Origin of the sequence: Paenibacillus turicensis, from assembly GCF_017873435.1 — a bacterium.
Lineage (GTDB): Bacteria > Bacillota > Bacilli > Paenibacillales > Paenibacillaceae > Fontibacillus > Fontibacillus turicensis.
Genome location: NZ_JAGGKG010000016.1, coordinates 1 through 57,671, shown reverse-complemented (window position 1 = coordinate 57,671; position 57,671 = coordinate 1). Strand labels below are relative to the sequence as shown.

Sequence of the window (57,671 nt, the reverse complement as noted above, 5' to 3'; positions counted from 1 at the left end):
AGAGATTTAGCACTCAAAATAAGTAATGATCAAGAATTAATTATGGGCTTATGCTTACATTTAAAACCGGCCTTGAATCGGGTGAAATATGGAATGAGCATTCGTAATCCGATGCTGGAGCATGTGAAAAGTAACTATCCTTTCGCATTTCAAGCAGGTGTGATTATGGCTAAATTGATTGAAAGTAAGCTTGGCGTGGTTTTACCTGAGGCAGAGATGGGTTATTTGGCGATTCATATTGGTGCCGCGATAGAAAGACAAAGGATGAATAGTACACCAAAACGTTGTTTAGTTGTATGCACCTCAGGAATGGGGAGCGCACGTCTACTTTACTATAAGCTGAGGAGTAAATTTGGAGAAAGGTTAGAAGTCGTAGGCACAACAGAGCTGTACAAGCTGAATACCTTCTCTTTAACTAATATTGATTTTGTTGTGAGTACAGTTCCTATTGTGCAGCCCTTGGCTGTGCCTATCATTGTAGTCGAGAAGCTTCTTGGCGGCGAAGATATGGATAAAATTAACACATTACTAAACGATGGCGAATCCTATCAATTTGATTATATTATCGAAAAGCTGGTGTTTCTTAAACAAAACTTCACTACGAAGGAGCAAGTTATCACGTTTCTTGGCAACAAAATGCAGGAATATGGATTGATTCGTTCTTCTGAAGGGTTTATCGGACTCGTGTTGGAAAGGGAAAATGCGGCGCCAACATCCTACGGCAATTTGGTAGCGATTCCACATCCGATCATTCCTCAAAGCAATTGTACAGTTTGGGTCATTTGTACACTGAGTAAGCCAATCGATTGGTCGGGACGACCGGTTCAATTTGTTTGTCTGCTCAGTATTGATAAGAGTGGGGAAGAACCAAATTCCAACATGTATCAGCATCTTATGGGACTTGTTGATGATACAGAGGTTGTGCAAAATATTTTGAGATGCAATACGTATCATGAATTTGCGCAAATGATTGTAAAACATAAGCTTTACTAGAATAAAACTAAACTTAGCTATACTTTAGTATTTATGTTTTCCACTCGTAGCGGAAAAGGATTGTGTGTAGATATCAATTTGTATCAGATACAATGAGCGTAAGACATAAGGAAACAACATGATTGAGGTGAAGGCTTTGAATGAATATCAGGAAATCATTATGAAAATTATAACAAATGCAGGTTTCGCTAAAAGTAAAGCTTTGCAAGCGATTGCCCTAGCCCAAAAAGGAAAAATGGATGAGGCACAAGAGGCCTTAGAGGAATGCAGCCAGGAGCTAGTGCAGGCACATAAATCTCAGACCAAACTTATTCAACAAGAAGCAGCTGGAACGACCTATGAAATTACGTTGCTGATGGTACATGCACAAGATCATTTAATGAATGCAATTACAACCAAGGATTTAGCAGGGCACATTATGGATCTATACGAGCGAATGAATAATTATGAAGCAGCTCTGAATCGTTAATAAAGCTAAATATAACAACAATTAAAATAAATACTTTGGGGGGATTTAAAATGAAACAAATTACTTTAGTGTGTGCGGCGGGAATGTCTACGAGTATGCTAGTTCAAAAAATGCAAAAGTCTGCTGAAGCTCAGAAGATTGAAGTTGAGATTAGAGCAGTGCCTGAAAGCTCCTTTAAGCAATATGTAGAAAAGACAGATGTGTTGTTGCTTGGGCCGCAAGTAGGTTATTTAGAAGATAGTTTTAAAAGTCAATATGAACCTAAGGGCATTAAGGTTAGCGTAATTGACCGTATTGATTATGGGATGATGAACGGGGAGAAGGTACTCTCAGACGCACTAAAGCTATAAACAACTAACTATTCAATTCTCTAATTTTACTGAGTTTAATATCAGTTATATTACTCAAAATGAAAGCGCTAACTTAAATCTAAAGCAGGAGATGAAAACAATGGAAAACAAAAAGAATTTATCCCACACGCTGCAAAGATATGCGGGCAAAATTCAGCAAAACCGTTATATGAGTGCGATCTCCAACGGACTTATGTCAACGCTTCCTTTTCTAATCATTGGAGCCTTTTCAACCCTTTTTTCCGCGATCGCTTGGGAGCCCTATCAGAACTTTATTGCACCGGTAAAAGGAATTATTGGACTAGCATCCACGATGACGACAGGAATTATTGCTTTATATGCTGTATTTTTTATCGCATACCGTCTTGCACAAGCCTTTGATAAGGATCCATTGGTGCCTGCGGCAACTGCCTTGCTCTCATTTTTAATTCTTACACCAGTACAGTCGTTTGATACTGTTCGAGCAATTCCACTTCAATGGCTTGGTGCGCAAGGTTTATTTGTAGCCATGATCGTTGGTTTGTTGGCATCGAGATTATATATATGGATTGTGGATCGCAATTGGACGATTAAAATGCCAGAAGGGGTTCCGCCAACCGTTGTTAAAACGTTTTCGGGCTTAATTCCAGCCATACTTGTCGCTGTTATTTTTGTAGTCACTGCGGGTATTTTTATGCAGACCTCTTTTGTGACGGTGCACCAATTTATTTATACGTATCTACAGGTTCCATTAGAAGGCTTAGGTGGATCGTTAGGAGCGCTAATCATTGCGTTAATCATTATGCAAGGACTTTGGTTGTTTGGGATTCATGGTGCAATCGTCACCTTGGCCATTGTTAAGCCGATTTGGATGAGCTTAGACCTTGCTAACCTTGAAGCATTTCAGGCTGGTGCGGAATTACCTAACATCATTGGCTTGGCATTCTGGTATATTTATGCGAACTATGCACCAATGTTAGGTTTTGCACTCCTACTTGTCTTTTTAGCTAAGAGCAAACAGTTGAAAACAATCGGTAAGCTTGGCTTACCAGGCTCGTTCTTTTCTATCCATGAACCACTTATTTTTGGGATTCCGGTCGTTTTAAATCCGCTATTAGTGATTCCATTTATCGCAGCACCTATTGTGTGTTGTGTCCTGGGGTACTTTGCAACAACGATTGGCATCTTACCTGCACCAATTGGTATTTATCCGGCATTTGGTACACCGATATTTGCACTAGGCTTTATTGAAGGAAGTTGGAGGCTTGCTGCTGCGCAGCTTGTATTGATACCAATCTGTATGTTGATTTACTATCCATTCTTTAAGATGATAGACAAGCAAGCATTGTCTAAAGAAAAAGAAGCACAAGAAAGCTTAGAGAATGAAAACATTGAGGGATTAAATGGCGCTCCCGTTACTTCATAAGAGTGACGTATAGATTTATAAAAGTATAGGTGAACTAACGGCGTGTTTCACGCCGTTTTTTTATCATAAAGGAAGGATGAGCATGATGATTAAACTGAGTATTTCAGACAATAAAAAGTATTTTGTTAATGAAGGAAAACCGTTTTTCTACTTGGCGGATACGATATGGAGTGCGTTTACGAATATTACGTTAGAGGAATGGAGCTATTATTTGGATTATCGCAAAAGCCAAGGCTTTAATGTGCTGCAAATGAACCTGCTTCGGCAATGGGATGCTAGTGGTTGTACGTTAAATTATGAGCCTTTTCAGCTATGTGAGGATGGGACGTATGATTTTTACTCCTTAAATGAGGACTATTTCTCAAGGGCCGAGCAAATGGTCCAAATGGCAGTCGATAAAGGTTTCGTGCCTGCACTTGTATTGCTATGGTGTAATTACATTCCTGATACTTGGGCATCTAAAATCCGTGATGACAAAAAGATGCCACTAGATGCGGTTGAGCCTTATGTTAATGTCGTTGCTGATCGATTTTCTAAATTTTATCCAATTTATATCGTCAGTGGTGATACAGATTTCCCTTCGCAAAGGGCAACTGAATATTGTGAAACGGCGCTTCATGTTATAAAGGAGCGTAGCCCAGAATGCTTAACAACCTTGCATATTCAAGGCCGGCTTGCTGAACTACCAGAGTCGTTTATTCATGATTCTAATTTAGACTTCTATATGTATCAATCTGGGCATAACATACAGTTCCAATCCACGGCGTATACGTTAGCGAAGCATTTTAGCAATCAGCCTGTTACTCGGCCTGTCCTGAACTCCGAGCCTTGCTATGAAATGATGGGATATAGTCGCCAGCTGTATGGTCGTTTTAGTCGTTCTGATGTGCGAAAGGTAGCATGGCAAAGTGTGTTGTCAGGGGCAGCTGCTGGGATCACTTATGGGGCACATGGAATATGGAGCTGGCACAAGAAGGGCGAGCGGTTTGGCGTTACTGGCGAAGGTTTTGATAGTCCTTATGATTGGCAAACTGCACTTAAATTTGAGGGCGCATGGGATTATGGATTTATGAAGTGGATATTCCAGATGTACCAACTAGCAGGTTTAAAGCCATGGGATATTGTACTTAAAAATACAGAGGAAATTGCTGTAGCGACGACAGATGATTTATCTAAGGTTGTGGTCTATGTGCCTGTGAATACGGTACTAAAGCTAGACGCTGATCTCAGCCACTACCGATTTACTCTGATTGAGCTTGAGCAACGAAAAATTGCAGAGGTAACAGCTACAGTAAAGGATAATATCACAATAATCGGAATGCATGATTTTACTTGTGATGTATTACTAATTGGTCAGAAAATAGATGAGGTGATATAAATGGGGCTAAATCCTAATTTCTTGTGGGGTGGAGCAACGGCGGCAAACCAAAGTGAAGGGGGTTATAACTTAGGTAACAGAGGTTTGTCTAATGTTGATTTATTGCCAATGGGTAAAATTCGCGAAGAGGTGATGGCTGGCAAAGTGAAAATGCTCGATTTTGATCCCAATTATTATTATCCTGCTAAGCAAGCAATTGATATGTATCAACATTATTTAGATGATATTAAGTTATTTGCTGAAATGGGCTTTAAAACTTACCGCATGTCGATTTCTTGGACAAGAATTTTCCCTAATGGCGATGAAGAAACACCCAATGAGGAAGGGCTTAAGTTTTATGAAAATATATTTTTACAGCTACGGAAATACAATATTGAGCCACTAGTCACGTTGGCGCATTTTGATGTGCCTGTGGAGCTGATTAAAAAATACGGGTCATGGCGGAATCGTAAAATGGTGGCTTTGTTTGAGAACTATTGTCAGACTGTATTTACTCGTTACAAAGGATTGGTCAAATATTGGTTAACCTTTAATGAGATAAATATGATTTTACATGCACCATTTTTGGGGGCGGGTTTGGTTTTTGAAGATGAGGATCATGAACAGCAAGTGAAATATCAAGCGGTGCACCATCAGTTAATTGCTAGTGCGCTCGCAACTAAAATTGCCCATGAAGTTGATCCTGAAAATAAGGTCGGCTGTATGCTGGCAGGTGGAAACTATTATCCGTATTCCTGTCGACCTGAGGACTACGCCAAAGCCATCGAAAAGGATCGGGAAAGCTTCCTGTTTATTGATGTTCAAGCTAGGGGGGCCTATCCCAACTACGCATTGAAAAAATTTCAGCGAGAAAATATTCATATCATTATGGAGCGAGGAGATCTTGAACTTCTAAAAAGCCATACCGTTGATTTTATTTCATTTTCTTATTATTCCTCAAGAGTGGTCACCACGGATGATTCTGTTACTCATGAAACGGCAGGGAACATTTTTAAATCGGTTAAAAATCCTTATTTGAAATCGTCAGAGTGGGGATGGCAAATCGATCCTTTAGGATTAAGGTCAGCATTAAATGTAATGTATGATCGTTATCAGAAACCACTATTTATTGTGGAAAATGGACTAGGTGCGATCGATCGACCTGATGAAAATGGCAACATAGAGGATGATTATCGTATTGACTATTTACGACAGCACATTAAGGCGTTTAAGGCTGCTGTGGAAGAAGACGGTGTAGAGCTAATGGGATATACAACATGGGGTTGTATTGATTTAGTGAGTGCGACTAAAGGTGAAATGAGTAAGCGATATGGCTTTATTTATGTAGATTGTGATAATGAAGGAAAAGGAACCAGGAAGCGTAGCAAGAAAAAATCATTTTATTGGTATCAAAAGGTGATTCAAAGTAACGGGGAGGATTTGGACTAGAATATTAAAGTGCGGTCGCTTCAATATATTGCAACTGGGGCGATCGCATTATTTTTATGCTTTTACATAGGTTCATTTTAGCTTAGTTTACTTAATTTCATATAAACTTTTAAATAATTAATGTTATAATTCAGTAGTGAGCATTTTGGATAAACATTCATGATCATATTATACACGATCATATTATGCAAAATGCTGAGTACTTTGAATCAGGAGTGGTATTTGTGAAAATAGATGATATAGCCAGACTTGCCGGAGTGTCTAAATCGGCGGTTTCCTTGGCTTTAAATAATAAAGCTGGTGTAAGCGAAGCGACCAGACAACATATTTTAGAAATATCACGACAAAATGGATATATTCCACGTACATTTAAAAGTAACAAGGTAGCACCTAAGAACAATACTTTAATTCGATTTATCGCCTGTAAAAATGTAGATATCGTTACTGAGCATTATGAATCGCAGCCCTTTTTTAATGAATTAATACATCATTTAATGTCCTATGCAGGTGAACAAGGGCATACACTTGTCATTTCATCGGTATCGGTTCAAAACCTGAATAAAGAAATTGAAACGCTAGAAAGTGAGCAGTCTTCTGCGGGAATTTTGCTGTTAGGAACAAACTTAACTGCAGATATGATTGAGTCTGTCTTATCTGTCCATAAAAATGTCGTCGTAATGGATACTTGCTTAGAACAGGTGGATGCCAGTATTGTGGGAATCAATAATTATTTAGGTGGGTATCAAGCAGGGAGGTTCCTCTTGGGCCAAGGCTATAAATCCATTGGTTACGTTCAGTCCGATGTGCGAATTGTAAACTTTATTAAACGGAAGCAAGGCTTTGAAGCAGCTCTTAAGGAAGGAGGGCTACAATTAGAGGATAAGCTCACTTATTATATGAATCCGATGTCTGTCGTCTCGCAGCCTTCTTTTAAAGCGGAAATTGAGCAGATTAAGGCTAATAGTAAGGCTGAGCAATTACCTGAGGCTATTTTTTGTGAAAATGATTATATGGCGATTAGTGCAATCAAAACATTTCAAGAGCTAGGCATCAAGGTACCTGAAGAGGTTGCAGTGATGGGCTTTGACAATATTTTTGAAGCGGAAATTATTAGCCCTGAACTAACGACGATTCAAGTGAAAAAAGACGTGATGGCTAAAACCGCGATGGATGTCCTACTCCAAAAAGTGAATCATGCTGACGCTAGCCATCGTAGTAATCAAGCTGAGCCTAGCCATGTGATTAACGATGGTATTAATGTGCAGGTATATGTAAATACGGAGGTTATTGTACGCAAATCTACTTCGCTAAAGGAGGTCTAAGCTCCATGAAGCATATATTTAAACTAGATGCCACTTGGGAGGGTGGGAGAAATAGTAAAGGAATTATAGAGGCAGGCAATTTAAAATCAACAGTTTCAATACCAGTTCCAATGGGTGGGCCTGGGGTGGGGACAAACCCTGATGAGATGCTGTTAGGTGCGGCTTCGACATGTTACTTAATTACGCTAGCGGCGATGTTAGAGCGTGCAGGTATTGTACCTGCTTCACATACCCTTCATTCCGAAGCGACCGTAGATGTAACCAATAATATTTTTACTTTTGAGTCCATTGTACATCGTCCAACTATTGAGTTAAAGGAAGGTTCAGATACGGCGATAGTAGAGCATGTGCGTCGTCTAGCCATGCAGGCGGAAGGAGCATGTATGATTTCCAGAGCTGTTGCAGGGAATGTGCAGGTTACTGCTGAACCCGTGATTAATATAGTCTGTAATTAATATAGTCTGTGATTTTTATTTTGCGTGTTTAGCCTCCTTTGGAGAGCTGCCCATAACTAATCATTGTGTTCTTATACAGGCTATGTTAAAATATAAATGCTGTTTATACCAGTCTTTAGGAGGTGGGTTGAATGGAAATCCTATTAAAAATATTGCTTGTGATTTTCTCGATCGGTCTAGTTGCTGCGGTCTTACTACAAGAGGGGAAAAGCGCAGGTCTGTCCGGTGCCATCTCCGGAGGTGCGGAACATCTTTTTGGTAAATCAAAGGCACGTGGTATGGAATTAGTACTACAACGTGTAACGGTAGGACTTGGAGCCGGATTTTTTATCTTATCAATCGTAGTTGCGATTGTAGTTAAATAATGAACGGATTGAACGAAATCAATAAGTAATTATTCAAAGGCGTATACAATTTTGTATGCGTCTTTTTATGTTTTATTTTATTTACCCCTATTTAACCCTCCCCTTTAATTAAGCCACTCATACATAAATTGTACTAGTCACACAGTCCTATATAAATGAAAGTTTTATTAGTTTTTTATCAAGGTAAAAAGAACCAATTTATCGAAATATGGTAACTTTTAATCACATTATTGGACTATATGTTAAATATTGTATTGCCCTCAAAATAGGAATCATATTACTATTTTAGTATACAAAGCCCATATGCTAGGAAATTAGGGTGTTTAGTTGGTGCTTTTGGACCTTCTGAAAGAATGGGGGAAAATGATGTTTAAAATAGTAGAAAACGAAGAAGAACGATTGATTTTTAATCAGATTTGGACACAAGCTTGGGTTGAAAAGGGATTTGAGCTTGAGTATTTTGATGAAGTGTTAGATCAATGTCTTATTTTTGATGAGCATCGCAATCCTGTAGCCACAGTTGAAATAAAGCCCTATCATCCAAAACATCAAGGAGATTTGGACGAGATAGCTCCATTCCATAAGCAAGCGTCGATTCAATCAGATCCCAATCATATTGCTGAGGTTGATAAGGTTGCCATTTTACAAGAGAATCGTCGAGGGAAAAATTTAGATCGTTTATTAGCAGCAATTGTGTTATATGCAGAGCAAAATAATATTCATCATTATGTGACATTGCTGGAACCCATTTTATTCCGTGCTTTAAAGGTTTCTTATCATGTACCGATGTCACGCGTAGGAGAGAAAATTTTTTATAAAGGGGATTACGTTATTCCTGCAATCATTCATGCAGAGCAATTTTATCAAGCTAAGGAAACGTACCCGTGGTTTATGAATGTATGTCATAGTGTTTCAGAGCCCATTACATAATTTGATTACAATAGATGTGCCCATCATAGTAGCAATGCACAATACATAAAATAGTTTTGCATTGCCAACTATGATGGGCGCATAATGTTTTTTTAAGCTATTCTTTCGAAAGGGTAGAAATCAGCTCGTCCAGATCTTGATATAACTTCACAATTTCCGCGATTTTTCCGTCCTGCGCTTCAATACTTGCCAATATTTCTTCGGTAGTACTCATATTATTTTCAGTACCCTCTGCAATAGATTGAATATGCTCTACGATATTATTGTATTTTTGTTTAATTTGTGTCATTTGGGCATCTGCTTGATCGGAGTGTTCACTAATATTTTCTGATTCGGCCGCTACAGTATTTACAAATTGAGTGATTTCCCCAAATTTACTTTCACTTGCGATAATGGCCTCATGTCCTACCGCAACCTCTTCGCTAACATTTACAATACGTCCCATTACATCCTCTAAAATCGAGTTAATCTCTTCCGTTGATGCACGAGAATGCTCGGCAAGCTTTCGTATTTCATCGGCGACCACTGTAAAGCCTTTGCCATGCTCACCCGCATGTGCGGCTTCAATCGCTGCATTCATAGCCAAAAGATTAGTTTGCATGGAAATCGTGTAAATAGTTTGTACAATGGTGCTAATTTGTTGGCTTTGCTCATTTAATTGGTCCATTTGATGAACCATAGATGTGATCGTTTGCTTTAAACCTTGTATTTGCTGAGCAAAAGTTTTGATTTCCCCTTTTACATTATGGGTATTGCCTAGCATCGTATCTGATAACTCATGTAGTTGGACAGAGCTGTCTACAGATTGTTGGATTACATCGTTAACGGTATGTACAGAGGCATTGATGTCTTGTAAATTATGAGTTTGTTTCTCCATACTTGATGACACTTCACTAAAAGCAAGTGTTATTTCCTTGGAAATGGTTCCAGTAACCGTTACATTATCTCTCAAACCAGCACTTAAATTGGTTAGAACATCAATGGATGATTGGAGCTTTGTTAATACAGCATCACTTTCCGCTTTTGCTTGCTCAGTATCGCGTTGCTTTTCCAAGACTGCCTTTTGTAGCTTCTCACTAAATCTAGCGGCAAAAGCAAGGGCTACTGTCGTAAAACACAAAAATAAAAGCAAGTAGCTTAGTGGTTCGCGCGTAAACATTTTATCATGGTAAAAAGGAGTGAAATAAAAATAAAGGGTTGTGGCTATTCCCAAAATTCCTGCAAACACAATAGGCTTATAATTCGAATATAACGTCATTAACCCAAGATTTAAATAAACGAGCAGATACGTTCCGATAATTGGTTCTGGATCTTGGAAGATTAAAAGAAATGTTAATGCGGCAACGATAAGTGGAATGACAAACATGACGTATTTTGTGCCTCGGTTAGCATAGGTCATATAAGTAGCGATAGAACAGCAGATGACAGACACGATGGAAAGAGTCATGAGCATGGAGCTGTCAACACCAACCATAATATCCGTAACAACACCTAAAATTGCCATGATCCAAATTATTTTGACAAATAGTTTATTTCGGGTTTGCAGTATTTTCATATTATCCATTACGTTAATTTCTCCTTCTATAACATGAATTTTTAAAACAACTAAATAGAAAGCACCACTATAAAATGCACAATATTCTTTATTTCGGCAAATGCTGGTAGGAAATTTAGTAAAATATAATCATTTTTTTAATAAAATATTTATAATATCATTTGTATTTTTTTCACTATTTTATGGAATTCAATGTATTGAGGGAAATAAATACATTTAATGAATGGTTTCCATACAAATGACTAAGAAAATCAAAGATAAATGTAAAATGTGTCTCTTTACAAAGTAAGGATGTAATGATCAATAATCGTGTATACTAGGATTAACCAAATGAAAATAGGAAAAATTTAGAGCGTACATTTGAGGTGACATAATGATAAATGAAGTTGGGTTGCTTTCTTTTATGAAGGAAACTGCCTATAAGCCAATGACGATTCAAGAGCTGAAGGAGCATTTTGAGTATGTAAGTAAAGAGGAAATCAGTGACTTTAAGGCATTATTAGATAAGTTAGAGCAAGAGGGACAGATCATTTTAACGAGAAATGGTAGGTATGGAGTCCCTGATCGGATGGGATTAGTAAAAGGACGGCTACAGGTGCACGCTAAGGGATTCGCTTTTCTTATTTCTGAAGAGCCTGATCATCCTGATGTCTATGTACATGCCAATGATCTAAAAAGTGCAATGAATGGAGATATTGTGCTTGTTCGGGTGAATGCGCGAGGGTCTAGTGGTGGAAAGCTTGAGGGTGAGGTTGTCCGCATTGTTAGCAGATCCATCACTCAAATTGTTGGGGTATTCCAGCATAATAACTCATACGGATTTGTTATTCCAGATGATAAACGTGTGCATCGTGATATTTTTGTACCTATGGAAAGTTTTTTGGGTGCTGTAGATGGGGACAAGGTTGTCGCAAAAATTGTGAGTTATCCTGAAGGTCGTACCGCTGCGGTAGGTGAAATCATTGAGATTTTAGGGCATAAAGATGATCCTGGTGTCGATATTTTATCTATTATTCGTAAGCATCAGCTTCCTGAGGCTTTTCCAGTTGATGTTATGGCTGAAGCTGCGGCTGCACCAGATGTCATTGCGGAAGAGGAGATTGTTAAGCAAGGGCGACGTGATCTAAGAAATAAGGTTATTGTTACGATTGATGGCGAGGATGCAAAAGACTTAGATGATGCTGTACATGTCGAGCGTTTGGAAAATGGAAACTTGAGATTAGGTGTGCATATTGCAGATGTTGGTTATTATGTACGTGAAAACTCACAACTAGATCAAGAGGCGTACAATCGTGGCTGTAGTGTGTATCTAGTGGATCGTGTCATTCCGATGCTGCCGCATCGATTATCCAATGGAATATGTTCATTAAATCCTAAGGTAGATCGGTTTACCTTGTCATGTGAAATGGAATTTGACGAGCATATGAAGGTTGTTAATCATGATGTGTTCACGAGTGTTATTCGTACGACGGAAAGAATGACTTATACCAATGTACGCAAAATTTTAAAAAATGAAGATGCTGAAGTCACTGAAAGATATGCAGATTTAGTGGATACATTCAAAACGATGGAGGATCTAGCACTTAGACTGCGTAAACGCCGGATGGGGCGGGGAGCGGTTGATTTTGACTTTGCCGAGGCCAAAGTGCTCGTGGATGAAAACGGGAAACCAGTTGATATAGTGAAACGTGACCGCTCCATTGCGGAGCAGATTATTGAAGAGTTTATGCTTGCAGCCAATGAAACGGTAGCAGAGCATTTCCACTGGCTTAAGGTTCCGTTTATTTATCGGATTCATGAGGACCCAGATCAAGAGAAGCTGATGAACTTTATGGCGTTTGCGGCTAACTTTGGTTATGCGGTGAAGGGGGGAAAAGGAAATAAGGTGCATCCTCGTGCCTTACAGTCCTTGTTAGAGGAGATTTCTGGAACAAAGGAACAAACAGTCATTAGTACCATGATGTTACGTTCCATGAAACAGGCGAAATATGACGCAGAAAGCACAGGTCACTTTGGCTTAGCTGCTGACTTTTATACTCATTTTACTTCACCAATTCGTCGTTATCCTGACCTTTGTATTCACCGTATTATTCGTGAGGTTATTGAAAACAAAGGCGTATTGCCTGAAGCAAGACAGGAGTATTTGGCGAGTCGTGTCGGGGAGATTGCCCAACAGTCTTCAGAGCGTGAGCGGCTTGCGGTAGAGGCTGAACGGGATACAGAGCAACTGAAGAAGGCAGAATTTATGCTGGATAAGGTTGGAGAAGAATTTGTTGGCATTATTAGTAGTGTGACAAGCTTTGGGATGTTTATTGAATTAGATAACACCGTAGAGGGCTTAATCCGCCTAAGTGCGATGTATGATGACTACTACAATTTCCATGAGCAACACATGGCGTTAATTGGGGAACGTACTTCTAAAATTTATCGCATTGGTGATGAAGTGAAAATTCGGGTAGCCCGCGTCAATATGGACGATCATACAATCGACTTTGAACTTGTGGATAGTAAAGGAAGACGCAGAGAACGTGGCTTGCCAGATAGCTATAGAGGTAACGCAGGAAGCGCTGGTACAGGTTCTAGATCAGGTACTAAGTCAGGCTCTAGTCCAGATAGAGGTTTCCGCTCAGATAAAAAAGGGAAGAAAACTCGTGCGGGTCAAGGTGGAGGTTACGGCGCTAATAATGGCTCTGGGGCTGTCTCTGGATCAGAACGTGGTAAACGCAAGGGCAAGGCAGAAAGTAACTTTGTTGGTTCTGGTGGCTATGGCGGTCGTAAATCTAAAAGTAAAAAAGGTGGACGTTCAGGAGAGCCGTTAATTTTCGGTAGAGACAGCAGGGATAACAGAGATAGTTCAAAAGTAGGTCATGTTGAAGCAGGTCGAGGAACACATAGCCACGGACAAGGTCAGGGACAAGGAGAATCACAAGGACAAGGGCAAGGAGAATTAAAAGGTCAAGGTTCAGAGCGTAGTGGAATTCGCTTTGAATTTGGCTCTGGTAAAGGTGGTTATTCCCAGGGAGTCAATCCTAACTATAATGATCGTGGTGAACGTAGAGGCAAAAGTAACCCAAAAGGCGGCGGTAATGGCCAAGGCAGACGGAAAAAAACGTCTAAAAGTGGCATTTTTGTAGGCGAGTCCTTTTCGGCTGGAAATGGAAGTAATGGTGAAGGAAACCAAGGGGAGTCTGGCCCACCAAGAGAAGGGAAAAAGCGCAAAAAGAACAAAGGGAAGTCAAACCAAGCTACCGCCGCATTTGTTAGGAAGAAAAGGAAGTAGGAAAGTAATTAAAGTTAAATTTTTATCGCTCATGTTCAGGTTTCAACTTGAATTAATAATAATTAGGCTGGAATCTGAGCATGAAATAAAAATTATTCAGGTGATCTGTTAAGTTTGTTTGATTTTACTACCTATTATTGCTACAATTATAGTCTAGCTTTGTGAATGAATTTCGTTAATGTTTCGTTCTATAACGCAGGTATGTAAGCATTTGACAGGTAAAAATGTTCAATTGTAAAGTCGATGAAGGAGTGAAGGTAGCATGGGGAAAAAAAATGATGGTAAAGTGCTAGCGCAAAATAAAAAGGCCTCCCATGATTATTTCATCGAGGATACGTTTGAAGCAGGCATGGTGTTGACTGGAACTGAAATAAAGTCTGTTCGTAATGCTCGGGCCAATATTGGGGATGCTTTTGCTACGATCCGTAATGGAGAGATTTTCATTCATAATATGCACATTAGTCCATTTGAACAAGGGAATCGGAATAATCCATCTGATCCAACACGGACACGCAAGCTGTTGATGCACAAAGCTCAAATCTCTAAGTTGCTTGGTTTAGCTAAGCAAGAGGGATACACGATTGTGCCACTAAAGGTATATGTGCGTAATGGCTACGCTAAATTGTTGCTTGGCTTAGGTCGAGGTAAAAAGCAATATGACAAGCGCGAAGCGGCGGCAAAACGCGATGCACAACGCGATATCCAGCGTGTACTTCGTGAAAAGCAAAAGATCGCTAGATAATTTTTTGTTTTTACGAATTGTGGTTAATTTGTAAGTAATCTTTACTACTGACGTGATGATTGCTGTGCTATACTAGGGATGTAACAAATTAGATGTACTCTTATATTGCACCTAGCTTGATGCTAACCGTACGATTAAACGTACACCTTTTATTACGGGGGCGTTTTTTGGATTCGACGGGGGTAGATCGAGCGTGGGTAGCGGGTAGTGGGGACGCGGCCACTTCATCAACGCTAAAGCCTATTAAATGGCAAAACACAAAACAACTACGCTTTAGCAGCTTAATAACCTGTTAGCGTGCTCCTCTCCTGCATCGCCCATGTGCCGGATGTAGGGGCTCAACTTTAGTGGGATACGCTGTTACATCTCCGCCTGGGGTGTGCAGAAGAAGACAATCAGGCTGGGTTTAGTGAAAGCCAGTTGCAGGGCGTTTGCTAGACCGACATTAAAACTGTGACTACACCCGTAGACACCTATGTGGCGTTGCCTTCGGACAGGGGTTCGACTCCCCTCGCCTCCATATGTAGTATGAGAAACGGACACCAGTTGGTGTCCGTTTTTGTATATCAGTATATTTTAGGTAATACTAATTACTATATTAATAGATTTTGAGTGAGAACATTGATCTTAATGACTAGTGAGAACATTGATCTTAATGACTATTGAAAAGGAAAGGTTTTCAGATTATAAGAAATTAGTTAGAGATATAATCAGGGAGGAACGTTGCTTTCTTTATTCAACCGTACCTATATCTTCTTTTCATATAAATAAAATAGTCCCTTTCTCCAATTTGCTTCTCCTACTCTTACATAACCTATCTTCTCATATAATCGTAAAGCAGATGGATTTAATGAAAAAGCATCTAATCTAATAGATTTAATCCCATTTTTTCTTAACATTTTTTCAATTAGTACCATACTACGAGTACCAATACCTTGATTTTGGAAATCAGGATTAACACATAATCTATGAACTATGCTAAAAGATTCATTTCCATATTTCCAATCGCCATTAATGTATTCTTCATCATAATTACTATTTAGTACAAAAGCACAAGCTATTTTATTAGCCACTACTCCAATGAACATTTCACCTTTTAATATGTCTTCTTTTAAAATTTCCTTGTTTGGATAAATGTTATCCCATTGATTAATTCCGTTGCTCGCCATCACTTCAATCGCATTTTTAAACATTTTTTCTACATAAACTAAATCTTCTATCGTCGCTATTCTTAATATTAGTTCTGTACTCACTGTAATTTCTCCAATTCATTTTATTGATTACAAGTTACTGCGTGGTGCAAGGGATAAAGAGGTATATATATATCAGATGATGTGGCATTTAAACTTGAATATTAACGATTCCAAAAATTATACAAAAGAAGCATTGTAACTAAGAATCTAGTTAAATCTGACTTAAAGCCTATCTACAGATCTAAGTGAGACAAACTCATTGCCAAGCATTTGAAAAAGAGACTGATCTAGAAGATAGATCAGTCATTTCGAAGTGTAACCTACGTTGCTTCTCTACAAGTGCAGCCTTAATCAAGGCATTAATTCTGGAATTATAGAGCAAGCCGATATGAGATACTAGATTAACGGAGATATTGTCCGCCCCGTCCAGTCTGAACAAAATAGGCGAAACGATGGTATCGCTGGTTGAATAAATTGAAGTTACTATCACGCCTCTTGGTGCGCTACTTGTTGTTAAGCGATTCGCTCCACCTAGCGTAATCAATTTATCTACTTTATCAATGCCTCCTCGGTTCAGAATATAATATAAGCTGTTGGCTCCTCCCATACTATGAGCAACAATATGAACCTTTGAATGTCCTGTTTGACGAAGCACATCATCTACGAATCGGCTAATTGCCGCTGAGTTCAAAAGTTGGTTTCCTGCCTCGCTTGGTAGATCAATTGCAAATAACTCATTAGTTGCCCATCCCTCTCTACGCAGATACCTTTCAATTAACGTAAAGTTACTGTCTGACCCAGTTAATCCATGAACAAATACGAATGGAGTACGTGCAGTTGCGGCGGATGCCTCCATACTTAGTCCAAACCAGTTAAAGTAAAAGCAAAAATCATACTCATCAAAATAATAAACAGAGACCTTAATTTTTTCAACTCTAATCATCCTCCTATGATATGAGATATATTAATTTAAAATACTTTAATTGAAATAATATGGAGTATTAGCCTGATTTTCATAGAAAGAATCTCATTTTTAATTTATTATTTTGAAAAATATAGGCTCTACAAAAAAACCAAACTATTCACAGAAATTCAATCAGAATTTACTGTACTAGTTTGGGTTAATTAGTTCTTACTGCATGCAACACTTTTTTATTAATGCTGATTATTAAACACAGGTTCTGTTCTTAGAAAATAGTTATTCCTTACTTCTGCAGTCCAATTGGCAAAAACCTCTCTCCATTGAATACTGTTAAAAAATTGTTCTACGGATTGGTTTTCTGAATCCCAATCAACAAAAATGTTGAGTGGTGTAATTCCCCCAGTCCATATTCCATTGCTCACGTCCGTTCCTGCTTCTCTAACTAATAATATCGGAATTCCGAATTGAAAAGCCATCGCAGGCTCAATTTGAGAAAAGGTAGATCCTTCCCAGAATGGGGTGGTTGTTGGTGGCGCCCCTACGTTTGATTCCAAAATCTCAACAAAAAATCTCCGAAAATTAATAGCTAGTAATCCGTAACTAGAAAATACTAGGCGTCGTATATTCGTCAAAATATTTTCTGGATACTGTTCGCTAACAGGTAGAGTACGTGGGAAGAGTAATGCATCTTCAATTTCCAAAACAAGACGATTTAAAAATTGTGCTTGAATATCGTTTACAGTATTTGTTGTACTTAAAAATATAGGAATTCGAAAAGCGCGATTTGCACATGTATCAATAGCCATAGAAATAGAACTTATAGACGAATCAGAGTTTGTTGAGCTAGTCTTTACATTCCCACGTACAGTTGGGAGTTTTCTGACCATGCTGACGGGAGAAGTCTGCCCCTTTTGCTGAATTTTATCTTTATTCTTTAAATTACTCAATACACACATCTCCAATGCAAAATAAACTAGTTTTAGTACACCAGTTTATGTGCATTAGCCCAATTGTGTTACTAAAGAGTTCTACCTATGCCACCAGTAAGATAATTCGTGTAAATATCGAGATTTCTTTAAATGCTCCAATGTCGTGTATAACGTTTGCTGTAAACCATTATAATGGTGCTCTGACAACTCAATTGGATGCTCTAATGGGATAGGTTGCCCTAATTTGAATTTGTATTTTTTATTATGCAAAACTTGGTTATCTTAATTCTATCTTAATTTCCATCCTTACGCACCTATACTCGCTATTTATATGGTAATATTTTATTGCAATGGGAAAGAACTGTATTATTTTAGTTAAGCGATTAAGCATAAACAAGCAAATAATTATAAAGGAGAATGGATATGTTTAAAAAGAGATTAGTAGTGTCGTTGCTTGCACTGGCAATGGTATTTAGTGTTTTTGGGGCTACTGCTTTTGCTGAGAAAGTGGAGGTTTCAGTACAAGTAGATGGAAAAACAATTGAGTTCCCTGATGAGAAGCCTTATTTTGATCAGGATAGTGTAATGATTCCTGTTCGTTTTGTAAGTGAAGCTTTAGGAGCTGAGGTAGAGTTTGAGAAGTATTTAATTGATGAGCAGTATTATTTTGGAGTTAGGCTTGAATTAAATGGGACAAAAATTAATATGCCTGTAAACAGCAAGATCGTAGAGGTTGGAGATCGTAAAGTGCAGCTTAAGATTCCATCACGTTTTCATGGGTACAGAGTTTATGTGCCAATTCGCTTTGTTTCTGAGGCGTTAGGTGCAGAAGTGAAGTGGGATGCTGCCAAGAAGATGGTAATTGTAACTACAGGGGCAGAGTCCAAAAACGAAGAGTAGATATATTCTATAGGTCAAGCTGCTGCAATTGAGGTTGTTTGTATTTCTAAAAATAAACATATTTATGTAAAACCCCGACAGCAAGAGATCGGGGTTTTTGATATTTTGTGCGGATGCGGGGGGATTTTAAATCAACACATCAATCTCATAATCGCCGATTCAATTCTTCTTCGGTAAGGACAACCGTCCATGCAAATCCATAACCGCACTAGGTTGTGGTTTTTTTCTATATTTAGGGTATTACTGTAACGAGACGTGATGTCAGGAGTATTCTATCGGTTATGCTATAATTATACATAGTGTAGTTTCATTCAGAAAAATCACATTTCCTATATATAAATTATTGGACAAGGGGTGCATTGAACAACCATGCTCGATTATCAGACTTCCCTACACCACAAGTTGATTATTATCGGTGCAGGCGCATCAGGACTCATGGCCGCCGTTACAGCGCGGGATTTGGGTATCGATACCGCCATTCTAGAGGGGAATGACCGTATTGGGAAAAAAATTGCAATGACAGGCGACGGTCGTTGCAATATTACGAACGATTCCACTATGACGGATACCGACGACGAAGTAGTGGCATTATCGGGAAAGTATCACAGCAGTCAGGATGAATTTCCGTTGCCTGTGTTGCAGCAATTTGGCATCCGTCAAACCATTGACTTTTTCAATATGCTTGGATTGCCACTCACAAAATTGAAAGAAGGCTTAATGTATCCGATGTCGCTGCAGGCTGCATCTGTGTTGGATATTTTCGAGCTTGCTCTGGAGGAACGGAATGTTCCGGTATACCTTAACAACAAAGTGCTAGATGTTACCGTATCGACGGATCATCCGCGATTCAAGATTACATGCCAAAATGAGACAGACGAGCAGGTTGTCTATACCAGCGAATACCTGTTTATATGTACGGGCGGCCTCACTGGCCAGAATGCGGGGACGGATGGTTCTGGGTATGTACTTGCTCAAAGCATGGGGCACGCCATGGTCGAGCCTGTTCCGGCAATTGTGCAATTAAAGGTGCAATACCCATACATGAAGGCTCTATCGGGCATTAAACTTCAGGGACGAGCACACATTCTCGTGAATGGCAAGGTCGTTCGCAGTGAAACCGGTGAAATTCATTTCGCCGATTACGGCTTTTCTGGACCACCGATTCTTCAACTCAGCCGGATCGCCGCCGTTCATCTTTCGAGAGGGGATTCCGTGACTTTATCCATCGATTTGATGCCGAACCGCACGAAGGAGGAGGTTATCGAATTCTTGGAGATGAACTGGGGGACATTCACACACCGGCCAGTTGCGGAGTCCTTCATCGGGTTTTTACACAAGAAGCTGATCCCTGTCTTGCTGAAGGAGGCAAAAATCGATCAAGAGCCAAACCTCCTTTGCCAGGATCTCTCATGGAAAACAAAAGGAATCTTCTATAAAATACTGAAGCGTTGGGAATTCAAAGTAACAGATACCCATAGCTTCGAGAAGGCACAAGCGACAGCCGGAGGTATCGTTACAAAAGATCTCTTCGCCGACACGTTGGAATCTAAGCTCGTGCCGGGGCTCTATTTCGCTGGCGAGGTGATGGATGTCGACGGCGAGTTCGGCGGATACAACCTGCAATGGGCCTGGAGTTCCGGATATACGGCCGCAATGGCGTTGGGGAGACATATTTTCAAATGAAGACATTAGAAAAAGGAATGAATTCAACACATATGTATAAGTCGAAATCTACAATGCACCACGAGCTGTTTATTATCGGTGCAGGCGCTTCAGGTCTTATGGCCGCGGTTACTGCACGAGATCGAGGGATCGATGTCGCAATCATTGAAGGCAATGACCGGGTAGGAAAGAAGGTGCTCACAACTGGCAATGGGCGTTGTAACATTACGAACCAATCCACGGCAAAGGGTACGGACGAGGCGGTTGCACTATCGCATAAATATCACAGTAACCAAAAGGAATTCCCACTGCCTGTGCTTCAGCAATTTGGCGTTCGACAAACTGTCGATTTTTTCAACACACTCGGCCTTCCGTTGCTCGCCATTGAGAATGGCCGGATGTATCCGATGTCACTACAGGCTGCATCTGTATTAGAAGTTTTTCGAATCGCGCTAGAAGATCGGTATGTTCCGATACACTTCAAAACCAGGGTGATGGATATTACCGTATCGCAGGGGCATCCGCGATTTACGATTTCGTGCCAAACGGAGGCAGAGGGCGATGTCGTGTATACTAGCGATTATCTCTTTATATGTACAGGCGGCCTTACCGCACCAAAGACAGGAACAGATGGATCTGGTTATATGCTTGCCCAGCGACTGGGACACACAATGATCGATCCTGTACCAGGGATCGTACAGTTGAAGCTGCAATATCCGGATCTAAAGGAGTTGTCTGGCGTCAAATTCGAGGGGTTAGGTCATATCATCGTCAACGGCGAGGTTATTCGCAGTGAATATGGGGAAATCCTCTTTACAAACTACGGCGTTTCCGGCCCACCGATTCTCCAGCTAAGCCGGAAGGCTGCGTATCAACTCAAAATGGGAGAAACAGTAACCTTATCACTTGATTTGATGCCAGACCGCACTGAGGAGGAAGTCGTCGATTTTATGACTACGCATTGGGGGACATTCGGCTACCGAACTGTTGCAGCTTCCTTGATTGGAATTTTTAACAAGAAGCTGATCCCTATTCTGTTGAAAGAAGCGGGGATCGATCATCAGCCGAACCTCCTATGTCAGGATTTATCGTGGAAAGTTAAGAAAACCTTATGCCAACTCATAAAGCGTTGGGAATTTATTGTAACAGATACCAATGGTTTCACGAATGCACAAACGACTGCCGGTGGCATTGATACAACAGAGTTAAGAGAAGGAACACTAGAATCGAAGCTAGTACCTGGGCTCTATTTTGCCGGAGAAGTGATGGATGTTGATGGAGATTGCGGTGGCTATAATTTGCAATGGGCCTGGAGTTCAGGCTATTCCGCTGCAATGGCACTTGCTGATCAAATTACAGGTATCATGAAACAAGATTGATATTTGTTTGCTCCTTGCACGCAGGGAACACGTCGGCGAATTGTGGATTTGTACATCCACGGTTCGTCTTCACCAACATGTAACCCCCCGACCTCTTACGGTCGGGGGGGAGCTAGTACGCCCAGCATGGACGTCATCTCTAGGCTGAAAGGTCTGAGCGGGGGCTTTCCGCCCTTTCCAAATCGATTTTTAGAGAGAAGAATCAGTGTTTCTGGATTTAGTAGATTCATGCAACACTATTTCTACCAGAAGTCCTACTTCAAACCTTCAAAACCTGACGAATCCAGTGGGCCGTTTGTTCGGGACGTTCAATAGGAAATTGATGGCCATATGGAATATGAGCAATATCAAGGTGTTCGTATGACTTTGGAATATGATATTCTTTGTCCATGTCTCCCCATAATATGTTGACCTTGGTCTCATCCCACTTCTTAGGATCCAGTTGAATAGACTTCGATTCTGTTAACGATGACATGACCGTGGCGTTAGTTGTGCGGATGCGGGGTGATTTTAAATCACGAACCACATCATGTACATAATCCTCTAAATATTTGCTGGGTGCTACGAAATTTTTGTTTTTAAGCAGCTCTCTTTTCAGCTTGGCAGGCTTCATATATTTTAAAATTAGTTTTGTGACACCTTGAATTTTGTATTTAGGTTTTATAGGATGCAAGACAGGCTGCAGCATAATAAGCTGATGGATCAGTGAAGGCTGGCGTTGCATGACTCGGGCGGCAATCAAACCGCCAAATGAATGGCCAACCAATATAACGGGTTTATTTAACTCGATAATCATGGCTGCTACACTATCTACATAGCCTTCTATAACAGAAGGTTCATGGTGGTATGGAGTGCGTCCAAATCCGGGTAAATCAATGAACCATGTATTAATATCACTTAAGGATTCTGCGATAGGCAATAGGGCATCCGCACCGCTAAACGTCCCATGAAGAAAAATAACAGGGATGCCATGCGTATCTTTTTCCAATGAGATTAAATTCGTTCTTCTTTGTTGAGAAAAGCTCTCCTGCCGCTTCACTCCTAAATGATTTAACCGATAATCCAGATCGCTTACTATAAACGGCAGTGTAGATGGCACGATGGAAAATTTTATCTTACTTAGTTGTTCGATTTCTAATTTAGTATCGATGGGGAATTCTGATTTGACAAGAAAGTTCATGGACTCCTTTGGAATGCCAAGAAGCTTTCCAAAACCCATTCCAAGAATGGTTTTTAATAACGGAAACGATACTGTCCCAAAGGGCTTGGCTGTTCGCAGTTCTTTTGCAATAAGTTGAATCAAGGCTCGAATGGATGGACTCGCTTGTTTACTATCTAATAAATAGTAGGTATTACTTGATAATCCTTCTGTATCAGCAAGCTTTGCAATAAATGAGGCAACATGATCAACGTGTACCATGGGCAACCAGTAGTCATCGCCACCTGGAACGAGTGGCATAAGGTTTCGTCTCACTGCATCGATTAAGATACTAAGACCCCCGAGCTGCTCCGTCTCCCCTGAGAAGGAATTCCCAACGACAACACTAGGATTAACTGTAGATAATGGGATGTTCATAGCATGAAGAGATTTACGTATATAGGAGTCTGCTAGAAACTTCATTTTTTCATAGGGCGGCTCTTTATCTAGCACGTGATCCATATCCGACAGTGCATTTTGTTCATGATAAGGACTCATGAAACCTGAGAGATGGATGAAATGCTTTAAACCTTTTGCGTTATCAATATCTTTGGCCAGTTGAACAAGGGATCTGGCTGGATAGAGAAAAGATTGCTCTGCTTCACTGAGGCTTAACCCGATATCCATGGGGCCGCCTGCATGGATGATCAGATCCGTGGTAAGCATTTGCTTATAGCTAGTATCATCTAAACCTAATCTGGGTTTAGTTAGATCGCCAATGACTGGCAGGATGTTAGGCTGTTGATTGGTCGGTAATTGGTTTACGATTGCATCCAAACGGCTTTTTTGACGTACGAGTACATAAACTTGGTGCTCAGAAGCCAATTCAGGGAGCAGATGTCTTCCGATAAAACCTGTTCCGCCAGTTAAAAAGATATTCATAGTAGAAATTCTCCTTTATTATTTTCTTTTTTAGTACTAATCAGTACTAATATGACTAAAAAAATTACTTTAGCAATAAAGCTAAAGCAGGATAAACGGCTTTGACGATATCTGTATTATTAGAAGCTTGAGCTAAGAAAAGAGCACCCTCGATAGAGGAGACGATGAGTGTAGCTGTTTGCTTGACGGGAAGTTCACTCTTTAATTCTTTCTTCGCAATCCCTTCGGCTAAAATTAATTCAACGGCCTGGAACTGTTGTTCAAAAAAGCTTTTGATTCGATCTCTGACCTCGATAGCTTCAAGGGGCGTTTGCGTGTAAAGGGTTAGGAACGGACAGCCACCAAGAAAATTATTTTTTTCCGTATTATCGGTTAGGATGATGAGTAACGCTTCTAATTTTTCTAGCACAGTGCTATCACTGTGAGACAGGACTTGATCAATACGTTGTTCATAATGTGAAATCAACTGATCAACGGTCGTGAGAAGTAGCTCCTCCTTACTCTTAAAATAGTAATAAATGTTGGTTTTTGAGACTTTGCTATGTGCGACGATGTCGTCCATGCTTGTCGCTTGAAAACCCTTGGTAAGAAACAATGTGAAAGCTGATTGCAGTGCAATGTCTTTATTGCTGAGTATATTTTTTTTCATATTAGTACTATATAGTACTAATGGTCAACAGTCAAGCAGTGCTGAGACAGTTAGGTGTTTTACTGGAGAACCCATCGCTGAACGTTCAAAAAACGACTGACTAATTTTGGCCAGTCGTTTCATAAAGCATCACATAAACAGCTACTCTATAAGTGCAGCCTTAATCAAGGCATTAACTCTGGAATTATAGAGCAAGCCGATATGAGATACTAGATTAACGGAAATATTGTTCGCCCCGTCCAGTCTGGACAAAAGAGGTGAAACGATGGTATCGCTGGTTGAATAGATGGAAGTAACCTTAACACCGCTTGGGGCGCTGCTTGTTGTCAACCGATTTGCTCCGCCTAGCGTAATCAGTTTATCAACTTTATCAATGCCTCCTCGGTTCAAAATATAATATAAGCTATTGGCTCCTCCCATACTATGAGCAACAATATGAACCTTTGTATGCCCTGTTTGACGAAGCACATCATCTACGAATCGGCTGATTGCCGCTGAGTTTAACAGTTGATTTCCTGCCTTGCTTGGTAGATCAATCGCAAATAACTCATCACTTGCCCATCCCTCACTGCGTAGATACCTTTCAATTAACGCAAAGTTAGTGTCCGAGCCAGTTAATCCATGAACAAATACGATTGGCGTTCGTGCAGTTGCAGCAGATGCCTTCATGCTCTGTCCAATACCTGTTAAAGTAAAAACAAAAATCATACTCATAAAAACAATTAGTAGTGGCCTTAATTTTCTCATCTCTGATCATCCTCCTGTTATATGAGATACATTCATATTTTACAATCTCTTAATTGGAAATAATAGGGTGGTTTAGACTTATTTTGATATAAAACTACTCATTTTCTGTTTTGTCATGAGCAGGTTAAAATCCAAGAATATCGGATCGAGTTGTATGAGATAGAGAACGATTTAAGAGATCAGGCGGAGATAATTGTATCGTAGCGATTGAACTAGAGTTAAAGTAATTCCTATAGATTTTATGAATAAATATAGCTTTTCTAATAAATATGATTTTTACGAGGAAAAGTTGATCGAAATATAGAACTGATATGTAAGAACTGATATGTAAGAACTGATATGTAAGAAATGATATGTAAGAAGAAATTACCTTATGTAACATTGCGTATCCTATATTGATTTGATAGGAGGTTTACATCATAAAAAAGCTTTTACTTCAGAGATTGCCATTGATCACACTTGGAGTTGTGGCTTATATACTAACAAAATACGCACAAAACCATCAGGATTGGGCAGAAAAATATAGTAAATCTGTATATTCTGTATTGTCAAAAATAGTAGGAGTTGTACCTTCTTGGGTCAAGTTTGCTGTTAGTGAATGGCTCGTGGTGTTGGTTGTGTTACTTTTGCTCTTTTATATCGGTTATTATGTGCGCAAAGTTTTCATAAGCAAGGGTACGCGTAGGATGGTATTTTATTGCGGTACGTTAGGAATTATAGCAACCTGTAGTGTGATCTATTTTTGTTATACTATTTTGGGTGGAATAAACTATCATAGGTATTCTTTTTTGTCCTACACCGAATATAAAGAGGGAAGTTATAGCGAGACCGAATTAGTGAAATTGTGTAAGTCACTTGCTGCTGAAATGGAATTGGCGAGGGAAAAGTTAGAGGATACTGATCTTGTGGCTCAAGTACCAGATCATTTTGACTATTATGCACAAAACGCGGTGTTGTCGATGCAAATGTTATCGAAGAAATATCCAGTTTTGCAGCATTCTTTATATTCAACACCTAAACCAGTAGTGATGTCGAAACTAATGTCATATGCAGGGATACATGGTATTTTTGTCCCTTTTACTTTTGAATCTATTATTAATGTTAATGTACCCATTTTTTTGGTGCCTGCTACGATGGCACATGAATTGGCACATCAGAGTGGCTTTATGCATGAGGATGAGGCAAACTTTATAGCTTATCTAGCATGTAAGCAGCAAGAAAACCCAATGATACGTTACAGTGGCTTTTTCCTAGCTTTTGATTATTCTATATCTGCACTAAAGAAAGTTAATTCAGACAAGGCTTCAGATATAATTTCTAGTTTGTCCAAGGCGGTACAGCAGGACATCATACAAAATGAGCAGTATCGGGATAAGTACGAGGGGGCCATTTCAAGTATTTCAAGAGTTGTAAATGACTTTTATTTGAAGGCCAATAATCAGACAGATGGTTTAAATAGCTATAGTGGGATGGTAAATTTATTGCTAGCAGAGCAGCAAGAAATAGAGGGATCGATAATACCCAATCCTTAAGAGTATGGGGTTTAGTTTATGCTGTGATCTTATACTTATACAAGATGGGGGAATTAACTTATCATGGATTATTTCTCAAGTATTCAAAAATGTGTTGACTATGTAGATAAGCATCTTGATCAAGAGGTGGATATTGATAAGGTTATAAGTCAAGCCCACATGTCTAAATTTCATTTTCATCGATTATTTAAAGCGATTGTCGGGATTACTATTCATGATTACATAAAACGAAGAAAACTCAGTGAGGCGGCTGAGCATTTATACCATTCGAATGATAATGTACTTATGACTGCGGTTTTGTATGGGTTTCATTCGCAGGAGGTTTTTACACGTAATTTTAAAAAGCTATTTGGTTATCCGCCTGCACAATTTAAAAAGTTAAATCCTTCTAACTGGCGAGTAAATAAAACGAATAAAATAAATATTGATGCCTTGCGAATGGATATTAAGGCGTTTAACGGAAAAGTAGTTCCTCAGGAGAAGGTCGAATATATTAGGAATTTAACGTTAGTAGGAATAGAGCGAATAACAACAAATGATGAGGGATTAACCGTAATTGGAGCAATGCAAAATTTTATGTGCGTGGCTAAGAGAGTACCTCATAAGGTGAATGATACGATATATCGTCTGTGCTATGAACTTGACCCATTACAAGACAATCAAGAGAAACCTCTATACAGAGAGCTAATAGCTGTAGCGGTGACAGAGGTTACGCAGGTTCCAGATGGAATGACGATAAAATGTATCGAAGCAGCTAAAGTTATTACCTATTCGCACAAAGGAAAGTTGTTTACCAAGGAACAAAACAAAATAATTGATACGTATCAGTTTTTGTATCGTTATCGTATCCCTTATGCGGAATATGAGCTTACTAGTGAGTTGTTACTAGAAAGGTATGGTTCGGATTTTAAAGGTCTTGATCATGAAGATTCAGTTCTAAAAATTTCTTTTTCAATAAAGTGAGAGGTAGCAAAGGATATAACTAAAACATAGCAAAAAACATCAAATTAGAACAAGTGATTTCCAATAAGCTGATGAATGAGTTGAATTGAAAGCCGAAGGGCTATAGGTGCTAACAGGTACTTAGTGAGGATACTCTGAAATCATTTCTTATTGGGGGAGATTGCAATGTGTACGACATTTATTTTGCAAAATGATCATTCCATGTTACTTGGACAGAACTACGATTTTTATTATGGACATGGGTTAATGGTCGTTGGCAAACGAGGTGTTCAGAAGGAAGCATTTAAATCATTTAAAACATCAGATGAAGACGGAGAAAGTATATATTGGATAGCGAACTATGGAAGTGTGACCTTCACTCAGTTTGGCCGTGAGTTACCTATGAGCGGAATGAACGAGAAGGGATTAGTTGTTGCCATGATGTATCATGACGAAGGTGAATTTCCGCGGGAAGATGATAGAAATTCGTTAAATGAGCTGCAATGGATACAATATCAGCTAGACCAGTATGCAACGGTGGAAGAGGTTATTTATCATCTTGATGATTTAAGATTAGAAAAAGTGATGTATGTGCTACATTATACTGTTGCTGATGCACAAGGGAATGCTGTGCTCATTGAGTTTATAGATGGCGTAGCGCAAATTATTTGTGATGAGAAGCATCTTGCACTATCTAATTCTAGCTTTAAATCATCTAAGCGATATGCCGAACAATTCATGGAAACACCTATACCTGAGCTATCTAGACGAGTGACTTCTCATGATCGATTCACACTTGCTTATCGCCACGTTGAACGTATCAATTCAATGTTGACGGAAGTCCCCATTTCAATGGATGAAGCTTTTTTTGTATTAAAAGAGTTGTCAGTGAGCCCATCATCCGATAGCGTGTGGGATTGGATTGGTGAAAAGACACCGCCAACAATAACTTATTGGAGTATTGTATTTGATTTGAAAAAAATGAGTATTCACTATAAGGACTATCATAACAACAAAATTCGTACGATCAATTTGAACTCCCTTAACTTTGCAAAAACGGAGCCAACCTTATGCTTGCGAATAGATAATCAGTTAGAAGCCTTAATCAATTCAGCTTTTTTTCCTTATACGACTAGCGAAAATAAGAGAATTATTGATTTAAGCTATAAGCCAATTAGTGATGTTTTTCCTATAGAGGAACAACTTAAGCTAGCTAAGCACCCAGATAAATTTCAGTAGTAATGTTTTAGCCCTAGACCATGTGAGGTTAGGGCTTTTTGTTATGGTAAGTGCTATGTCCATTTTGTTGATCGAGTCATTACCTATTTTCTATGCCTTTTTTAGTTTCTCTACCGCCCTGAGGAAACGTTCTTCATTTTGAAGTAAAGCATAACTTGGATCCTTTTCAAGCATTTCTATTAATAAAGGCTTAATTTTCTCATGATGCTGTTTTTCAGTACTTACTTTAATGTTAGAAAATAGTGGATGATTGGAATAATCAAAGCTTAATGAAACGATTTTATCTATATAGATTTCAAAGTAGTCTAAAGCTTCCTTAATTTCTCCTTGTTTTAAAAGTAACAACGTTTTTTTATCAAGCCCTATTGTACTTTGTAAATCAAAAAGTTGAATGATCTGGTCCATCAGGTCTGTTGTATACATGGCGTGAGTCGTATTATTTTTACCCTCTGAAATGGAACCCAGTAAGCCTAGCATAGCTAATGCTGTATGAATAGAGCGAAACAGTTCATTTTTCAGAAGTTTTTCTGCCTCATCTGTTCTCCCTTGAATCATATAAAGCATGGGATAAAGTTCATTTGCATCCATATTTGTTTTTGGAAGGCGATCTAGAAGTTGTTCTGCTCTGTCACAACGGCCTGTCGTCATATACAGACTGGCAAGGTTAAATGTGGCGGCAGAGGTCAGTTTAGGATCTTTGCTAGCTAAAACCTGTTCGAAGATTTCAATAGCTCGGTTGGTTGCGATTGTTTTTTGCTCTTCATGAAGAAATCTAGATAAAGCTAACTCGCGCTGATAAAGTAGTGCAAAATTGTATTTTAAGTCATTGCTATTTGGATATTCATAAATTAGTTTTTCACATTGATTATAACCGGCTTCAAACCCCTTTGTATCAAATAAATCCTCCATTTGTTTTCCATACTGTACAATTTCCGCATCACTCAAATCCTCTTGATAAGCAAGCAGCTCATCAGTAGTGATGCCAAGCATTCTGGAAATGGGTGCCAAAAGCATAATGTCTGGATAAGTGTTACCACTTTCCCATTTGCTTACTGCAGGTGTCGATACGCCTACTGCTTTAGCGAGTTGTTCTTGTGTCAGTCCTTTTTCTTTCCGATATTTTATAATTACTTCTCCTAATTTTGAATTCATCATTCACCTCAGAATTGAATTACAAAAGGCCTTTTGTTTAACTTAATCATACCATCTCACCTCGTGTTCACAATGGAGACATAATTAACTTTTGAACATAAAAATTTAACCTGTAGGAAAGTTTGCCCCCTAACGCAAGCTTTCAATAATAATTAATGTTAAATTGATCTATCCTTTTTATAAAAAAGAATGCTATCATATTCTAACTAGTTTATATTTTTCTTATTTTGCATTTTTTTAACTAGTTTATTTCCATGCCTTACGACAGGAAGGACTACATACTTTATGAAAAGGCAATTGTCAGTTTTGATTGGAATGTTGCTAGTTTTTACGGTGGCTAGCTCTGTATTTATATATGAGTGGTTAAATTCTACTGGGAATTACCCTGAGGCTAGAGAAGGTGTACTAGATGCAAGGAGCTGGCGTTTCTCCGACAATGGGATTATTCCGCTTCGGGGTGAATGGGAGTTTTATAAAGGGAAATTATTAACCCCTAAAGACTTTGCTGATCATGCAGAGAAGCTGCAAGCGGAGCGTCTTTTGCTTCAGGTTCCAGAAAAATGGGATAATCGTGTTTCCGTTGATGGGCATGGTGCGGGGACGTACCGTTTGCGTCTGCTCGTGAGCGACCTAGGTGATTATAGTCTCAGAATAAAAAAAATCAGATTGTCGAGTCGAATCTTTATGGAGGGGGAGGAGATTGGCGGTAACGGAAAACCTGCCTTATCTGCTCAAGATTTTATCCCTAACAATGTTCCTTTTTTAGGAAGGATTGATGTAGAGGATAAAACAGTGGAAATTATCGTTCAAGTTGCAAGCTTTCGTTATGTGGAAGGTGGGATTGTGCAGGCACCTGAGTTTGGGCTGACAGAGGATGTAATGAATCGCCGAGATAATGCGCGTATGGCCGATATGATCGTCATTACAACCTTGCTTACATTTGGTATATTTTTTGCGGGCATGTTCCGACAATGGCGGCGTGAGCCTTATCTCATTTACTTTAGTTTATTTTGTTGCTCGTTAGGCCTTTTTTTTAGTATTGATAATGAGATCATTGCAGCAAATTTGTTTCCTTCGATGTCCTTTCTTTTGCTACAGAAGCTATTGTTTATTTTGCCCTACTTTACGATGTTTTTCTTTATTCATTACGTACGGCTTAGTTTACATGACCAGAGTGGGCGTTATTTTAAGACATTTATTTGGTCTTCCTATGTTTATCTGCTTTTACTAATTGTATCTCCTAATGAATATTTATTAACTTTATTTTGGTTTGGTGCTGTGTTACAAATTATTGGCTTTTGTTTTATCTTTTTAATTATTATCCGAAATCGCCAACAGGGGGTGAAAGTTTATTATATTATGCTTGGTGCATTTTTCCTGACAATTACTTGGATTGTTGCCCAGGCTCGTTACCAATTAGCGATAGATAGTCCGTACTATCTTACGATTACATTAGTGTTGGTTGTGTTGTCACAATCCTTTTTAATGACGGATCAGATGCAAGGCGCCTTCCTAAAAAGTGAACGTTTAGCCCAGCAATTGCTTGTCCGGGATCGGCAAAAGGATGAGTTTCTCGCAAAAACGTCACATGAGCTACGTACACCTCTGCATGGAATCGTAAATTTGTCCGAATCATTGCTTGAAAATAAAGAAACACCACTTGCATCAGAACACCGTGAGAATATTAGATTGCTCCATCTTATTGGGCGGAGACTGTCAGGGTTAGTTAATGACATTTTGGATATGAACCGGATTCGTTATGGACAGCTTAATGTACATTTGAAGCCAGTTGATTTATATGTGTCTACCCGTTTTGTCATGGAAACATTGTCGATTGCCCCATTTAAAAGTAGTGTGAGGCTTGTGAATGAGTTACCTACGAGACTTCCTCTTATCCTAGCAGATGAAAACAGATTGCGGCAGATTTTGTACAATTTGCTCGAAAATGGCCTGAAATATACAGATCAAGGTACTGTTTCAATCTCAGCGGAACAGCGTGAGGAGCTATTATATATATCGGTTAGTGATACTGGCAAAGGAATTCACCGCGAAGCTATGGAAAACTTGTTTGAGCCCTTTTTTCAGCATGATGAAGAGGGCTTTCATTCCCGTGATGGGATTGGACTTGGATTAAGTATTTCGAAGCAATTAGTTGAGCTACAGGGTGGGCAATTACAGGTACAATCTGAGGTAGGTATAGGTTCTCAGTTTACCTTCACGCTCCCAGTTTTCTTGGATAATGTACAAGAGGCGGCAATTACTTTAGAAAAATCTGAAGCCGGTCAACAAAATCATCCCAAGATGGGAAGTGATAGAAGTAATAAGGAGTATGGAAACTGGTCAGAACAACATCCTTTGCTACAGGAAGGTTATGCACCACCCTTAATGGCTTCACATATGTCTCTAAATGATGGGGAAATATTTCATATTTTAATTGTAGATGACGAACCTTCTAACCTTAAGGTAGCCATGGATGCAATTGATTCTTTAGGTCATACGTATACGACCGCAGGTGGGGGTGTTGAGGCATTAGAAGCACTCCGTGAATTGAAACCAGATCTTGTATTGCTAGATTTGATGATGCCTGAAATATCTGGTCTTGATATTTGCCTAGAGATTCGTACTTTGTATGATTTAGCGGAGCTTCCAGTGCTTATGCTGACTGCTTCGGGACAAACTCGTGATATAATAGCGGCTTTCTCGGCAGGAGCCAATGATATTTTACAAAAGCCATTTGAATTAGCGGAACTACGAGCGCGTGTCCAATCCCTTCTCGCAATGAAGAGCTCCTCAGAGCGAGCCGTTCGTCGGGAGATGGATTTCTTACAGGCGCAAATTCCTCCACATTTCTTATATAATAGTCTAAACGCAATGGTGGGTCTAAGTTACAAGGACGTGGATAAGCTAAGAGCGACTATTCATCATTTAACAACTTATCTGCGTGCTAAGTTTACCTTTGTTTTCCATGGAGACGAGGTGCCGTTAGAAAGAGAACTAGAACTGGTACGTGCCTACCTTGCAATTGAGCAGCTTCGGTTTGGACAACGGCTTGCTGTTCGTTATACGATCGACGAGGATGCACATATTTTATTGCCACCACTCATTTTACAGCCAATTGTTGAAAATGCAGTTCGTCATGGCATTGGACAAAAGCCCGAGGGAGGTACGGTGGATATTATTATTTCTAAGCGCGACTGGGGCATAGAGATTATAGTTGAGGATGATGGTGTCGGAATGGGCGAAGATAAGCTCAAGCTGCTAATGATGGGCAAGCCAAGTGGAGTTGGCATTTATAATGTAAATCGTCGTTTGCAAATGAGATATGGAAGAAGCCTGGACATTGTTAGCCAACCAAACAAGGGAACTAAAATAACAATTTATTTGACGGAGGCGCGACATGCATAAAGCGATTTTAATTGACGACGAAGAAATTGCGCTTGATGTCATGAATATTATGTTGGATGAGGTCGGGGGCGTAGAAGTAGTTGGCAAGTATCAACTTGTTGCCGAAGCGCTGGCGCACTGTGGCGAGTTGAAACCAGATCTCATATTTTTAGATATCGAAATGCCAGGGGTAAATGGACTAGATGCGGCCGTTGATCTTACTGTTCACTGTCCAGATGCCAAAATTGTGTTTGTAACCGCTCATGATCAATATGCGATTGATGCTTATGATACAGATGCAATTGGATATTTACTCAAGCCCGTCGTAAAGGATAAGCTGGTTAAGCTTTTGCTTCGCTATAACAATTTACAAAATAAGCAGGTAAGACAGATGGATCATTCTAGCAAGGGGGAGGACAATCAGGTAACCGCTGCAACCTTATCGATCAATTCTGGTAATTCTAGTGCGGATAAAAAGGCATTACAGCTCAAAGTACTTGGAAGTATGGAGTTATATACGCCTAGTGGTCGACTAATGACATGGCGTACGAAAAAAACGAAGGAGTTATTTGCTTTTCTTTGGCATCATCGTGGACAGCACGTTTACAAGTATGCAATTTTAGAGCATTTATGGCCAAATGATACCGCTGATCGTGGTCATAAGCTACTTCACACCTCGCTCTATTACTTGCGGAGTATGTTCAAGTTAGAAGGTTATGATGGCTTTGTGAAATATGGAGATGATAAGTATTGGATTGATCCTTCCGCTGTTCGAAGTGATTTGGATGAATTACATGATGGGCTAAAAGCTATAAAAGCAGGAGGGGCTATAGAGGGCACCCTTCAGCTATATAGCGGTGATTATTTAGATATGGAGTATTATGATTGGGCAAATGCATACCGAGTGGAACTTCGAGCAGTTATGATATCTACCATGACCTTAGCGCTGGATGAAGCAACAGAGGAGATGCGTATCCAGCTACTCAAAAAGCTAATTGAGTTAGAGCCAAGCCAGTGGGATTATTATGAGCTACTAGCTGACGCTTTCAATAAGATAGGGGATCAGGCAGGTGCTCGTCAAATAAAAGTATTACAGAAGCAGATGTCTTTAAATGAAGAATGAGTACTTAATTGAATAGGAAAAATAAATAATTACTTTATATAGTGTTTCGGCCTTCAGGCATAGTCCTGAAGGCCCTTTTTGTCTTTTTTTGGGACAAATGTTGTGAAAATGTTGAGAATTGTTTTGATAGGCTGATCTTGACAAAAACAGATGACCTAGGCGAGAAAAGTCATTCTAATTTAAACAAGTTAATTTGCAATTAATATCTTTTATTCATGGGGGAGGAAGAAGATGGGGGCTATAAAGCGTTGTTTGCCGTTTGTAATGGTCTTTTTGTTATTTGCGATGTTATTCATGGCTAATTTTGCGAAAGCGGATTCTGATGAATGGGAACAAGTAAGTCCATTTCCTACTGCAAGTACCTTTGAGGGTGTAACCTATGGCAACGGTCAATTTGTGGCTGTGGGCTATAATGTGGGGATTATATCTTCTACGGATGGATCTAAATGGAAGGTGTCAAGTGTTCCAATCAACAATTCGTTTAGACTAATGGATGTGAGCTATGGTAATGGTAGATTTGTTGTTGTTGGAGCAAACGGGGTAGTTTTAACGTTGGAGGATGGTCAAACGGAGTGGAAGCTTCAAAATCAAAATATTACAAATTCAAATATATCTAGTGTCGCTTTTGCGAATGGAAGATTTGTAGCAGTGGGGGCAAGCGGGAAGGTTTTGACCTCCACTGACGGATTAACCTGGACGGGACAGACAGTAGGTGCTTCTAATAACTTTCATATGAGCGTTACTTATGGTAATGGCAAGTTTGTGGGGATCGGAAATAGAGGTTTTCTGATCCAATCTGCGGATGGGAGTACATGGAATACCAAGACGATTGATAGCAATGCTATGTTTAATGGGGTTACCTATGGTACCAATAAATATGTAGCTGTTGGTCAAGGTGGATTAATCATGACTTCAACAGATGGATCGAACTGGACCAATGCGACAAGCAATACGTCTGCCACTTTAAACGAAGTGACCTATGATGCTGTAAACAATTTGTATATAGCTGTAGGTGGTCAGGGAACAATCGTAACCTCTAAAGATGGCACAAACTGGACAGTACAATCATCGGGGACTAGAAAGGATCTTAATGACGTTGGTGCTGGAAATGGGCTTGTTGTAGCTATAGGTTATGGCGGCGCCATCTTCACCTCCACTGATGGAATAACATGGTCAGATCAGATAAAAGGAACCGCAGCATACCTTGAAGATATCGTGTATGGTAATGGAATGTTTGTTGCTGTTGGATATGATTTGATAGGCTCCACAAGCATTCAAGGCGCGATTATTACTTCTGAGGATGGGGAAACCTGGGTGAATCGGAAGCCGCTATTAATTCCGTATAAACGGGACCTCCTTCTTGGCATCAGTTATGGAAATAGTAAATTTATAGCTGTAGGAAATAGAGATATAACCGGAATTGATACTAAAGGTCTTATTATGACATCATCTAATGGTGTTACTTGGACAGAGCAACTCATTGAGGATACGCCAATGGGTAGTGTGTATGGAGATCAACAATATGTAGTTGTAACGAATAGTGGGAGCATACTTACATCACCGGACGGAGAAAGCTGGACTACACAAAATAGTGGTGTATCTCAAGTGCTTTATAGTGTTACTTATGGTAATGGGTTGTATGTTGCAGTAGGTGGCGAAAATATATTAAGTTCCTCTGATGGTATCACATGGAACCTACAAACTATTGATAATTCAGACCTATACAGGGTTGCTTATGGTAATGGATTATTTGTAGCGGTAGGAGCAGGTGGGAAAATTGTTACCTCAGAGGATGGGACCTCATGGACGACTCGCAGTAGTAATGTTTATCAAAGATTAGTAAATGTTCAAACTGATACAAGTGGGTTTAAGATCGCTGGTGACGGTGGAGTTATTCTTACATCTATTGATGGAATTATATGGAGTAAGGAACAAAGTGGTGTAACAACTAGACTGAAAGGTCTTGCTTCAAATGGAAGTATACTTCTAGCAGTAGGTGAAGAAGGGCTAGTTCTAAAAAAATCGATTACGACACCGCCAAGTGTGACAGTAAGCTATCTTCCAGGAGATTATGGCACATTAAATGGGACAAGTGAGCAGGTAGAGGTGGGGGGACATCCAGTTGCTGTTCCAACGGTTACACCTATCAATGGATACCATTTTGTAGGGTGGAGTAGTGATGGAGGCGTAACGAAGCTTACTTCGCACCAAATTACTGCTTCGACAGTTACTGCAGACGTAACCTATACCGCTTATTACACTCAATTTGTAATGGGGGATGGAGATGGCGATGGCAAGGTGACTGCGAATGATGCGCTATTATTAACGAAATATATTAAAGGCAGGATTACGCTAACGCCTCAGCAATTGCAGGCACTTGATATGAATGGCGACGGCATTTTGGATAATGAAGACGTTAAAATAATACTGGCTATCTCTGTGGGAAAGGGCTGATAAGATGAATTGGGGAAAATGGAGCAGATGGAATAAATCAATTTCAATCATGTTAGTCGTGATAATATTTATGGGATTGGGAAATATTGGTTATGCAAGCACTGATTCAGATCCGATTACAAATTCAATGCAAATAGGTAGTGGTGAAGGGTATCCTGGTGATTTGGTGGATATACCTGTATATATGACACCAGAGACTCTAATCAATGGATATGTCTTAATCTTTCAGTACGATTCCAATTCATTAGAGCTAGTTAACGATAATAAAATCACAAATGAACTAGGAACCATCTCAGAGGAGGGAGGATTTGAAAGTTATTTTCTTCAAGGTGGACTAATTGATATTCGGGCGAATCCGGTACTAATTTCTGAAAATGATACAAAGGTTTTCACGCTTCATTTTAAAATTAAGGAGTCTGCTCAGCCTGGAATTGTCCAATTTAACGTGCCTGAAAAAGCTCTGACTGAAGGCACTACTACTGCACAAACCACTGTGAATAGTGGTGGAATTACAATAAAGCCGAAAAACTTAGGACATACAGTAACCTTTGACTCTCAGAGTGGTAGTACTGTAGAAACCTTAACTAATGTGGTGAGTGGCTCAACCATCCTAGCTCCATCAGCACCAAGCTTAGGGGGACATGCCTTTGCAGGGTGGTATAAGGATGTAGCAGGAACACAAGTGTGGAACTTTGACACAGATACAGTAACGTCTGATTTGACTTTGTATGCCAAATGGGAGGGCAGCGTAGCACGAGTTAAAATAGGTGAAGTAAGTGGTGCACCTGGATCTATAGTGGAGGTGCCAGTTGCAGTAACTGAATCCAACATGGGTATAGCAGGTTATCGGGTACGCATTGTTTATAACGTTCAGGCTCTAGAGATTACAAAGATTACAGGTAATGCAGGGGATGACTTCTCTTCTAATTATAATAACGACAATGGCACTATTGTAGCTTCATGGAAAGATAAAAATGGTGGCGACACGCCTATTGTTTCAGGAGACAAATTATTTACGATTGGCGTTAAAATTAAGGAACAAGCACAATTAGGGAATCAGTATCTTGTCTTTGACTCAATTGATGATGAAGATATCAGATTGACAGACTCGCAAAATAATATTATTCAAGGATTTTTTAACTATGGTAACGTTATAGTTATTGAAGGAGCTCAGCAGCACACCGTTAGCTTTGATTCACAAGGGGGAACAGAAGTTGCCAACCTTACGAATGTAAACAGTGGTACAACCATCACTCCTCCATCAGCACCAACGAAGGAAATGTATACCTTTGTAGGGTGGTACAAAGATAAAGCAGGTACAGAGAGCTGGAACTTCTTAACAGATACTGTGACATCTGATGTGACTTTGTATGCAAAATGGGAGATGAATTTTGCACGTATTTATTTTAATAATGTCAATGGTACACCTGGATCTACAGTAGAGGTGCCAGTGAGTGTTATGCATAGTAACCTTGGTATAGGAGCCTATCAATTCAAAATTGATTACGATCCTGAGTCTTTAGAAGTTACAAAAGTTACAGGCAATTCAGGAGATGAATTTTCTTCAAATTATAATAATAATGGTGGTTGGATTAGAGTCGCGTGGGCAGACAGTGATGGTGGAGATACCCCCATTTTTGAACGAGAAAAATTGTTTACAATCAGTTTTAAGATAAAGGATGAAGCAACATTAGGAGATAAAACTCTGAGATTTGATTATACGACTTCTGATAATAACTTGTTATTTGATTCATTCAATAACAGGATGGAAGGTTACTTTTACAATGGTAAGGTTGCAGTTGTCGAAGGATCAACACAGCATACTGTAAGCTTCAATTCACAGGGAGGTAGCGAGGTTGCAAGTCTGACCAACGTAAGCAGTGGTGGGACTATCACTGCACCGCAGGCACCAACGAAAGAAGGATATACTTTTGCGGGCTGGTACAAGGATATAGAGTGGGAAAGTGTTTGGAACTTTGCAGAGGATAAAGTTACGTCTGATGTGACGCTATATGCGAAGTGGACAAAAAATAGCACAACCAATCCAACAAACCCAACAAATCCGAGTAGTCCAGGCAATCCAAATAGCTCGACGGGGTCAACTGGCTCTGGCGGCTCACCAACGGTTCCGAATCCAGCAACGGGAGAAAAACCAATTGGATTTAAGGTTATTATTGATGGTGTTGTCAAAGAGCAAGTAGCTACAGGCTCTATTACCAAGGAACATGGCAACTCTGTACTAACTGCAACTGTAGATCCATCTAAATTGGCAGATCAGCTTAAGCAAGCAGCGAATAAATCCAGTGTGATTGTTCCTGTTGCTGATAGCATGAATAAAGTATCCGTCATTTTAACAGGTGAAGCTGTTAAAAATATGGAAAGCAAGCAAGCGGTCTTAGAGGTACAAACAACAAGTGGTAATTACAAGCTACCTGCTGGGGAAATTGCGATTGATAATGTTTCCTCTAAATTAGGTCAGCAGGTCAATCTGTCTGATATTGTGATCCATGTTGATATTGCTGAGAGTGAAAAGTCAATATCGGCTCAGGCTGATGCGGCGGCAAGCAAAGGAAGCTTTACCGCTCTAGCGCCTCCAGTCAATTTTAGCGTGACAGCTTTCTATAATGGGAAATCGGTATCAGTAGAGAAATTTAGTAGTTATGTGGTGCGCGAGCTTCCACTTCCTACGGATATTGATCCAAGTAAAGTAACAACGGCGGCGATCATTAATCCAGATGGTAGTGTGCGTCATGTTCCAACCTTTATTACCAATCGTGATGGTAAGTATTACGCAGTCGTAAATAGTCTTACGAATAGTGATTACTTCCTCATTTGGAATCCAAAAACGTTTGTAGATGTAGAGGGACATTGGTCTAAGCAAGCTGTAAACGATATGGGCTCCAGATTAATTATTAAAGGTACGGATGAGACTAACTTCCAACCAAACGCAACGATTACAAGAGCTGAATTAGCCGCGATTATGATTCGTGCATTGGGCTTATCAGAGTCAGGAAATGGCTCTAAGTTCACCGATGTCAACGCGAGTGACTGGTATGCAGGTGCAGTTGCGAAGGCGGTGGAATATGGCCTAATTGAAGGCTATAACAATGGCACATTTGCTCCGAATCAAAGTATTACAAGACAAGAAGCCTTGGTCATTTTGACAAGAGCGATAAAAATAGCAGGGTTAGAAACGGATGGAGCAAATGTAGAGTCCTTATTATCCAAATTCGCAGACCAAGCAGAGGTTGCTTCATGGGCGAAGCAAGCGATGGCAGTAGGTGTGAAGCATAATCTTGTAGAAGGTTCAGCAGAGGGATTAAGACCAGCAGAGAAGCTTACACGTGCTGAAACTGCAGCAATTGTACAGCGGTTTTTAGTCAAGGCACAATTGATTGACAACAAGCATGGTAGCAACTAAATAAATAACAAAATTAACCAGCCTACTATTACTAACTGATAGGGGCTGGTTTTGTTTTGTTTACACTTAGTACGTCCCTTCAATGAAGGTGGCTATAATATGTTAAAATAAACCTAAAGCTACTAGAATTCGGATATAACTTCTCGTTATAACCTTAAATTAAATTATAAACTTGTAGAGGTTGGTGAAGAAAAATGGGGAAATCCTTTTGGTTGGTTGTACAATATCCGATGAAAAGCGAAAATGGCAATCAACGTGATCACTGGCTAAAGGATAAGGTGATAGAGACTTTAGAATTCTCCTTGGGAGATAAAAACTTAGGTTATGTGGATGGTTTTGATATGGGCAAGCGCCAATCCGATCCTAAAACGTATGCACTAAATATATTTTGTGTTGTTACTGAGGAAGAACAAGCAATCAACTTAATTAAAAAGGTTTTAAGAGAATGTCGGCTTGATCATACTCGTATTAAAATAGCAAGCATGCCATATGATGCAGACAAAACGGACAAAAATTACACTTTAAAATATGGAGCAAAAAAAGGGGATACCGATTTCAGCTTATAGCTTATAGCACATTTAGAAGGCAAGGTGATTCACATTAAAAAAGGGATTAAAAAAGTAATCGTTACTGTACTTGTTTTTTGTGGTCTAATTAAAATATTTCACTATATACTTTCTTCTTTAAGTTTGACTGGTCCTCTTGCCCTCATCGGATTAATGTTAATGGTACTCCTATCCTTAATATGCACCTCTTTGTTAGTCAATGAACGTAACGATGAAAATGCGTAGTGTCGTATTTTCTAATTTTCTAATTCCTATAAAGTTTATACTAATTTAATACGATATATATTTGACGGATTAGAATGATAGGTAGACTCTAACCGTCTTTTTTTGGGCCATGGGACAAGAAAAATTTCAATGTATGTTCTGTTATGAAACCAATTTCATTGTGATTCCTTATCTGGTATGATAAGCAGAACAAGGCTGAAAAAGAGAGGAAAAGAGAGGTACTTAGATGACGCAAGTTACTATATATGATATTGCCAAAGAGGCAAACGTATCTGTATCTACAGTTTCCCGAGTGTTAAATGACACGGCTCCAGTGCGTGCGAGCACAAGGGAACGAATTATGTCGATTATTGAGAAGCATCAATTTCAACCCAATGCGCAAGCGAGAAGCTTGATTAAAAAGGAAACAGGCACGATTGCCATTATATTACCTGATATCACGAACCCGTTTTTCCCTGAAGTGTTTTGGGGAGCGGAAAATGCAGCAAGAGAATTTGGTTACACGTTGTTTCTCTGTAATACGGCTGGAAATTCAAATCGTGAATCCGAATACCTGTCTATTTTGCGAGAAAAAAGGGTGGATGGCATTATATTTTTGGGTGGTCGCATTAACCTTAAGAGCTGTCCACAACATATGGCACAGGAAATTATAGATGTGGGCAAGCATTTACCGATCGTTTTAGTGAATGGCAATATAGCAAAGGGTAGCTTCCATCGTGTCTATACGGATGAGGGTGCAGGTGCGGTGCTTGCAGCAGAGCATTTACTAGCATTAGGACATCGAGAGTTTGGTTTTTTAGGTGGTTCCCCAGATACTTCGACAACGATGGTAAAGGTAAAGGCTTTGCAAAAAAAATTACAGGAGCATGGGCTTGATCTCCCTCCACAACGCCAATGCTTAGGTAGCTTTTCAATCGAAGATGGCAAGCGTTCAATGAAAGAGATGTTAGCGGTGGACAATCCACCTACTGCTGTCATATGTGTAAATGATAATACCGCAACAGGAGCGATTAAAGCGGCGGTTGAGCAGGGATTACGTATTCCCCAGGATATTTCAATTGTTGGGTTTGATGATACTCCCCTCGCTAGTGCAGTGATCCCTGAACTAACCACGATTTCACAAAACACATACGATTTAGGGAATCTAGGTGTGCGTGTATTACATGATTTAATTAATAAAAGAACGCCTAGAAAGCAAACGGTGCTAGACCCTAAGCTCGTTATCCGTCAAAGTACAGGAGCCATACCGAGTGTCTGAGTAAGTGGAAGTGGAGAAACTGGTGAAATTAAGTCCTTATATGTCCTTGGTGAAACCCATTTCATCAAAATTAAAGAGAATTTAATATAAACCGTTTGAATTAAATTAGGAGCAGTATTTATATCTTATAATCTAGCTATAGCTTCTAACTATAACTAGATATACCTTTTGCGTGTTACGGTATGTGTCCTCTCCCATGCTACAATCAAACCATGTTGAAGCAGCAACAGGAAAATTGGGGGAGGTTTTTTAAATGAGTCATAAATTTCAAATCGTAGGTAGCTTGCTTAGACCATCTGAGCTATTAAAATATAAAACCCAAATTGAGCACCGGGATGATATTAAATATCCGTTTTATCAAGATTTTGAAGGCTACCAGCAATGTGAGGCTCATTCTATTCAGGATGTTGTAAAAAAAGAGATTGAGCATGATCTATCCATTATTACAGATGGAGAGCATTCCAAATCGATGTGGCATTTGGATTTTGTTTGGGGCTTCCAAGGAGTGGAGCGTTATATTGCTGATCATGGTTATTTCTTTAGAGATATCGATGGTAGCTCTAAATATGAGACTCGAAAAGATATCGGGCTTCGTATTACAGGAGAATTAGGTGGAAAAAACCATCATTTTATTAAAGTGTTCAAACAATTACAGGAAGCTGCAGGAGAGCATGAAACGAAATTATGTGTGCCATCTCCATCACATATTTTTGGCGAATTGTCTTGGTCCGATAATATCGGAGGTACAGATTCTGTATATAAAACTACACAAGAGCTTAAAGCAGGCTTAGTGAAGGCATATAAGGAGTTTGTAGCGGAGTTTGCAGAGGCTGGCGGGAAAATACTACAGTTTGATGACTGCCTATGGGAGCTATTTGCAGATGATAATCCTAATTCTCCATATACAGGCGAAAATATTAACCAAGAGGAAGTCCAAGCACTTGCGACGGAATTTATCGATATAAACAATCAAGTGATTGATTTTGGTCATAGCTTAGGGCTGAAAATGTGGACACATAACTGCCGTGGTAACTATGACTCCCGTAATATGGGGGGCGGCTCTTATGCGAAGATTGCCAATTTATTTTTAAAGCAGCTTAAATATGATCGCTTTTTCCTAGAGTGGGATGATGAGCGTGCGGGTTCCCTAGAAGCGCTTGAAGTATTCAAGGATAAGCCAAACACCGAGATCGTATTAGGCTTGTTGTCCTCTAAAACAAATACCTTGGATGATGAAGATCGTGTGCTTCGTTTGCTAGATGAAGCGTCTACGATTATTGATAAGGATCGCTTGTTGCTGTCCCATCAATGTGGTTTTGCTTCCTGTGATGGGGGTAATGAATTAACTGAAGCGGAGCAATGGGCTAAAATTAATCAAGGGCAAAAAATTGCGAAGCAATATTGGAGTTAATAGATCCCTTTTAAAATTAAATTACGAGAGAAATCTAGGTTATAAAAATAACTTAGGTTTCTCTTTTTGTTTTTAAGGAGAGAAATGCTATTAGGTTAGTAACATAATTTGGGCATCAGCGTATATTGGCAATATCAAATATTAAGATTACTTCTAGCTAAGAAGTTAATAATTTTTATGATTGTTGGTGATGAGACCTTGTTACTTTTGGAATTGATTAATGAGTTAAAGAGGGCAGTTACTCAGGTTTTTGCAAATCCTAGTCAAACTAGTCTTTCTGCTTTAATTATAGTGCTACGTAAGCTACAGACATTAATTCCTACAATAAGAATAAGTAGAGGCAATAGAGCAAGTTTAGAAGCGTCATTGGAGTTTTCAATTGTTTCTGCCGAGGTAATCCCATTTTCCCCAATAAGTCTAGGTACTAACTTGGAGCAACTGCTTGATGTAATGTTTTCTGTTATTTTACAGGAAAATATGGATAGCGCAGACAAAGATCAATTAATTATTGAAATTAGAGCAATAGAGGTTGTAATTGCAAATTGGCTAAGAATTTCAGCAATTCAAGGTCCTGCTGGATCACAAGGTATTGTTGGGCCACAAGGAATACAAGGACTACAAGGACCAACGGGACAACGTGGGTTACAAGGTAACCCTGGTGCAACAGGAGCTATGGGAGTAGCAGGTCTAACGGGTGCAACAGGAGCGACAGGTGTAACGGGCGAAGCAGGAATAGCAGGTGCAACAGGAGCGACGGGAGTAGCAGGGATAACAGGTGCAACGGGAGCGACTGGGGCGACGGGCGAAGCAGGAATAACTGGCGCAACAGGAGCCACGGGCTCAGTAAGTCCTTTGCTTCAGCCGTTTGCAGATGCATCAATTGGAGCACAAACGGTTGATCCTCAAAACTTCGTGACAAATTTTGTCTCTGTGGTGAACAATGGGATTTCATTTGACAATGTTAATACATTTACCATTAATAATGCAGGTGTATATTATTTAAATGTAACGTTAAATTTTGAAGGTGGTGCAATTACAGAATCATCTTTCTCACTAACAATTGATGGAAATACGGCTGCTTATGTTGCACCCTCTACAAATTCAGATAATGCTGGTCAAATTTCAATTATTCGAGTTGCATTTTGTCCTGTTGGAACAACTATACAAGTGATTAATAGCTCACAATTCAGCGTTTCCTTTAGTGAAGGTCTTACAGCTACAGGCACTATTCCTGGCTCGGCGGGACACTTTTGCCTCTTTAGATTAGCGGATAATGCTTTAACGTAAATCATCATCTAGACTATTGATGCAACAGAGGGTTGCAATTCGAAAATAAAAGCATGTTATAAAGGCGTCGCTATGATTACACCATGGCATACGCCTTTTTATATTAAAAAGGTTCTAAGGATTTTGAGATAAGAGAATAGTATAGCAGACCTAAAGTATAGCTAGGCTACCTGATGCCAGTATTTAATGTAAAAAACGATTATATTATATTTCTACCGTAATTAATTTTAAAATCTACGATATTATAGTTTTAAAATGGGTAAATTCCATTAACAGGAACTACTTTATGAGGTGAATGATAAATGAATATTGAAAAGTGGATTATTGAAGCGGATATAAGTAGTACGCAACTAGCGATGGAGTCGGGAGATGTTCGCTCTGAGGACATTGTTAGAGCCTACTTAGAACGAATTAATAAATATAATAGGAAAATAAATGCTGTGCTAGAAATAAATCCTGAGGCGATTGAAATCGCTATCAATTTAGATAAGGAGCGGCAGGAAAAGGGGAGTCGAGGTCTCTTACATGGGATTCCTATTTTGCTTAAGGATAATATTGATACTCATGATAAAATGCATACCAGTGCAGGTTCAATCGCTTTGAAGGATTCAATTGCACCTGGGGATTCAGTCGTTGCTTCTAAATTACGTGCGGCGGGTGCTGTTTTGCTTGGAAAGGCGAATATGACAGAATGGGCCAACTTTATGTCTAATGAAATGTGGGCAGGTTATAGTTCAAGAGGTGGCTTAGTTCTAAATCCATACGGACCTGGGGAGCTGTTTGTGGGTGGCTCTAGCTCAGGGCCTGCTGTAGCAGTAGCAGCTAATTTTGCAGCAGCAGCAGTTGGAACGGAAACATCGGGATCGATTATTAGCCCTGCAAGTCAAAATAACATTGTAGGTATAAAGCCAACGCTAGGTTTGATCAGTCAAGCTGGAATTATACCACTTGCACATAGCCAAGACTCAGCTGGACCTATGACGAAAACGGTGAAAGACACTGTTATCTTGCTTAGTACTTTAATAGAGGAGAATGAGCAAAGTCCTCATTTTTCATGCACACAAACAGTAAAAAAATGCTTTGATAATTATGATGAATTATTAGATGTAGAATTTCTAAAACAGGCTAGAATCGGGATTGCTAGATATTATTATCAAGATTTGGACGAAGCAAGAGCTAACATAGTTGAAGAGGCAATTCAGGTACTCAAAAAGGCAGGTGCGACGATAATAGATCCTGTTTCCATGCCATGTGAAAAGGCTCAATGGGATTGGGATGTGTTGCGATATGAATTTAAGAGTGATCTTAATGCTTACTTGGCAAGACTATCAGAAGATGTACCCGTGCGTTCCTTAGAGGAAGTCATTGCGTATAATGAAAAATATGCAGAAGAGGCATTAAAATATGGGCAAGGTACTTTAATATGGTCAAATGAAACAAGTGGTACGTTAAAAGAAAAAGAATATATCGATAGCTTAAACAAAAGTATAGAGCTGTCTAGAAAACAAGGAATTGATCATGCGTTGAATTCATACGAGCTAGATGCATTGATGTTCTTAGGGGATGAAGGATCTGATTTAGCAGCAAGGGCGGGTTACCCTATCATTACAGTTCCTGGTGGGTATGCCTCAAGTGGGATCATTGCTCCTGGAGGTTACACTACAAAAGGACCTCAAGGTATCACCTTTGTGGGGACAGCATATAGTGAACCGACATTAATTAAAATTGCGTATGGGTTTGAGCAAGCAACGAAACATCGGGTTCCACCTAAAATGGAATAAAATTTTTATAACTTTTCTAAAATCTAAAAAAGCGACCGCAGGGTGACTTTTTCTGCTAAGTCATGGTGTAATAAAATTATAAATTAAACATTGAATTATGTAACTGGAAAGCAACTTATTTTTTGGTCCTTGTCGTTTTTGCTTTCACTGCCTTTGTTGACTTGGTACTTTTTTGATTAAGCTTATCATTTATTAGAAAAAATAAAAGTTAAATGAGAGGGGGTATACTTATGAACTGGGAGGCTTATATCCAACAATGGAGTAGCGCTACTGTTAGATTAATAGATATGAAGCAGTATCGTATAGAGGATGGCACACTCCCAGCCTATTTTGTGGCATCAACAAGCTTTTTCATAGTTACTGTGGATGAAGAAGCAACTCATATTGTTCATGGCATACAAGGCGAAAAGATACAAATAAAACTACCAACAGGCGCTTCCTGTACTAGTTATGTTATTTTATATAAAGCTATTCATAGTGAGAACTCTGAGTTAGAGGAGCGAGATTATCTTCAAGTAAGTTATACGTTTAACCCTACTATTCCCTTGACAGTACTCGAAAAGTGCAAAACAATACATCGTCTATGGCAGCAACATGATCCATTGGATAAGCTAGAGGCTCAAGCCATGTTTCTTTCATTTGTACATGAGATGTTGCGGCAAATTCGGGTAAGATTTTTACAAAATAATAGACTGGATATCGTAACCGAAGCCATTCATTACATGCAGGACCATTATCAGGAGCCAATTACGGCTGATCGTTTAGCCCGAATTTATAATTGTAGTACAAGCTATTTGGCACGTTTATTTAAAAATCAGCTTGGCGTGGGTCCTATAGAATATTTAATCCACATGCGTATTCATAAAGCAAAGCAGCTTTTATTAAAAACTGAGGCTCGTTTAGGGGAAATAGCTAGTAATGTAGGGTATAGTGATGTTTATTATTTTAGTCGCTTATTTAAAAAGCACACAGGCTACTCACCCATTCAATTTCGTGAGTTACATGGACAAATGGTTCAGTATAATCCATTAGAGCTGTTAAAATCGTCTATTGTTTCCAAAAGACCGAGTTCCCATAATGAGAATGAGACTTATTATCAATGGGATAAGGAAGGGGACACATCGATGTTTAGATTTTCAAGACCAACTTTAGGTGCAGTGATGCTGCTCTGTACATTTTTAATCTTAAGTGCATGTCAAAGCAGTAATTCAGGAAATGCAAACTCATCCGCACAAGCACCAGCAAATGTAAATACAGATTCCAATACGACGGCAGATGCTTCTTCAGATAAGCAAAATGCAGAAACTCGTGAATATAAGCATTTGAAGGGGACAACTACAATTCCTGTAGCGCCGCAGCGCGTCGTCAGTTTGTTTCATTTAGGGGAGCTGATGACGTTAGGAGTCAAGCCAGTAGGTACAACCACCTTTATTTTGGACAACCCATCGTTAGGTGATGTTTCTGATATTACAGACGTAGGAGTTCCGCCAGACTTAGAAAAAATACTTTCATTAGAGCCTGACCTCATCGTCACAACGGCACCGTTCGCGGAGGCGGTGGAAGGTGGCTATGAAGCTTTAAGTCAGATTGCCCCTACAATTGTCGTTGAACAATATAATGATCCGATTAAGGATGTTGCTATGTTTGGGGACATTCTCGGCAAGCAAGAGGAAGCTGCAAGGTGGAATAAGGAATTTACAGCGAAAATAGAAAAGTATAAAACACAAATTAATCCACTTATTGGTGCAAATGAAACCTTCACCATTTTAAATGTGCGCCCAGGTAACATTTTTATTTATGGGGATACAAATATGGGTGGCAACATTATTTATAAGTACCTTGGCTTAAATCCAACGGAAAAGATCCAAAGCGATGTGATTAACGGGGAAACATGGGAAATATCAGCCGAAGCCATTCCACAGTTTGTTGGTGATCATTTGCTTTTGGCTGTGAATGAAGGGGCTGAGGAAAATATGAAGAAGGTAGAAAAGCTGATTCGTAGTACACCAGCCGGAAAATCAGGCAACATATACAACATAGATTTTGATCAGTTTCTACCTAGTGACCCCATTTCAGTGGAGAAGCAGTTGGATATTATTTATAACTTGTTAGTGGAGAAGAAATAAAAATAAGTCAGTGTGCTTAGCGAATAAGGCTGGGACAAAATGGGACAAAAGCATTTCAGCTAATGAAAAACCCGAACTATTTTATGGAATTCTATTTGAATTCCGTTATAGTTCGGGTTTTAATCATCTGTAATGCTTACATGAAGTAGCTATTATTCGACTTTAACAACATTAAAATGAGTTATGTCCCAGCCTCATATATAGTAAGTAATGGTAGGCTTACATTACATTAAACTAATTAGCTTTTGTATATCATTATCAAGTTCTATTAGTTGAGCTTTATATTTCTGTAACTCTTTTTCATTTTGGTTTTCCACCGAGATATTTATATCCTTTAATTGATTCACTATAGATAAAACAAGAGGCTTATGGTCAGAAAATACAGAGAGTTTTTCATTTGATTTAACTAATTCTTTTATTTTGCTGAGTAATAGATCAGTTTGATTAATGATTGCGAATATTTCTTCATAAATTTCTGGAGAAATAGCTTTATCTGTAATTGGATTTTTATTTCTGTTGATAACGTAAAATACATTCACCTGTTGTGAGTAACCATTGAGTTCCCCATGTAAGTAAGTAAAATCATCATTTTGGATTAATAAATCGCTTAAGATATTTTTTAAGAATGAAATTTGTTTAGAATATTGTTCATAAAAAAGATTATGAATTAAAGCGTAATGTTGAGAATCGAAGTTAGTAGTATCTTTTTGAGCCTGACAGGATGTCATAAAAATTAATATAAGTAATAGTATGATAGTTTTTTTCATTTTTCCTCCAAATATTGAAAACGAGTTGCGAATTGTCACAACTCGTTTTAGGAGATTATTTTACTATAATTGTGTTCACATCTGAAATTTGCCAAGAACTTTCATTAGTTGAGGTTGTAACTGTGTAACCTATAGAACCTCCTACAATACCATTTCCACCGAAGTCTACTTTGGCTGAGCCAGATGATGATGTCGATTTTGTACTATAGGTGTGTGTCCAGTCAGCACCAAAATCTATATTCGTATTATTCTTCTTTGTAACGTATGCGGCTACATAAAAATCTACTCCAGAAGCCATTTTAGAATCATAAGCATTAAATAAGAGTAGTCCTTCACTTTTGTTTTGTGCTGATTTTAAACTATTATGTTCATCTGAGGAATTTTCATAAGAATAAAAACTAGCTGCATTTTTATTCCAATATACCCCAATTACATCATATGTTGCAGGATTCCATTCAGCATACCCTTTATCAAACCCGTAATAGGCAATTAGTCTATAAAAAGATTCACCACCTCTTTTAGCAGAGGTTACCCATAAGTTTGCATTGTACGCTTCAGTATACATGGGACTTATAGAATTAGTTGTTAATTTAGGAACTGTAATTTCTACATCAAGTTTTGCTAATTCTTTTTTCACTTGTTCATAATCCGTATTATTTTTCAAATATTTTACTATAAATTGATTGAATTGTTTATCATTTAGTTCATAAATTTCCTTTTTGAAAGTATTCAATTCCTGTAATGACATTGTGTTAATTTCTTTACTATACTGTTTTGTTTGTAAATCATTGTCAATAGCAAATGATGTTGAAGTGAATAATAGTGCCATTACTAGTGTTAAAATAGTAACTCTAAAATTCTTCAAAAGATCACTCCCTTAAAATAATTGGTAAATATTACTTTGATAAAGATAGCATAATCTATACTAAATGTAAACATTATACTTAATTGGAAAAGATATTTTTATATAAAAAGCTAATTAGTATCATTTGGTTTTAGATAGACTCTATAAAATGGAGGCTAAGAAAAAAGCATTTCAGCTAATGAAAAACCCGAACTATGACGGAATTCTAATTGAATTCCGTCATAGTTCGGGTTTTAATCATTTGTAAGCTTTTAAATGAAGTAGCTAATATTCGACTTTAACAACATTATAATGAGTTATGTCCCAGCCTCGTTTTTATCATATTGATTGGGGGTTATTTAGCAATAAAAAATGAGCTAAAAATAATTTTACCTTTAATTCCTTTATTTTCTAAATTAAAATTATCATAACAAGTAAAACAGGGCTCAATTATGGAAAGGAGTAAGACATGAGTAATACATTAAGTCAGTTCTACTATGATATAAGCAAAAAGGACCTTAATATGATGGGACCCAATACGCTTATGCTGTTGGAAGAGCTATTAACTAATTTGGATATGGGTAAAAAGGGACTACGTATATTGGATTTAGGATGTGGGAATGGGTTAAACTCTCTTTATTTTGCTAAGGAGCAGGAAGCAACTGTGTTTGCCACAGATTTATGGATTTCTGCAAGCGATAATTATAATAGATTTAAATCATGGGGCGTGGAGGAGCTTATCATTCCAATTCATGCGAATGCAAACGATCTGCCATTTTCAAATGAATATTTTGATCTCTTAGTTTGCATAGATGCGTATCATTATTTTGGAACTGGAGAGCGCTTTTTTGAACAAAAAATACTGAGTTTAATTAAACCAGGTGGATATGTACTTATCGCAATACCAGGGATGAAGCAGCAATTTGAGGGCCAAGAGCCTGATCTAGTGAAGGAATGGTGTGGAGAGGAAATTAGCAATTTCCTAACAGTGAACCAATGGGCGCAGCTAATTGGTCATAGTGATAGCATGGAATCGGTACAAATTGAAGAGATGCATACCTTTGAAGAGGCGTGGCAGGACTGGTTTGATACACAGCATGAGTACGCCATGAGAGATCAGCAGTTTTTTAACAAAGGATTAAATCAGTATATTAATTTTATCTCTATTATTGTGAAAAAAAGTGAAGCATAAGAGAAATAAATAATTTGCTGAACATTAACCACCCTGGTTGTAATGAAATTAGGGTGGTTGTGCTAATTAAAGGGATTGTGAGGGCTATGAAAGGTATAAGAGATATAAACTTTGCTTGCTAAAGTGCACTCCCTCTAGTAGGTATCGAGAAACGTGTCAGGTCTACCTGCTCTAACTCCAACAACTTAATTTTATTTTCAATCCCACCTGCATAACCAGTTAGGCTTCCATTTGCCCCAACGACACGGTGACAAGGAATAATGATGGAAATCGGATTATGTCCCACTGCACCACCAATTGCTTGCGCAGACATGGTGTCTTTCCCTAGTTTTTGCGCCATTTTTTTAGCAATGTCCCCATAGGTTATCACCTCACCATACGGGATTTGGCATAAAATATCCCATACGTCTTGTCGAAACGGGCTACCTTTTGGCGCTAAAGGCAAGGATAGTTCAGGCTGTTTCCCTTGGAAATAGGCATCTAGCCATTGCTCAACGAGGTGAAATAACGGGAGTTTGTCCGCTAAATCGTCTACTTCACCTACTTTACGGATTACGCCGCCTGTTTCGTCTGTTTCACATTTTTTATCAATTTCTTCATTCTCTAGTGTAGCTCCAAAATATTTTTGTCCCTTTAGCCATAATCCAGTCAAATGCTCTCCGTCACTAGCTAACGTGAACATTCCGATGGGGGAACGATACTCCTTTACATATTGAACTTGGGTAGGTTGATTAGCTTGCTTTGCCTGTGCTTGAACGTTATTCATATCTTATCCCCTTCATAATGAATTCCATAAGTTAATCGTCGCGTACGATCGCCAAGGTCGCCACTGCTCTGCAAGATTCAAAATTTCCTTTGGAGTGTAGGGCTCCAGCGCTTTTTTAACCCCATAATCTGTATGTGGAAATGCGTCAGGCCAGCCTAATGCTCTCATTGCAACATATTGTACGGTCCAAGGGCCAAACCCCGGGAGCTGTAGCAATCTCTTCATTTGCACTTCAGGATCACTGTTGCGAGTTAAGTCAATTTCACCCTGCATAATGGCAGTCGCTAACGCCAAAATAGACCTTGCACGCACGCCCGTCACACCAAGTGCACCTAGATGATTTTCAATCGGAGGTTCTAAGCTACAGATTTCTTCAGGTGTCGGAAAATAATGCGTTAAATCGGATATAGGCGTGGAGGCAACTGTCCCATAGGTGGCAACGATACGGTTAGCTAACGTTTGTGCTGCTTTCACCGTGATTTGTTGTCCAAGAATAGCCCGAACAGCCATCTCAAATGGATCAAAGCAACCAGGGAGCCTTGTCCCTACAACACACATCCCTGATTTAATTTCATTCATATTTTTAAGTTGTTCATAAACTTCTACAGGATCACAGTAAAGGTCAAATAAATGTTTAACTCTGGCAAGCACTTTAGACAAGACGGGCAACAATGAGCCTGACACTGTGACTGCTAACGAATTTTTATGTTCAAGCTGTCTAACAGAGAGCCATCCCCGATAAAGTTGTTGATGATGAGAAATAACGACGGTTCGAGAGTAAGCTTGCTCGGCTACAACCTCAACGCCACTTATCGCTCGGCTAGCGAGGAAATGAAGAATATTGCTCCATAAATAAGGTGGGCGATAGCCAAGTAAAAGTGTAATGCTCTCCTGATTTAGAGGAACATCATCTTGTTGCTGTTCTTTTCTTAGTAGGGAGGGGGACATGCGATAATGTTCTTTAAATACCTCATTAAAACGTCGCACACTTCCAAACCCTGCCGTAAATGCTACATCTGTAATGGGCAGATGGGTATCTGTTAGTAAGTTTTTAGCCAATAAAAGTCGATATGTTTGTAAATATTGTACGGGTGAAACACCATACTCTAAAGCAAATGCACGTCGCAGGTGTCTATCTGTAATACTTAATTGCTCTGCAATGCCTGCTAAGCTCCCTCCATAAAAACCTTCGTCTTCAATGAGATGCTTGGCTCGTTGAGAGAGCTGGACGCTAGCATCAATAGGGGCAAATCCTGGTGCTAATTCAGGTCTGCACCGAAGGCATGGTCTGAACCCAGCGACTTCTGCTGCTGCCGCACTTGGATAGAAGGTGCAATTTTGCTCCTTCGGTTTTTTTACACGACACACAGGCCGACAATAAATACCAGTGGAGGACACACCCATATAAATTCGTCCATCAAAGCGAGCATCATGAGCGATAAAAGCTTGATAATACATGTTATTGTTAAAAGGCGGTTGCGGTATCATCGTTTCCATGCGATCACTCCATTTGATAAATAAATACAAAAAGAAACCTTTGTAGTTTGTTAGTATATCATGTTTTATTTTTTAAACTAGCGGTTTTCGGACATCATATTTATGATCCAAATGGAGTGGATTAGCCTAACTGGTTCAGGAAATTAGAAACGAGGGAATTAAATTGCTGCGGTTCCTCAACAAAAGGCAGATGCCCACAACCTGCCATCTCAATTTTAGTCGCCAAATTTAACTTATTACTCAAAAGGGCAGCATTTTTTTTGTTAAACGCATGATCGTCATCACCGATTATAATTTGGATTGGGACTCCAATTTCATGTAGGCGATGAATCGCAGACGGCTTAGTTTCAGTAATCAGCTTAGGCGGGAATCGACAAAAATTATTGGGGTTTCTTACATTATCCATCACTTTTTTTCGAGCTTCTTTTTTTGTAGAAGAGGGGAAAATATAATCCCAGAACGGATTTCGTATAAATGTCTCGATCGCTTTGGTGCTACCTTTGAAGGAAGTGTTCATGTAATTTTTGATGCCATGAAAGCTGATGCTAAGCGGATAGAAAGCGCCACTAATCGTAGGTGCAACCAAGACAAGTGATCGTACGAGCTGAGGGTACGTTAATGCAAAATCAAGTGCGATCCCACCACCCATAGAGGAACCTACCAAGATAATATTTGCAAGCTGAAGCGTGTCCACTAATGTCTTTAAATCTTCTACGTATGTAAAGGGATGTTCGGGCGTGCTAGACTCTCCATATCCTCTTAAATCATACCGAATTGTATGGTAGTGTGGGGAAAAGAATTCAATTTGTTCATCCCAAATATGGTGATCGTTAAAATTACCATGGATAAAAATAATAGGATCGCCATTCCCTGAATGAGTGAAAAAAAGCTTGCCTTCTTGCACATCGATATAGCCCTGTTCCATTGTTGTCCCTCCTATAATTCATCACTGTGTTTATCAAGTAATTCAATTCCAGTTTTTCTATCTCTATTACAATTGATCAGCATTATGAAGCTGGTCTTCAATAATGGATCTTAAAATCTCAGAAATGGAATAGTCACCCCGCTTACAAAGTCGGTCAATTTCCTCCCAGCACGTTTGCGGTAACGTTAAAGAAATCTTTCGTGTTATCCCAATTGGCTTTCGTCCCGCTCCGTTTCGCGCGCCACCTCTATTTTCATTAGTTGGATCTGTTAATTGATGTATAAATTTATTGTTTTGTTCATCCATCTCGATCACCCAATCCCATCATTTCATACAAGGAAAATACAGTCAATTTTTGCTACCTTATTCAAAAACAAAAATAATAATGCTTATTGTAAATGTAATGAAATCTTTTTTTTGAAAAAATAGTGCTTTATACATTGTTAATAAATTAATTTATAGGTATTTTTAGTAAAATAATTACAGGAAATAATTTGATGTGTATGTTATATTTTAGAAATTCATTAATAATATAATAAAAATTGTAAGAAAGGAGTTTTGTTGTTTACTAAACATAAATTAACGATCTTAAATTCAACGTATCATACTAAAAAAATTTAGGAGGATTATAATGAAAAAGAAAATAATTAAGAGGATGAGCATACTCCTCATGTTCCCTTTAGTATTGTCATTGTTCTTAGGGGGGCTCCAACCCTCATCAGCTTCTGCGGCTGGACTCACGATTGTTTCTGAAGCGGGTTGGAATGAAACCGCTTACGTTAAGTGGCTACCTATGAGTAATGTAGAACAATACACGGTATACGTAAAAGGTGTAGGACAGTCAGAGGGTGCTTATCGCCAAATTGATAATGAACTAATTAGAAAATATCCTTCGTATTGGAGAGCTGATGCAGTTGGACTTTCCGCTGGAGACTATGTTTTAAAAGTAGAAGCTACATTTGCGGATGGATTGGTAGAAAGTGTCATTTCTAATCCAATTTCTGTCGTCGCACATGATCGCTCTGGGTTCGCCTTTTCATCTGACTCCCCCTATGGAACAGGCTCTGGTGCGTACAATGAAGATGGAACCTTGAAGCAGGATGCACAAGTGCTTTACATCACCTCTGATACTGCGCACACAGTAACACTGGATGTCATTGTAAATAATAAAGGAAAAACACAGACAGGCGTAGGGCTCGGAGAAATTTTGAAGCTACGACAAAAAGGTTACGATCAAACCCCACTTGCGGTTAGACTAATTGGCCAAATTACGGCACAGGATATGCAGGGACAGCTTAATAGCAGTGGTTATCTTGAGCTAAAAGGAAAATCCAGCTACTCAGAAATGAACACAACCATTGAGGGTATTGGGGATGATGCCTACGCTTATGGTTGGGGGATGTTGCTTCGATATGTAGGTAATGTTGAGGTCAGAAATATCGGGTTTATGTTATTCCCTGATGACGGCATTTCAATGGATACAGGCAATGCCAATGTATGGGTCCATCATAACGATCTATTTTATGGCTCCGCAGGTAGTGATGCTGACCAAGTGAAGGGCGATGGCTCTACAGATTTAAAAAAAGGCTCCTCCTATATTACCCTATCCTATAATCACTATTGGGACTCTGGTAAAGCAGCATTGGTGGGCTTGAGTGAAAGTGCTGAATTTTTTGTTACCTTCCATCATAACTGGTTTGATCATTCAGATTCCCGTCATCCTCGGATAAGAGTAGCTTCGGTGCATGTATATAACAACTTTTACGATGGTGTTTCAAAGTACGGTGTAGGTGTAACCACAGGAGCTTCGGCGTTTGTAGAATCCAACTATTTTAGAAATACTAAATATCCAATGCTAAGCTCCCTACAAGGGACGGATGCGGTAGGTAAAGGAACCTTTTCAGGTGAGCAGGGTGGCATGATTAAAGCTTTTGATAATAAAATTGTGGATGCGGTAAACCTTATTTATGCAAATGTGGAGAGTGATACAGCACAACCCCATGCCACTTCCTTTGATGCGTATTTGGCTGGGGCTCGAAATGAGGTTGTCCCAAGTGAATTCGTCACCTTAAAAGGGGGAACACCATACAACAACTTTGATACTAAGCTGGATACTGGTGTGTCTGTAGCTGCAATTCATCCTGTAGGTGAGGTGGAGCAAGTCGTGACCACTCAAGCTGGACGATTAGATAATGGTGATTTCACATGGCAATTTAATAATGAAGTGGATGATCCCTCTTATGATGTAAATCAGGCATTAATGGCTAAAATCAGAAACTACAAAACCACATTGGCCTCTGTTGGCGGAAAATAATCTAGAATCTAATTTAACTTCTTAGTTTCCTTTACCTGCTTTAATGTAGCAACAATGAGAAAGCTGACAATAACTAATAATAGCCACGAGCTGACCTTGCCAATATGAACTAAGCTCCACGCTGTCGCTTGATTTGGGTATTGCCATGCTGCGAAATAAGTAGCGATATTTTCTGCAATCCAAATAAAAAAGCCAATTAATATAAAAGAAAAAACAAGGGGCATACGATATTGTGTGCCTCCCACTATAAATTAATATTTTCTCTTGTTTGCTCACTCGTTCTCAGGTTTTCATTCATTGACAGAATGGCAGTTGGAGAAGTCATGTAAGAA

Annotated in this window: 44 protein-coding genes, 1 other RNA gene and 1 pseudogene (1 of these 46 running past the window's edge); 31 read left to right on the top strand and 15 right to left on the bottom strand. The window is 39.2% G+C overall.

Annotated elements, in window-relative coordinates; translation table 11 throughout:
* The 10 genes from J2Z32_RS15685 to J2Z32_RS15640 all read left to right on the top strand — a co-directional run.
* Positions 1-993: the 3' portion of a BglG family transcription antiterminator gene (locus tag J2Z32_RS15685; RefSeq protein ID WP_210090120.1), read on the top strand. Its footprint begins 969 nt before the window's first position; the window shows 993 of its 1,962 coding nt (coding positions 970-1,962); the start codon falls outside the window, past its left edge; the stop codon is at positions 991-993.
* A gap of 136 nt (positions 994-1,129) precedes the next feature.
* On the top strand, positions 1,130-1,462 hold the full coding sequence (locus J2Z32_RS15680; RefSeq protein WP_210090181.1) for a PTS sugar transporter subunit IIA: 333 nt from the start codon (positions 1,130-1,132) through the stop codon (positions 1,460-1,462).
* Positions 1,463-1,512: 50 nt separating this feature from the next.
* Entirely contained in the window at positions 1,513-1,812 is a 300-nt protein-coding gene (locus tag J2Z32_RS15675; protein ID WP_210090119.1) for a PTS sugar transporter subunit IIB, read from the top strand.
* 100 nt (positions 1,813-1,912) lie between these two features.
* On the top strand, positions 1,913-3,217 hold the full coding sequence (locus tag J2Z32_RS15670) for a PTS sugar transporter subunit IIC (protein WP_210090118.1): 1,305 nt from the start codon (positions 1,913-1,915) through the stop codon (positions 3,215-3,217).
* A gap of 85 nt (positions 3,218-3,302) precedes the next feature.
* Complete coding sequence (locus J2Z32_RS15665) at positions 3,303-4,595, top strand: glycoside hydrolase family 140 protein (RefSeq protein WP_210090180.1); 1,293 nt, start codon at positions 3,303-3,305, stop codon at positions 4,593-4,595.
* Complete coding sequence (locus tag J2Z32_RS15660) at positions 4,596-6,023, top strand: 6-phospho-beta-glucosidase (RefSeq protein WP_210090117.1); 1,428 nt, start codon at positions 4,596-4,598, stop codon at positions 6,021-6,023.
* A gap of 224 nt (positions 6,024-6,247) precedes the next feature.
* Positions 6,248-7,345 (top strand): LacI family DNA-binding transcriptional regulator, encoded by a 1,098-nt coding sequence (locus J2Z32_RS15655; RefSeq protein WP_210090116.1) that lies wholly within the window; start codon positions 6,248-6,250, stop codon positions 7,343-7,345.
* Positions 7,346-7,350: 5 nt separating this feature from the next.
* The gene (locus J2Z32_RS15650) at positions 7,351-7,800 is read left to right on the top strand and encodes an OsmC family protein (protein ID WP_210090115.1); all 450 of its coding nucleotides are present in this window, start codon (positions 7,351-7,353) and stop codon (positions 7,798-7,800) included.
* Between the two features lie 131 nt (positions 7,801-7,931).
* Complete coding sequence (gene secG, locus J2Z32_RS15645; RefSeq protein ID WP_210090114.1) at positions 7,932-8,165, top strand: preprotein translocase subunit SecG; 234 nt, start codon at positions 7,932-7,934, stop codon at positions 8,163-8,165.
* 366 nt (positions 8,166-8,531) lie between these two features.
* Positions 8,532-9,095, top strand: coding sequence for a hypothetical protein (locus tag J2Z32_RS15640; RefSeq protein ID WP_210090113.1), 564 nt, complete (start codon positions 8,532-8,534; stop codon positions 9,093-9,095).
* Between the two features lie 97 nt (positions 9,096-9,192).
* Here J2Z32_RS15640 and J2Z32_RS15635 read toward each other — a convergent pair whose 3' ends face one another.
* Positions 9,193-10,659 (bottom strand): methyl-accepting chemotaxis protein, encoded by a 1,467-nt coding sequence (locus J2Z32_RS15635; RefSeq protein WP_210090112.1) that lies wholly within the window; start codon positions 10,657-10,659, stop codon positions 9,193-9,195.
* Between the two features lie 364 nt (positions 10,660-11,023).
* On the opposite strand from J2Z32_RS15635, the gene rnr reads away from it, so the two are divergent.
* From rnr to ssrA, 3 genes are all read left to right on the top strand, one after another.
* Complete coding sequence (rnr, locus tag J2Z32_RS15630) at positions 11,024-13,930, top strand: ribonuclease R (protein WP_210090111.1); 2,907 nt, start codon at positions 11,024-11,026, stop codon at positions 13,928-13,930.
* A gap of 262 nt (positions 13,931-14,192) precedes the next feature.
* Entirely contained in the window at positions 14,193-14,672 is a 480-nt protein-coding gene (gene smpB, locus J2Z32_RS15625; protein WP_210090110.1) for an SsrA-binding protein SmpB, read from the top strand.
* Between the two features lie 156 nt (positions 14,673-14,828).
* Positions 14,829-15,195, top strand: a transfer-messenger RNA (tmRNA) gene (ssrA, locus tag J2Z32_RS15620).
* A gap of 223 nt (positions 15,196-15,418) precedes the next feature.
* Here ssrA and J2Z32_RS15615 read toward each other — a convergent pair.
* The 3 genes from J2Z32_RS15615 to J2Z32_RS15605 all read right to left on the bottom strand — a co-directional run bounded on the left by J2Z32_RS15615 (position 15,419) and on the right by J2Z32_RS15605 (position 17,674).
* Entirely contained in the window at positions 15,419-15,925 is a 507-nt protein-coding gene (locus tag J2Z32_RS15615) for a GNAT family N-acetyltransferase (RefSeq protein WP_210090109.1), read from the bottom strand.
* A 196-nt stretch (positions 15,926-16,121) separates the two neighbouring features.
* Positions 16,122-16,808: an esterase/lipase family protein gene (locus tag J2Z32_RS15610; protein ID WP_245251522.1), complete on the bottom strand. Its 687-nt coding sequence runs from the start codon at positions 16,806-16,808 to the stop codon at positions 16,122-16,124.
* 212 nt (positions 16,809-17,020) lie between these two features.
* Positions 17,021-17,674, bottom strand: coding sequence for a hypothetical protein (locus tag J2Z32_RS15605; RefSeq protein WP_425343011.1), 654 nt, complete (start codon positions 17,672-17,674; stop codon positions 17,021-17,023).
* Positions 17,675-18,139: 465 nt separating this feature from the next.
* Here J2Z32_RS15605 and J2Z32_RS15600 point away from each other — a divergent pair, with 465 nt between their 5' ends.
* From J2Z32_RS15600 to J2Z32_RS15590, 3 genes are all read left to right on the top strand, one after another.
* Positions 18,140-18,616, top strand: coding sequence for a copper amine oxidase N-terminal domain-containing protein (locus J2Z32_RS15600; protein ID WP_210090107.1), 477 nt, complete (start codon positions 18,140-18,142; stop codon positions 18,614-18,616).
* Positions 18,617-18,985: 369 nt separating this feature from the next.
* Entirely contained in the window at positions 18,986-20,299 is a 1,314-nt protein-coding gene (locus J2Z32_RS15595) for a BaiN/RdsA family NAD(P)/FAD-dependent oxidoreductase (RefSeq protein WP_210090106.1), read from the top strand.
* Positions 20,296-21,657 (top strand): BaiN/RdsA family NAD(P)/FAD-dependent oxidoreductase, encoded by a 1,362-nt coding sequence (locus J2Z32_RS15590; protein WP_245251520.1) that lies wholly within the window; start codon positions 20,296-20,298, stop codon positions 21,655-21,657. The genes J2Z32_RS15595 and J2Z32_RS15590 overlap by 4 nt, the downstream gene beginning before the upstream one ends.
* A 259-nt stretch (positions 21,658-21,916) precedes the next feature.
* On the opposite strand, the gene J2Z32_RS15585 is transcribed toward J2Z32_RS15590, so the two are convergent.
* The 3 genes from J2Z32_RS15585 to J2Z32_RS15575 form a co-directional block, all read right to left on the bottom strand.
* Positions 21,917-23,737: an alpha/beta fold hydrolase gene (locus tag J2Z32_RS15585; protein WP_210090105.1), complete on the bottom strand. Its 1,821-nt coding sequence runs from the start codon at positions 23,735-23,737 to the stop codon at positions 21,917-21,919.
* 64 nt (positions 23,738-23,801) lie between these two features.
* Positions 23,802-24,386, bottom strand: coding sequence for a TetR/AcrR family transcriptional regulator (locus J2Z32_RS15580; RefSeq protein WP_210090104.1), 585 nt, complete (start codon positions 24,384-24,386; stop codon positions 23,802-23,804).
* Positions 24,387-24,527: 141 nt separating this feature from the next.
* The gene (locus J2Z32_RS15575) at positions 24,528-25,100 is read right to left on the bottom strand and encodes an esterase/lipase family protein (RefSeq protein ID WP_425343010.1); all 573 of its coding nucleotides are present in this window, start codon (positions 25,098-25,100) and stop codon (positions 24,528-24,530) included.
* Positions 25,101-25,582: 482 nt separating this feature from the next.
* Between J2Z32_RS15575 and J2Z32_RS15570 the strand changes: the two genes are divergently transcribed.
* The 3 genes from J2Z32_RS15570 to J2Z32_RS15560 all read left to right on the top strand — a co-directional run bounded on the left by J2Z32_RS15570 (position 25,583) and on the right by J2Z32_RS15560 (position 28,846).
* Complete coding sequence (locus J2Z32_RS15570; protein ID WP_210090178.1) at positions 25,583-26,665, top strand: DUF3810 domain-containing protein; 1,083 nt, start codon at positions 25,583-25,585, stop codon at positions 26,663-26,665.
* 63 nt (positions 26,666-26,728) lie between these two features.
* Complete coding sequence (locus J2Z32_RS15565) at positions 26,729-27,628, top strand: AraC family transcriptional regulator (protein WP_210090102.1); 900 nt, start codon at positions 26,729-26,731, stop codon at positions 27,626-27,628.
* A gap of 165 nt (positions 27,629-27,793) precedes the next feature.
* Positions 27,794-28,846 (top strand): linear amide C-N hydrolase, encoded by a 1,053-nt coding sequence (locus J2Z32_RS15560; protein ID WP_210090101.1) that lies wholly within the window; start codon positions 27,794-27,796, stop codon positions 28,844-28,846.
* A 90-nt stretch (positions 28,847-28,936) separates the two neighbouring features.
* On the opposite strand, the gene J2Z32_RS15555 is transcribed toward J2Z32_RS15560, so the two are convergent.
* The gene (locus J2Z32_RS15555; protein ID WP_210090100.1) at positions 28,937-30,001 is read right to left on the bottom strand and encodes a helix-turn-helix domain-containing protein; all 1,065 of its coding nucleotides are present in this window, start codon (positions 29,999-30,001) and stop codon (positions 28,937-28,939) included.
* Between the two features lie 282 nt (positions 30,002-30,283).
* On the opposite strand from J2Z32_RS15555, the gene J2Z32_RS15550 reads away from it, so the two are divergent.
* From J2Z32_RS15550 to J2Z32_RS15505, 10 genes are all read left to right on the top strand, one after another.
* The gene (locus J2Z32_RS15550) at positions 30,284-33,403 is read left to right on the top strand and encodes a hybrid sensor histidine kinase/response regulator (protein ID WP_210090099.1); all 3,120 of its coding nucleotides are present in this window, start codon (positions 30,284-30,286) and stop codon (positions 33,401-33,403) included.
* On the top strand, positions 33,396-34,505 hold the full coding sequence (locus J2Z32_RS15545; RefSeq protein WP_210090098.1) for a response regulator: 1,110 nt from the start codon (positions 33,396-33,398) through the stop codon (positions 34,503-34,505). Before J2Z32_RS15550 ends, J2Z32_RS15545 begins: the two co-directional genes overlap by 8 nt.
* A 231-nt stretch (positions 34,506-34,736) precedes the next feature.
* Positions 34,737-36,959, top strand: a complete 2,223-nt coding sequence (locus J2Z32_RS15540; protein WP_210090097.1) for a DUF6242 domain-containing protein — start codon at positions 34,737-34,739, stop codon at positions 36,957-36,959.
* Between the two features lie 49 nt (positions 36,960-37,008).
* Positions 37,009-40,380: an InlB B-repeat-containing protein gene (locus J2Z32_RS15535; protein ID WP_210090096.1), complete on the top strand. Its 3,372-nt coding sequence runs from the start codon at positions 37,009-37,011 to the stop codon at positions 40,378-40,380.
* Positions 40,381-40,574: 194 nt separating this feature from the next.
* Positions 40,575-40,946 (top strand): hypothetical protein, encoded by a 372-nt coding sequence (locus J2Z32_RS15530; RefSeq protein ID WP_210090095.1) that lies wholly within the window; start codon positions 40,575-40,577, stop codon positions 40,944-40,946.
* A gap of 451 nt (positions 40,947-41,397) precedes the next feature.
* Positions 41,398-42,429 (top strand): LacI family DNA-binding transcriptional regulator, encoded by a 1,032-nt coding sequence (locus tag J2Z32_RS15525; RefSeq protein WP_210090094.1) that lies wholly within the window; start codon positions 41,398-41,400, stop codon positions 42,427-42,429.
* 253 nt (positions 42,430-42,682) lie between these two features.
* Positions 42,683-43,840 carry a cobalamin-independent methionine synthase II family protein gene (locus tag J2Z32_RS15520; RefSeq protein ID WP_210090093.1) on the top strand — a complete coding sequence of 386 codons (1,158 nt, stop codon included), beginning with the start codon at positions 42,683-42,685 and terminating at the stop codon, positions 43,838-43,840.
* Positions 43,841-44,017: 177 nt separating this feature from the next.
* Positions 44,018-45,127 (top strand): collagen-like repeat preface domain-containing protein, encoded by a 1,110-nt coding sequence (locus J2Z32_RS22585; RefSeq protein ID WP_280921153.1) that lies wholly within the window; start codon positions 44,018-44,020, stop codon positions 45,125-45,127.
* Positions 45,128-45,429: 302 nt separating this feature from the next.
* Positions 45,430-46,908, top strand: a complete 1,479-nt coding sequence (locus J2Z32_RS15510; RefSeq protein ID WP_210090092.1) for an amidase family protein — start codon at positions 45,430-45,432, stop codon at positions 46,906-46,908.
* A 230-nt stretch (positions 46,909-47,138) separates the two neighbouring features.
* Complete coding sequence (locus J2Z32_RS15505) at positions 47,139-49,034, top strand: AraC family transcriptional regulator (RefSeq protein WP_210090091.1); 1,896 nt, start codon at positions 47,139-47,141, stop codon at positions 49,032-49,034.
* 224 nt (positions 49,035-49,258) lie between these two features.
* Here the strand turns inward: J2Z32_RS15505 and J2Z32_RS15500 are convergent, their stop codons facing one another.
* Positions 49,259-49,801 (bottom strand): hypothetical protein, encoded by a 543-nt coding sequence (locus J2Z32_RS15500; RefSeq protein ID WP_210090090.1) that lies wholly within the window; start codon positions 49,799-49,801, stop codon positions 49,259-49,261.
* Positions 49,802-49,856: 55 nt separating this feature from the next.
* Entirely contained in the window at positions 49,857-50,666 is an 810-nt protein-coding gene (locus tag J2Z32_RS15495) for an HMG-box domain-containing protein (protein ID WP_210090089.1), read from the bottom strand.
* Positions 50,667-51,114: 448 nt separating this feature from the next.
* On the opposite strand from J2Z32_RS15495, the gene J2Z32_RS15490 reads away from it, so the two are divergent.
* On the top strand, positions 51,115-51,837 hold the full coding sequence (locus tag J2Z32_RS15490; RefSeq protein WP_210090088.1) for an SAM-dependent methyltransferase: 723 nt from the start codon (positions 51,115-51,117) through the stop codon (positions 51,835-51,837).
* Positions 51,838-51,955: 118 nt separating this feature from the next.
* Here the strand turns inward: J2Z32_RS15490 and J2Z32_RS15485 are convergent, their stop codons facing one another.
* The 4 genes from J2Z32_RS15485 to J2Z32_RS15470 all read right to left on the bottom strand — a co-directional run bounded on the left by J2Z32_RS15485 (position 51,956) and on the right by J2Z32_RS15470 (position 55,331).
* Complete coding sequence (locus J2Z32_RS15485; RefSeq protein ID WP_210090087.1) at positions 51,956-52,603, bottom strand: methylated-DNA--[protein]-cysteine S-methyltransferase; 648 nt, start codon at positions 52,601-52,603, stop codon at positions 51,956-51,958.
* 12 nt (positions 52,604-52,615) lie between these two features.
* The gene (locus J2Z32_RS15480; RefSeq protein WP_210090086.1) at positions 52,616-54,100 is read right to left on the bottom strand and encodes an AlkA N-terminal domain-containing protein; all 1,485 of its coding nucleotides are present in this window, start codon (positions 54,098-54,100) and stop codon (positions 52,616-52,618) included.
* Positions 54,101-54,221: 121 nt separating this feature from the next.
* Positions 54,222-55,025, bottom strand: a complete 804-nt coding sequence (locus tag J2Z32_RS15475; protein WP_210090085.1) for an alpha/beta fold hydrolase — start codon at positions 55,023-55,025, stop codon at positions 54,222-54,224.
* A gap of 66 nt (positions 55,026-55,091) precedes the next feature.
* Complete coding sequence (locus tag J2Z32_RS15470) at positions 55,092-55,331, bottom strand: ribbon-helix-helix domain-containing protein (protein ID WP_210090084.1); 240 nt, start codon at positions 55,329-55,331, stop codon at positions 55,092-55,094.
* A gap of 325 nt (positions 55,332-55,656) precedes the next feature.
* Between J2Z32_RS15470 and J2Z32_RS15465 the strand changes: the two genes are divergently transcribed.
* Positions 55,657-57,339 carry a pectate lyase family protein gene (locus J2Z32_RS15465; RefSeq protein ID WP_210090083.1) on the top strand — a complete coding sequence of 561 codons (1,683 nt, stop codon included), beginning with the start codon at positions 55,657-55,659 and terminating at the stop codon, positions 57,337-57,339.
* A gap of 8 nt (positions 57,340-57,347) precedes the next feature.
* Here the strand turns inward: J2Z32_RS15465 and J2Z32_RS15460 are convergent.
* Positions 57,348-57,584, bottom strand: a pseudogene (locus J2Z32_RS15460) (DUF817 family protein); the annotation flags it as partial.
* Positions 57,585-57,671: the final 87 nt, after the last annotated feature.

Bases quoted from the DNA above. Each gene is read 5' to 3' on its own strand.
- rnr (WP_210090111.1), top strand. From the start codon at position 11,024: ATGATAAATGAAGTTGGGTTGCTTTCTTTTATGAAGGAAACTGCCTAT.
- J2Z32_RS22585 (WP_280921153.1), top strand. From the start codon at position 44,018: ATGATTGTTGGTGATGAGACCTTGTTACTTTTGGAATTGATTAATGAG.
- J2Z32_RS15465 (WP_210090083.1), top strand. From the start codon at position 55,657: ATGAAAAAGAAAATAATTAAGAGGATGAGCATACTCCTCATGTTCCCT.
- J2Z32_RS15505 (WP_210090091.1), top strand. From the start codon at position 47,139: ATGAACTGGGAGGCTTATATCCAACAATGGAGTAGCGCTACTGTTAGA.
- J2Z32_RS15490 (WP_210090088.1), top strand. From the start codon at position 51,115: ATGAGTAATACATTAAGTCAGTTCTACTATGATATAAGCAAAAAGGAC.
- J2Z32_RS15590 (WP_245251520.1), top strand. From the start codon at position 20,296: ATGAAGACATTAGAAAAAGGAATGAATTCAACACATATGTATAAGTCG.
- J2Z32_RS15475 (WP_210090085.1), bottom strand. From the start codon at position 55,025: ATGGAACAGGGCTATATCGATGTGCAAGAAGGCAAGCTTTTTTTCACT.
- J2Z32_RS15530 (WP_210090095.1), top strand. From the start codon at position 40,575: ATGGGGAAATCCTTTTGGTTGGTTGTACAATATCCGATGAAAAGCGAA.
- J2Z32_RS15520 (WP_210090093.1), top strand. From the start codon at position 42,683: ATGAGTCATAAATTTCAAATCGTAGGTAGCTTGCTTAGACCATCTGAG.
- J2Z32_RS15540 (WP_210090097.1), top strand. From the start codon at position 34,737: ATGGGGGCTATAAAGCGTTGTTTGCCGTTTGTAATGGTCTTTTTGTTA.
- J2Z32_RS15585 (WP_210090105.1), bottom strand. From the start codon at position 23,737: ATGAATATCTTTTTAACTGGCGGAACAGGTTTTATCGGAAGACATCTG.
- J2Z32_RS15565 (WP_210090102.1), top strand. From the start codon at position 26,729: ATGGATTATTTCTCAAGTATTCAAAAATGTGTTGACTATGTAGATAAG.
- J2Z32_RS15605 (WP_425343011.1), bottom strand. From the start codon at position 17,674: ATGGTCAGAAAACTCCCAACTGTACGTGGGAATGTAAAGACTAGCTCA.
- J2Z32_RS15635 (WP_210090112.1), bottom strand. From the start codon at position 10,659: ATGGATAATATGAAAATACTGCAAACCCGAAATAAACTATTTGTCAAA.
- J2Z32_RS15670 (WP_210090118.1), top strand. From the start codon at position 1,913: ATGGAAAACAAAAAGAATTTATCCCACACGCTGCAAAGATATGCGGGC.
- J2Z32_RS15485 (WP_210090087.1), bottom strand. From the start codon at position 52,603: ATGAATAACGTTCAAGCACAGGCAAAGCAAGCTAATCAACCTACCCAA.
- J2Z32_RS15555 (WP_210090100.1), bottom strand. From the start codon at position 30,001: ATGATGAATTCAAAATTAGGAGAAGTAATTATAAAATATCGGAAAGAA.
- J2Z32_RS15675 (WP_210090119.1), top strand. From the start codon at position 1,513: ATGAAACAAATTACTTTAGTGTGTGCGGCGGGAATGTCTACGAGTATG.
- J2Z32_RS15640 (WP_210090113.1), top strand. From the start codon at position 8,532: ATGTTTAAAATAGTAGAAAACGAAGAAGAACGATTGATTTTTAATCAG.
- J2Z32_RS15610 (WP_245251522.1), bottom strand. From the start codon at position 16,808: ATGATTAGAGTTGAAAAAATTAAGGTCTCTGTTTATTATTTTGATGAG.
- J2Z32_RS15550 (WP_210090099.1), top strand. From the start codon at position 30,284: ATGAAAAGGCAATTGTCAGTTTTGATTGGAATGTTGCTAGTTTTTACG.
- J2Z32_RS15545 (WP_210090098.1), top strand. From the start codon at position 33,396: ATGCATAAAGCGATTTTAATTGACGACGAAGAAATTGCGCTTGATGTC.
- J2Z32_RS15665 (WP_210090180.1), top strand. From the start codon at position 3,303: ATGATTAAACTGAGTATTTCAGACAATAAAAAGTATTTTGTTAATGAA.
- J2Z32_RS15595 (WP_210090106.1), top strand. From the start codon at position 18,986: ATGCTCGATTATCAGACTTCCCTACACCACAAGTTGATTATTATCGGT.
- J2Z32_RS15535 (WP_210090096.1), top strand. From the start codon at position 37,009: ATGTTAGTCGTGATAATATTTATGGGATTGGGAAATATTGGTTATGCA.
- J2Z32_RS15500 (WP_210090090.1), bottom strand. From the start codon at position 49,801: ATGAAAAAAACTATCATACTATTACTTATATTAATTTTTATGACATCC.
- J2Z32_RS15525 (WP_210090094.1), top strand. From the start codon at position 41,398: ATGACGCAAGTTACTATATATGATATTGCCAAAGAGGCAAACGTATCT.
- smpB (WP_210090110.1), top strand. From the start codon at position 14,193: ATGGGGAAAAAAAATGATGGTAAAGTGCTAGCGCAAAATAAAAAGGCC.
- J2Z32_RS15470 (WP_210090084.1), bottom strand. From the start codon at position 55,331: ATGGATGAACAAAACAATAAATTTATACATCAATTAACAGATCCAACT.
- J2Z32_RS15510 (WP_210090092.1), top strand. From the start codon at position 45,430: ATGAATATTGAAAAGTGGATTATTGAAGCGGATATAAGTAGTACGCAA.
- J2Z32_RS15560 (WP_210090101.1), top strand. From the start codon at position 27,794: ATGTGTACGACATTTATTTTGCAAAATGATCATTCCATGTTACTTGGA.
- secG (WP_210090114.1), top strand. From the start codon at position 7,932: ATGGAAATCCTATTAAAAATATTGCTTGTGATTTTCTCGATCGGTCTA.
- J2Z32_RS15575 (WP_425343010.1), bottom strand. From the start codon at position 25,100: ATGAGTATGATTTTTGTTTTTACTTTAACAGGTATTGGACAGAGCATG.
- J2Z32_RS15580 (WP_210090104.1), bottom strand. From the start codon at position 24,386: ATGAAAAAAAATATACTCAGCAATAAAGACATTGCACTGCAATCAGCT.
- J2Z32_RS15660 (WP_210090117.1), top strand. From the start codon at position 4,596: ATGGGGCTAAATCCTAATTTCTTGTGGGGTGGAGCAACGGCGGCAAAC.
- J2Z32_RS15480 (WP_210090086.1), bottom strand. From the start codon at position 54,100: ATGGAAACGATGATACCGCAACCGCCTTTTAACAATAACATGTATTAT.
- J2Z32_RS15600 (WP_210090107.1), top strand. From the start codon at position 18,140: ATGTTTAAAAAGAGATTAGTAGTGTCGTTGCTTGCACTGGCAATGGTA.
- J2Z32_RS15650 (WP_210090115.1), top strand. From the start codon at position 7,351: ATGAAGCATATATTTAAACTAGATGCCACTTGGGAGGGTGGGAGAAAT.